Below are 53,143 nucleotides of genomic sequence, written 5' to 3'. Positions count from 1 at the left end.
CCGCCCTTCCTCGCGGAACATCTCCATCACGGGCGAGGGCTGAAGCTCCCGGTTCTCGTAGAGGCGCTCGAAACCCGGCGTCGAAATCAGGCGCAGACGGGCGAACAGCGCGACGACGTTGATCGCGAAGGCGACGAAGAAGGGATAGCGCCAGCCCCAATCGAGGAAATCGGCCGGCGAGAGCGTCGTCAGCAGGAAAGCGAAGACGGCCGCGGCCACGAGAAGCCCAAGCGGCGCTCCAAGCTGCGGGATCATCGCGAACCAGCCGCGGCGCTCGGACGGCGCGTTCAGCGACAGCAGCGAAGGAAGGCCGTCCCAGGTTCCGCCGGTCGCGAAACCCTGGCCGATGCGGAGCAGGCCCAGCATGAGAATGGCGAAGACCCCCGCCGACTGGTAGCTCGGCAGGAAGGCCATCGCCATCGTCGAACCGCCCAGCAGGAAGAGCGCGATCGTGAGCTTGACGCCGCGCCCATGCTGCCGGTCGATCCACAGGAACAGGAACGCGCCGATCGGACGGGCGATGAACGCGAGCGCGAACATCGCAAAGGAATAGAGCGTCCCAGTCAACCGATCGACGAAGGGAAATATGACGCTGGGGAAGACCAGCACCGAGGCAATCGCATAGACGAAGAAGTCGAAGAATTCCGACGTTCGCCCAATAACGACACCGACCGCAATTTCACCCGGTTTGATGCGATGCTCGCGCGCATTTATCAGGCGCGCGTCGCGTTCCAGCGGAGTGGACGACGCCGGTTCCATGGTCGTGCTCACCATCCCCTGCTTCCCTCCTTCGACATCAAATTGTACTGTCCGTGAGCACTTTAGCACCAACGCATTGATTCGCGATCCTGTTTGATGGTGACCGATATGCGGCGGATAACAATTGACCTGCGTCAAAGTCGCGTGGGCCGCGGGAGGGCTATCGGGTCATATGCCTAGGCGAGAATCCCCCATCCGGCGCTGGATGCGCACATTGTTGGCCACGGGCGCGCTCGCGCTCCTGAGCGGCTGCGACATGGTCGTGATGAACCCCACGGGTGATATCGCGCTCCAGCAGCGCAACCTTATCCTCACCGCAGTCGGCCTCATGCTGCTGATCATCGTACCGGTGATGGTGCTGACCGTGCTGTTCGCCTGGCGGTATCGGCGCGGCAATCCCAACAAGGTCTACGATCCAAGCTTCGATCACTCGACCACGCTCGAGCTCATCATCTGGTCGGGTCCGCTTCTCATCATCATCGCGCTCAGTCTCGTGACCTGGACGAGCACCCATCTGCTCGATCCCTTTCGGCCGCTCGAGCGGATCGCGCCGGGCCGGCCGGTGCCGGCGAACACGAAGCCGCTCGAAGTGCAGGTCGTGGCGCTCGACTGGAAATGGCTGTTCATCTATCCCGAGCACGGCGTCGCATCGGTCAACGAGCTCGCCGTTCCCGTCGATGTGCCGGTCCATTTCTCGATCACCTCGACCAGCCAGTTCAACACCTTCTACGCCCCGACCCTCGCCGGCATGATCTACGCCATGCCCGGCATGAAGTCGGAGCTGAACGCGGTACTCAACAAGCCCGGCGACAGCTGGGGCTATTCCGGCAACTATACCGGGCGCGGCTATTCCGACATGCGCTTCCAACTGCGCGGCATGAGCCAGGCCGACTTCACGTCCTGGGTGGCAGGGGTGAAGAAGGGCGGCGGCGCTCTCAACGCGGCCGACTATCTCAAGCTCGAGGTTCCGAGCGAGAAGGTGCCCGTGATCCGCTACGCGGCGGTGCAATCGCAGCTCTTCGACCGCGTCCTCAACCAGTGCGTCGCGCCCGGCAAGCCCTGCATGGTCGATGTCATGGCGCAGGACAGCGCGCGCTCGGCCGAGAGCCTGCGCCGTCTCGGCCACGCGCCCGCCAGCGACACCGCCATGCCCGTGCCGCGGCCATCCCCCGGCGACCCGCACAACCATCCCATGTCGTCTCCGGTTCGGCCGCTCGCTCCGAGCGCGTCCGCCACGACGAACCCATGATCAAGACCGCGAGACCAGCCAGATGACCAGCACCAGTCTCACCAAGACCATCTTCGGTCGCCTGACGTGGGAGTCCTTCCCCATCCACGAGCCGATCCTCCTCGGCACCTTCATCGTGGTCGCATTGCTCGGGGTCGCGATCGTCGCGCTCATCACCCGCTACCGCCTCTGGGGCTATCTCTGGAAGGAGTGGTTCACGAGCGTCGATCACAAGAAGATCGGCATCATGTACATCGTGCTCGGCATCATCATGCTGCTGCGCGGCTTCTCCGACGCGATCATGATGCGGCTGCAGCAGGCAATGGCCTTCGGCGCGAACGAGGGCTACCTCAACGCTCACCATTACGACCAGATCTTCACCGCACACGGGACGATCATGATCTTCTTCGTGGCGATCCCGCTGGTCGTGGGTCTCGTGAACTTCGTCATGCCGCTGCAGATCGGCGCGCGCGACGTCGCTTTCCCGTTTCTCAACAATCTGAGTTTCTGGCTGACCGTGGCGGGCGCGGTGCTGTGCATGATCTCGCTCTTCGCGGGCGAATTCGCGCGGACGGGCTGGCTGAGCTATGCGCCGCTTGCCGAGCTCGCCTATAGTCCGGACACAGGCGTCGACTATTACCTATGGTCGCTCCAGATAGCGGGCGTCGGCACGACACTCTCGGCCATCAACATGGTCGCCACCATCATCAAGATGCGCGCACCGGGCATGTCGATGATGAAGATGCCAGTCTTCTGCTGGACCGCGCTCTGCTCGAACGTGCTGGCGATCGCCATCTTCCCCGCGCTCACGGCCGCCTTCTTCCTGTTGCTGCTCGACCGCTACGCCGGCACCAACTTCTTCACGAACGAGCTCGGCGGCGCGCCGATGATGTACTGGAACATGGTGTGGATCTGGGGCCATCCCGAGGTCTATGTCCTCGTGCTCCCGGCCTTCGGCATCTATTCCGAGATCACCGCGACCTTCTCGGGCAAGCCGCTCTTCGGCTATTCCTCGATGGTCTACGCGACCGTGGTCATCACGATCCTCTCCTATCTGGTCTGGCTCCATCACTTCTTCACGATGGGTGCCGGCCCAAGCGTCAACAGCTTCTTCGGCATCGCGACGATGGTCATCTCGATCCCGACCGGCGCGAAGATCTTCAACTGGCTCTTCACGATGTACCGGGGCGACATCAGGTTCGACCTGCCGATGCAATGGGTGGTCGCCTTCATGCTGACCTTCACGGTCGGCGGCATGACCGGCGTGCTGCTGGCGATCCCGCCGGCCGACTTCGTGCTCCACAACTCGCTGTTCCTCGTCGCCCACTTCCACAACACCATCATCGGCGGCGTCGTCTTCGGCCTGTTTGCCGGCATGGTCTACTGGTTCCCCAAGGCATTCGGGTTCAAGCTCGACGAGTTCTGGGGCAAGGTCGCCTTCTGGGGCTGGGTGATCGGCTACTGGGTCGCCTGGACGCCGATCTACATCGTCGGCATGATGGGCACGACGCGGCGCGTCCACCATTTCGACGATCCCTCGATCCAGCCCTACTTCATCGTCGCCGGCATCGGCGCGCTCATCATTCTCGTCGGCATCCTCGGCTTCGTGATGAGCATCGTCATGGGCATCGTGAAGCGCAAGCAACTCGCCGACACGACCGGCGATCCGTGGAACGGCCGGACCCTCGAATGGTCGACCTCCTCGCCGCCGCCCGCCTATAATTTTGCTTTCACGCCGGTCGTCCACGATCTCGACGCCTGGTACGACATGAAGTCCAGGGGCTATGAACGGCCCGCGGGCGGCTTCCGGCCGGTCCACATGCCGCGCAACACCGGCGCTGGCGTCATCCTCTCCGCGCTCGCCCTTGCCATGGGCTTCGGCATGGTCTGGTACATGTGGTGGCTGGCGGCGCTCAGCTTTGGCGGCCTCCTCGTCGTCGCGATCGCACACACCTTCAACTACAACCGTGACTATTTCATCCCGGCCGAGGAGGTCGCAACCATAGAAAGCGGGCGCTCAGAGCTGCTTGCGGCGGGGGCCTGACATGAGCGACGCGATTACCGAAACAGCCGCAGCCGCGCCCGTCTGGCATGTGACCGAGGAGCATTCGCACGAGCATGGCGGCAGCGGTCCGACCATCCTCGGCTTCTGGATCTATCTGATGAGCGATGCGCTCATCTTCGCCTCGCTCTTCGCGATGTTCGGCGTCGTCAGCACGAGCTTTGCAGGCGGACCGCAGCCGCGCGACATCTTCGACCTGCCGCTGGTTGCGCTGAACACCGCCTTCCTCCTCGCCTCCTCGATCACCTTCGGCGCCGCGATCCCCCATATCGAGCAGGGACGCGTCGGCCCCACGCGGGCATGGCTCGCGATCACCGGGCTTCTCGGTGCGGCCTTCGTCGGCATCGAGCTCTACGAGTTCGCGCATCTCTTCGCCGAAGGCGCGACACCGCAGCGCAGCGCCTTTCTTTCGGCCTTCTATACTCTGGTCGGCACGCACGGCGCGCACGTCACCGTGGGCCTCATCTGGATCACCGTCATGCTCGTGCAGGTCGGCCAGCGCGGCCTCATTCCCGAGAACCGGCGCCGGCTGATGTGCCTCAGCATGTTCTGGCACTTCCTCGACATCATCTGGATCGGTGTCTTCACCTTCGTCTACCTGTTCGGAGTCATCCGGTGAGCAATCCCTCCCATCATACGGCCGCACACCCCGAGCACGCACAGGCATCGGCCCACAACAGCCGCCACTTCTGGATCGGCTCGATCCTCGCGATCGTCCTGACGGCCGTACCCTTCTGGCTGGTGATGACCGGCGTGCTGCGGGACATGCAGACGACCGCCATCCTGATCTTCGCCCTGGCCCTGATCCAGATCGTCGTGCACGTAGTCTTCTTCCTCCATCTCGACACACGCTCCGAAGGCGGCTGGACCTTGCTCGCCTTCCTGTTCACGGCCGTCATCGTCGTGCTTACGATCGGGGGATCGATCTGGGTCATGTACCACCTCAACGCGAACATGATGCCGATGCCCGCAGATGGGGTCGCCCAGATGCATGACATGTCGGGGAACCACTGAGCGGCGCATGCGCGAAGAGCCCGGCGAAGGACCTCCCCCGCCGCGCCGGACCAGAGGGGCGCTGACCACCGGGCTGGCCATCTGCACGCTCATATTCCTGGCCCTCGGCATATGGCAGATCGAGCGCCGCGCCGGGAAGCTCGCCTTGATCGCGGCCGTCGATGCGCGTGTGCGCGCGCCCGCGACGCCCGCCCCAGGGCCGGACGGCTGGCCCCGGATCGCCGCGGCGGACGACGCCTATCGTCACGTCTCCGCCCACGGCGTCTTCGAGAATGATCGCGAGACGACGGTGCAGGCCGTCACCGAGCAAGGGCCTGGCTACTGGGTGCTGACGCCGCTCCGCACCGACGAGGGCTGGGCGGTGCTCGTCAACCGCGGGTTCGTTCCGCCCGAGAAACGCGACCGCACGGCGCGCCGCGAGGGGGAGCCCGAAGGACCCGTCACCATCACAGGGCTTCTGCGGTTGAGCGAACCCAAGGGCGCGTTCCTGCGGCGCAACGACCCTGTGGGAGGGCGCTGGTATTCGCGCGACGTCGCCGAGATCGGGAAGGCGAGGGGGGTGCCACGCCTCGCACCCTATTTCATCGATGCCGCAGCGGGCGCGCCCGCCGGCCAGCCGATCGGCGGACTGACGATCGTCCGCTTCTACAATCATCACCTCGAATATGCCCTGACCTGGTTCGCGCTCGCGATCCTGTCGATCGTCGGGATCGTCGTGGTGCGCCGCGCAGACCGCTGAGCGGCGGTCAGTCGCCCGGCCTCTCCACACTCTCACCCTTCGCGCCGGGCACCGCCACCAGCTCGCCCTCGAGCCAGGCCAGGAACGAGCCATCGGCGAACCGTCGCGGCGTGACGATGAAGGACGCTGCTTGATCCTTCCTGCCGCCACCTTTCGCGCCGTCGTCCGCGCAAAGCACGGCGTGCAACAAAAGGCGCTCGCCATTCTCGTGCTCGACGGCGATCTCGATGTCCTGACCCGGCCCCGCCGGCGACAGCGTCCGGCTGACGGTGCATTCGAGGCCGTGGGCATCGAGCTTGGTTTGCAACGCGATCAACGCCTGGAAGACATCCCGCTCAAAGGCGCTCGCGACCGGCATGAAATGCTGCCCGTTCAGGATGGGCTGCGCATAGCCGCGAAGCGCCCGGGCCTTGCCAAGTGGGTCGACCTCGCAGACGACGAGAACGAGATAGGGCCCCGGCACGTCGAAGCTGCCGAGGATTGCCTCTGCGACGACAAAGGGCTGGGCGTGCCCGAGCAATGCCGCCCGTCTTCCTGCACCCTGGGCGAACAACAAGACAGCGCCAGGCACGGCGGCGTCGCCCGCGGCCCCACGCTTGTCGGACAGGCGGTGCGCCATCTCACCGTTCCAGTAAGGCGCGCTCCGCGTCCAGAGCACATCGGCCAGCGCTATGCCGGGCATGACCTCGAATTCCGCAGACAGGCGCGGAAAGCCTGCAAGGCGCGCCGTTGCGCCAGGACGAACGAGGCGCAGCCGGTCCCGATTAGATCAAGCCAGACAGAGGCCGTGGCGGTCGCGGCGGCGACGCGGGAAGGTGATGGCTACCGGGCAGAAGGGAAAGAAAGGCTTGCACGGTTCAAGGGCTTGGCTCTCGCTTATCGACCGATCCGCGCGAGCGGAAAGGTCATGTGAACCTCCAACCCGCTATCGTGCCAGGTGCGATCGAGCTTACCGCGCAAGGTAGTGACACTCGTCAATTCGAGCCTGCTGCCGAAGCCCTGCGTCATGGGCGTATTCTCATCACGCTTCGGACCGCCTGACTCGCACCAGCGAATTTCTGCCAGCTCACCGACGACGGCGATGTCGATGCGCAATCGGCCGTCCACTGACGCGAGCCCGCCATATTTGGCGGCGTTGGTCGCCAGTTCGTGAAACAGGAGGCCTAATGTCGGCATCGCTTGATGGCCGATCGGCACCGCATCACCATCGATGACGATCCGCGCGTGCCAATCGTCATTGTACGGGGCCAGCACTTCGCCGATGAGCGCAGGCAGGGTGGTGCCTCCTTCCGATCGGCCATCTTCACTGAAGTCGGCCAGGATCAGGGCATGGGCTCGAGACAGCGATTGCAACCGCGCTGAGAGGTCGTCGGCCAGTTCATCGACGCTGTTCGCACCTCGGGCGCTTAGCGCGACCAGACTGTTGGCGAGCGCGAACAGATTCTTGATGCGGTGATTCATCTCGCGCAGGATCAATGGCGCGCCGCAGCCTCCTTGGCGGCTGAGATATCACGCGCGATCTTCGACGCGCCGAGGACGTTGCCGGCTTGGTCCTTCACTGGCGAGACGGTGAGTGCGATGTCGACCAGACTGCCGTCCTTACGCCGGCGGACCGTCTCGAAATGGTGGATTCGCTGGCCGGCGCGGAGCTGGAGGATGATTGCCTCTTCCTCGTGAAGCCGTTCTTCGGGGATGATCATGGTGATCGGCTGCCCGATAGCCTCCTCGGCGGTATAGCCGAACAGCTTCTCGGCGCCAGCGTTCCAGCTCATGATGATGCCGTCGAGCGTCTTGGAGAGGATCGCATCGTGACTGTTCTCGACGATCGCGGCAAGCCAAGCCCCCGCCTCGAAGGGGACACGCCGGCTGTCGGCTTCCCCGGCTTCGGTCCGGGCGAGGCTTTCGGTCAATTTAGAATGAGTAGGCCGTTCCGTCATGCCAAGTCCATCGGTCAGTTAGATGCCCCTTAGAGGAGCCACGCTGTCCCGATTGGTAGGCGGCGTGCTGTTGGATATCGCATAGCGGCGCATAGGACAATTCGGGAAACCAGCGCCGCGCCCATGAGTTACGTCAACCCAAGTTAGCTGACCGCCATCAAGCCGGCGGCGTCGGATAGCAGATGAGCTGCCGGGACTACGTGCGTGATGACCGTATCGACCAATCCATATGCCGTCGTCGTCGATGACGATGTTCTAATCCTTATGCACATCAGCGACATATTGGCCGACGCCGGCTTCCAGACCCTTGAGGCGTCGAACGGCGACGATGCGAAAGCGCTCATCGACGAGAAGGGCAACGGCATCGCCCTGCTCTTCACCGACGTGCAGATGCCCGGATCGTTGGATGGGTTCGCGCTCGCCCGCCACGTCGCCGACCATTGGCCCGAAATCGAAATCGTGGTCGCGAGTGGCCTTTTGAAGCCGCAGGCGGGCGACATGCCGGCGCGGGGCACTTTCATATCGAAGCCGTTTAGCGCCGAGGTCGTCCGCGACCATCTGCGGCGCACCTTGCCAGCCGAAAAAAGGCCCCATCCGCTGGCATAGATGCTTGCGATCGAGGCAAGATCCGCACACGCGATCTTGCGGCGGTGGCGCCCCCATTACGCACAAGACTGTTCTTGCGAGGACGTGGGCCGGGATGCCGGTCAGCAGGCATTGGGTGCAGTAGAAATGCCGAAGGCTTAAACGATCCCCCGCTTACGCCAGCGATCCCCAGCAGCTTGAGTCGCGACAAGCTACTGGCAAACGTCTTGTTGGGGTTCTTCGCCGGCTTACCATCGTAGCCGCAAAGCATAAGATTATCGGGATTGCTACGTCGCAAGAGCCAGCCCGTCAATTTTAAGCACGCAACGATATTTGCGGATTAGATGCCCACATCAAGCGGAGCACACTCGTAGGTACGGGCGTGCAGATCCCAGCGCGCGATCTTCTCCAGCTGCTCAAACTCGCGGATCGCAAGCGCTATGGCTTCCTCCTCATCCGCGGCTTCGAGGATCTCGATGCTTCTCTGGCAGCAATGGTGATCATGTCCGGTCGAATCCGGGATCTCGTTGAAGAAGCAGATTCGAAAGGCGGCCATCGTTCGTTCCTTCGCTTCCGCTGCTTATGCTTTGGGTCAGCGAGCGTCGCTACGTATTGTCCCCACATGTGTCGGGCATGTCGGGCAGCCTGCCCGTCATCAAGCCGATTCAGCGGCCACCACGGACACTAGCAAGTTCCTATTGAGGCCCATTCCCGGCTCTGCAGCTTTCTCTTCCAGAGCTGCTCGATGGCGATGAACTCGTCCGGGCTCGCCGCTGACCCGCTCACCTCGCGCTCCACCCGAGCATCGTCACCAATGAAAACCGGCGGCAAGCCTATGTCCGCGGCGCGCATAGGCAGCGCCGGGCAGCGCGCGCCTCGGCCTAGATGTCCTGTGCGTGCTGCGGTAGCGCGCGTTTCTCCTGGCGTTCCCAGGTTTCGATCAGGAACAATGCCAGCGAACTGGGCGCGTTGATCGCGAGGCGAGCGATGCGCGGGTCAATCCGCCGGAAGCCCTTTTCACGCGCGTGGGCGTCACCTCCATGCGTTCGCAGTGCACCTATTCCTTTCGCGACGAACGTGAGGCCGCTTAGGATCTGGCCGATGTCGCCCTCCACTTCAACGGGCAGGTCGCTGCGCCCCGGCGACAGGTTTAACGGTTCCTGGACCGCGCGCATGAGGCCGTCGATGTCCTTACGGGGCGGCAGCGGCGACCCGAGCTCGATGAGGATGGATCGGCAGACAGCCTCAATGAGCGAGCAGGCGGCGGTGACCGCATCTTCCGGGTCATCCTGGAGATTGGGGAGCGCCCGCGCGATCTCCATCTGCACCGTGTCGAAATCGAGCGTCTCGACCTTCTGAATGAAGGGTTCGACGATCGTTCCGGAGCTCTGGCGTCTGGTTAGGACCGCCTTGCCGCCTACGATGACCACTGCCAGTTCGTCTGCGGCGAGCGCCTTGTTCAGATGCTCGCGAACCGCGATCGCCTTGTCTGGATCCGTCAGATATTCGCGCGGATCGCAGACCTTCTCGATGATGCGCGTGATGTAGACATCGCCCTGGCCGTCATAATGATTGGCGGTCTGGCGCAGGAAATCCGTGGTCGCCAGCACGCGCGAACTCGCGCCGATGCGCATGTCGAGACCGCAATCGAGGAAGAATTGTTCGATCTTCGGACCGGACCGATAGATGCCGATCGCCGGACGGTTGTCGTTACCGGCGCCGCCCGTGATCGTGTCGACCAGCGCCTTGACGACGAAGGGGGAGAATTCACGCTCATAGTTTGGCCGCTGCATCCGGTGACGGAGCCAGTCTGTCGAGTTTGGCGAGGAAAAAGCGTTCGCTCCACAGATCGAGCGATCTGAGTTCGGCCGGGCGCAGGAAGCGGCGCACGTCGTCAGCGGCCGCCATCCAGTCGATCTTTGCGATCGTTCTCCCGAGCGCTTCGTTCAGCCACCCCGTGTCGACGGCGATGCGGTCATCGCCCGCCCAGGGGCCAGCCTGGACAAGCGCCGTCCGCAGAAGCGGCAGATTGGGCGCCACGCCTTTGGCGACATACCAGGAGAAGTCGAACCAATCCCTGCCTTTGAGAAATCCCCGGCACAGGAGGGCATGAATCTTTAGTGCGAAATTGGACGGCAGATCTTGGTGGCGGACCTCGTAATCCGTTGGAAAATCGAGATAGGTCGATGCCTCGCCCGAGCCCGCTGGTGGGTTGACGTCAATCTCCAGCTTGATCCGGATCGTCTTCGGCTTGCCCGCTCCAGCGAAAGACAAGTCTAGCTGGCTCGCGATGGAATCGTTCTTGATCAGCGCCTGGCGGATTGCCGTGTCCATCTTCGTCCTGGGCAGGGCATCGAGCTTCAGCCCGAACTGGCCGAACACCTCAATCAGCGTCTTGAGATAGGGCGTCCAGTCGAACCCTCCATCGGGCTCACGCAGCAGGAAGTCGAGATCCTCGGAGAAGCGCGGCAGGCCGTGGAGGATACGCAGGGACGTGCCCCCCTGAAAGAGGGCGACGTCGAAGAAATCGCCGCGCCACAGCGCGTAGAGCGCGATTTCCTGGAGGATTTCCTTGACCGCGTTTTCTTCCTCAATCGCGTTGGCGGCATCGTAGCTGCGCAGTTTCTCCTGGATGATATCAATCATCTGCTGATCGCTCCTTCCTCGCCGCCATCACAACGCTTTCGAGCGAGGCGAGGAAGCCGTTCACCGCTTTGTGCTTGTAGACCGGCCGCAGTTTGGCAAAATCTTTCCTTCGGAGCCCGAAGAGCATCTCGTCATCGATCCGCATGCCCCGCGTCAGCCATTCGGTGCCTGCCCACTGTTCCTTGCGGAGCGCCACGAGGTCCAGCAGGGCCCGCAGCGGCTGTGCGACGAAGGCGGTGAGCTTGCCCATGACAATACGATCGACGCCTGTCAGGAATTGATAATCCTTGATGGCAAGCGGATGGAAGCTGAACCCGCCGAAATCGGGCGTTTCGAAGCGGAACGTCTTGCGACGTGGAGACACGCTCGCGGTCTCGAAGACCGCTTCGGGGATCCAGCCATGATGGGCGAGGGCGCTTTCAAAAGAGACATAACTGCCCGGCACGAGACCCTGCGCTACGGCGAAGGGATGTACAGTTGCGCTTCGATATCGCTTGCCCAGCACATAAGTCCCACGCTTCACGCGAAGGAGGGATCCATCCTTGAGCGCCCGGTTGACCAGACCGTAGCGCCGCGCGTCACCGCCCCCCAGCAGGTCGCCGAGCTGGCGCTCGCTGAGGATATGATCGGCGAGACCCGCTGCAGAGATCTGTTGTGCGAGTGAGGACATAAAATTCCTGATACTTCCAATTTATGAAAGTTTCCAGAATTTTCTAATTTAACGTGGGAGCTTGATTGTTTCAGGTGGCCAACGCAAGCTTGTAGTCTGGCAGGCTTGAAAGCTCCCGCGCAACAGCCCGAACTTTCCGACCTCAAGGCTCATTTCCTCGACGAACGCCAGTTGCAGGGCTGGACCTTCCGCCGAGAAAAAGGAGAAAGCGGGGCGCGTTGAAGTTGGTTGCACGCTTAGCGTAAGGCGACAGCGATCGAGAAACGTCAGCACCGTGCCGCCGGTAACGCATTGGGCAAGAAGCCCGAAAAACGCCCTCCCCGCGCGATTTTCTTACTTACCATAATGAGAGGTTATGGTAAGTATAGGCGCGAAAGGGGAAGGGGTGATGGCGCTGCGTTCAGGCTGGCGACGACTAGGTACGTGGGTGATACCAAACGCCGAGAAGACGTTGAAATCGGTGATTGTGATCGGCGCCTACCTTATTGGGATTTTTGGTCTGATCGTGGGGCCGCTCAGTTTGCTCACTGCAATCGCGAAGCATGCCGGCACGACCGACGGAAGAATCGTTCACCTGACGCCCCTAGGCGACTGGCTGGTCGCGGCGTTGATGGGTGCGACATTCCTTTGGTCGATCACTGTTGGCGGCTTCGCCAAGGCCTGCCTGACGCGGCAACACCTGCAGCTGATGTGGCTTTTCCTTTTCGGACTGGGGCTGCTGGCCGGGCTTTCGATGATGTTCGATCAAATGCGCGGCGCCATGGCAGCTTTTGCGGCTGACCAGCATGGTGACAACCCGAAGTTCGCCGGCTTCATCGCGTTCTGGATTTTGATGGTCGGCTATGCCGGCAAAGCGGTCTGGGACGAGCCACGCGATCGGGTCGGAAAATGGCTTGAGCCAATCTGCGAAAGGATGGTCTCGGCTTTCGGCTCTCCGCACAAAGAAACCTCAGCCGATGAGTGAGATCGTTATCCACCGCCAGGATGCCGGCAACCTCCCCCGGAGGCGACGCGGCTCGGCCGAACCGACCGATACACGCTTGCTTCGAACCATCGCGGCCTCCCTCCCCTCCGATTACCCGCCGGTCAGTCAGCTGGAGGTCGAGACGGCGCTGGAGGCTATGGCCGACGCGACCAAGGCGGCGATCGCGGCCGACCTCGATTGCTACATTGATTGGTCGCGCCGTGATCAGCGGCCACCGCTGCCCGCCACCCCGGAGGGTCTCGTGCTGTATCTTCGTCACCTCGAGGCGGAGGGGAAGAAGCCCGCCACCCTCTCGCGACGTATGGCGAGCATGGCGAACATCCACCGTCTGATCGGTCACAGCGACAAAGACGATCTGCCAACCGATCATCCGATGGTCCGCAATGCCTTGCGGGCCAATCGGCGCCGCAAAGGCGCCGTGCAGAAACAGGCCGCCCCGTTGCGTTTCGGCGGCCCACTGAACGACGACGTGAAGGGTTTCACTATCACCGCGCTGCTCGACGCCTGTGGCGGCGACCTGCAAGGGCTAAGGGACGCGGCGCTGCTCTCACTCGGGTACGACGCAGGGCTTCGGGTCAGCGAACTCACCAGGGTTGAAGTGGAGCATATCGATCTTCAGGAAGACGGTTCGGCCACCCTTTTCATCCCCTTCTCCAAGACCGATCAGGAACAGGAAGGCGCCTGGGCGTGGCTGTCGGTCGAGACGATGAGACGGGTTGCCGCATGGCAGGACGCAAGTTCCATCAAGCAAGGACTGATGTTCCGCAGAGTGGGCGTGGATCGCCGGCGTGCTCGTCAGTCAGATCCCGAAATGGAGTTGGCGCGAACGATCTATACGATCGGCAAGACTGCTCTCACCCGGCAAGGCGTCAATGGGATCTATCGGCGCGTAGCGCTGGCCGCCTACGAAATGGGCCTCGTCATTTTGCCCGCCGGAAAGCTGCGCGATGCCGTCCAGGCCCTATCCACCCATTCGCTCCGCGTTGGCCTGACCCAGGATCTTTTCGCTGCGGGCGAGGATGGCGCCGGCATCGCGCAGGCGCTGCGCTGGAGCTCTCCGACAACCGCGTTGCGCTATGGCCGTAAGCTCGCCGTTCGCAGCAACGTCGCAGCGCGTGTCCTTTCGCGGGTGCGCCGCTGACCCGGGCGGTTAGGTATGGCGGCTTATTCGATCGACGCGATGACGCCCGGATCGGCCTGCGCGCGAAACTCGCTCGGCGTCATCCCGGTCCAGCGCTTGAATGCCATGTTGAAGGCTGGTGCTCCTGAATATTCGAGCCAGTATCGTGGCGAGCGGGCGGCTACTCAGCCCTCTCAGATGCCCCACCAGTGTCGCCGAACTGGCGGTCGATTTGTGAGCGGGCTCACATGTTGGTTTGCTCGGGCGGAATCCCACTCGGCAAATCGGCCGCATCGCACGGGTCCGCGCTGAGGGTCAGATCCGCGCCGAGCCCGTAGCAGGTCATCGATATCGAGCCCATCGCATAGCCTCGCAGCAGCGGACTGATCCCGATATCTTCCGCAGCCGCCAATCCCGCCAGATACAGGAGCGGAATGAAATGGTCCGGAGTGGGAACGGCCATGCCGTAGTCGGGATGATCCGCGACGCGCAGGATGTCACCCGGGTCGCGCGCGAGTTGATCGACCACGGCATCGTCGAAACGTTCAGCCCAATCGAAGGCCGCGTCGGGGCGCTGCCATTGAACCTTCCCCAGGTTGTGGACGACATTGCCGCTGGCGACGATCATGACGCCCTTCTCGCGCAGCGGCGCGAGACGGGCCGCAAGATCGAGGTGGTAGTCGAGGGGCTTCAAAGCGTTGATAGAAAGCTGCACCACGGGCACATCGGCTTGCGGGTAAAGATGTGCCAAAACCGACCAGGCGCCGTGATCCAGTCCCCATTGATCACGATCCAGCCCGACCCAATGGGGTTTCACAACCTCTACGATTTCCTGAGCAACGTCCGGCGCACCGGCCGCTGGATAGTCAAACGCGAAAAGCTCCGGCGGAAAACCATAGAAATCGTGGATCGTCCGCGGCTTCTGCATGGCCGTCACGGCCGTCGCGCCAAAGAACCAGTGCGCCGATACGACGAGCACCGCACGCGGTCGCGGAAGGTGCTGGCCCATCTCGCGCCACGCGCGGGTGTAGCCGTTGTCCTCCAGCGTGTTCATCGGACTGCCGTGACCGATGAATAACGCCGGCATGCGGGAAATCTTGCTGTCCATATCAATCTCCCGGCGTGCACACTGTTACGTCAGGGTGCGCATCGAGCCACCCCGGACTTCCTGCCGCGTTCCGGAGCCTAGCGGGTCAATGCCTCGGCTGGCACCGAAATCTCGACCGCGAGGCCTTGGCGCAACCAGTCGTACCGCATCGTGCCGCGAAGCTGGTGCTCGATCGTCCGCTTCATCAGCGTGCTGCCAAAGCCTGACCTTTCGGGGGATCCGTCGAGCGGAGGGCCGCCCGTCTCGCGCTAGACCAGCTCCAGCCGATCATCAGCTATAGACCAGGCAATGGAAACGCTACCCTCTGCCTTGCTCAGGGCGCCATATTTGGCGGCGTTCGTCGCCAGTTCATGAATGAGGAGCGCGATGCCGTTGATGGCATGATCGCCGCACCGCACATCCGGGCCGCAGATACGGAAGCGCGGTGTTCTCTCCGCGGCGGCGCCTTCATGGACCGCGACAATCGATTCAACCAGCTCACATAGGTTTGTCGAGCGTTCCGAATCCATCGAACGAACGCGCCGCTGCAAAAAGCCATGCGCCATCGCGAGCGCGCGAACGCGGCCCGACAGCGCTTCAGCGATCTCGTCCGGACTATCGGCGCTGCGCGGGGTCATACGGATCATGCCGTCGGTCATCGCGAAAAGGTTCTTCACTATTCATCGTCTGGTCGGAGATATTGTCATGGTTATAAGAGAGTTGGCAGCCATCAACCTTCGGTGGGCTTTAAACCTTGCTGAGGAGCGTTATAGAGAAGAGAGGCTCGGCCCCCCTTTAGTTCGGGCCTCCACTCCCGATGGTGCCTCGGCGCCGTCGGGAGACCATTCTCCAAACGTGATGCCCAAGCCGCCAGCTCCCAGAGGGTTCTGGCGGTTGCTCTTCGGCCGCAGACCAAAAGACTAGCCGTGCCCCCTCACCCGTCGCGCGAAACTCTCTCGGCCCGCTCGTGCTGCTCCTGGGCATCGACCGTCATCGTCGCGATCGGTCGCGCCTCGAGCCGCCGCAGCGAGATCGGCTCTCCCGTCACCGTGCAATAGCCGTAGTCGCCCTCGTCGATCCGGCGCAGCGCGGCATCGATCTTGGCGATGACCTTGCGTTGACGATCACGGGCGCGCAGTTCGATCGACCACCCAGCCTCACTCGTCGCGCGGTCGTTCTGATCGGGCTTGCGCAGTTCCTCCATCTGCAGGACGTTCAGTGTCGTCTCGGCCTCGCTCAAGATCTGCGCCTTCCAGGCCAGCAAACGCTGCCGGAAATATTCCAACTGCATTGGACACATGAATTCTTCGTCGTCCGACGGGCGATAATCCATCGGCAGCTCGATACTCGTACTCGCCATTACCTAACCCTCACGCGCCTTTCCTCGTTTCCTCTCCGCGCCCTTATGTTGGGCGTAGCGAACACCCCCCTGGCCTTTCGCTGCCTTTATATAGCGGATCGCGTCCTGGACGGTGTTGAATTTCTCGGCGTCCTCATCCGGAATCTCGACACCGAATTCATCCTCGATCGCCATGACCAGCTCGACGACGTCGAGGCTATCCACTCCAAAATCATCGATGAAATTTGCTTGAGGCGTCACCTTGTCAGGATAGACGCCCAAATGTTCAACGGTGATTTTCTGTACCTGTTCGCCGATGTCGCTCATCGCCCCGTCCCGCCCGAAATGGCCACCTCCACACAGGAACGGGGCAGGCCTTCTTCGTCCCCATCCTGGCCCTATACCCGGTATATTGAGCGAAGAATCGGCTCGCTCACAAGCAATTCGCGAAGTTAAGCGAAACTCAAACGCTTGCCCCGTAAAAGCTGCGGTGAGCATCACCGGAGCGGTATGACATGAGTCAAAGTCTCAGGGCGTTCGTTCTTGCCGCCACACTTGGGCTGCCGCTCTGGTCCGCCACATCCTGGGTAGGTACGCGCCCGGAACCCTGGGACAATCCGCTCTTCTGGTCGGTGGCCTATCCAATCTCGCTTCTCGCGTCTCTTGGCCTGGGCATCCTGTTTCCCGACCGGCCATGGCGCTGGGCGGCAGTCCTGATCTTTGCACAATTGCCCATCGTGCTGCTTTCCGGCTCCGACCTTAGTCTCCTCCCGCTGGGCCTCGTCGGGCTCGCCGGCCTGACCGTGCCGGCGGCGTTTGTTGCGACGATCGGCGCCGGAGGGCGCCGCTGGATCGCGAGGTGATCAGACTTCAAGCGCGCCACGCCGATATCAATCCATCAAATCACCTGACGTAGCCGAGATGCGAGCAACTCACCGCGCTTCTTCAAGATCGGATAGGCTGACGCCTCGATCAAGTGGCCGTTCACTCGCTTCAAATCCCGCAGAGCATCAAGATGCAGCGCGCTCGTCTCGATCGTATCGATGTTTCCAGACCGCAGACGCTGGAAATGAGCGGCTATAGCTTCGTCCTCCAGACGACGAAAAGCTTCCTTTTCGGACGCAAGCGCCCTTGCGCCGATGGGATCGCCGCTCAAGAACACTGCGGTCGAGCGCCGAAGCGTTGCGTGAAGTTTGTCCGCCTGAGCAAGCAGATCAGCGATGCCCTCCCGGGAAAATGCCACACCGCGCTTTATTCGTCGCTGTGTCATGTTCAGAAGTCCGCGATCGATGAGGTCGCCCGCCTGTTCGAGATTGATCGAGAAGGTCAATATCCTCGCCAGGGTGTCGCTCTCTTCCTCGTTTAGCCGCTCGGCCTCGATCGCCAGGAGGTTCTCCTTGATCGCGCGGTTGAGGCGATCGAGCCTGTCGTCGAGCGCGCGCGTCTCCTCGACCCGGCGCCGATCAGGCTGCGCAAGCACAGCGCGCAGCCCCGCGATCATTTCCTCGAGCACATCTGCCAGGCGAAGGGCTTCGCGAGTGGCTGCCGCCAACGCCATCGCAGGAGCCGTCTCGGCGGTGATCGGCTCAAGAAAGCGTGGAGCATCCGGCGCATCGTCAATCTGCGCGGAGGGAAAGAGGCGCTCAAGCAAGCGGGCATAGGGGGTGAGCAGCGGAAATAGGATGAGCGCCAACGCGAGGTTGAAGCCGACATGGAAGTTCGCGATTGCGCGCGCCGGCGCGCTCTCCACACCGGTCATCAGTGGGGTTACAAAGGGATAGACGGCGAGAATGAGCAGAACGCCGCCCAGCCGGCCGATCAGCTTCCCTATCGTAAGCCGACGTGCAGCGGCATCGGCGGTGGAACCTTCCAAAACCGGATTGATCGCGGTGCCCGCGTTTGCGCCGAGAGCCAGGGCGATACCCGCGGCAACACTCAGAACGCCGCTTGCCGCGAATGATATTGCCAAGAGGACAATCGCCACGCTCGAGTGGGCGGCCCACGCCAACAGTGCGCCGATCAACACGATGAACACGATGTGCTCGGAGAGCACCTGCAGGGAGGTCCGTGCGAATTCGTTCCTTGCCAAGAGATCCAGAACCGACAGGAATTGGTGAAGCGAAAGCAGGATCAAGCCGAGACCGATGAGGACCCGCCCGAAATCTCGTGGACCGGCCCGACCTCTCCGAAACAGCAGATATCCTGCGAGCACCAGGATTGGCGCCACCAACGCGACGTCGAACGAGAGGATTTGTACGATCAGTGTCGTGCCGACGTTCGCCCCCAGCATGACCGCGAGACCCTGACGCAGCGAGATCAGTCCGCTGGAGGCGAAGCCCTTAACCATGAGCGCCGTCGCCGTGCTACTTTGAAGCAGCGCGGTCACACCTAGGCCTGCGAAGAACGCGGTCGCCCGGTTCTGCATCCTATGACCGAGGAACGCCCGGAGCTGAGGACCGAGCGCCCGCTGAATACCTGTCTGGACCATATGCACGCCCCAGAGCAGGAGCGCGACGAGGCCTCCCAGATCGAGTAGGGTCAACGTGATGCTCGTCGCTTGTTCTCCTTGGCTAGATCAGCCCCGCCCTTTCAGACTTGGTCTCCCGATTTCCCGTGGTCCACTCGAATTCGCAGGATCGTTCAATTACCGCGGTCGATGGCGGCCATATCAGGTTCCAGCAAATGGGTGGCGCAGTTACGGCAATCGCTGCTCCCGAAACCCGCCGCCGACGGCTGCCATACCTGGACCGAAGCAGTGAATGGCTCAACGTGCATTCGCTGGCGCCCTCGACAAAAAACGCCAGAACAATATCGGCCGTGATCGTCAGGCTATCGATGTGCCAATGAACCGCCTTCTCCGCGCAGAGATGAGGTCCGATCCGCGCACGAATGCCGCCGGGCCCCCGCGCGCTCCCGACATAGCCATACCATCCGGGCTCGAAGCGATGCCGCAGGCCGGGCCTCTCAAATTCCAGCGATCGGGAAAGATGGACAAGCAGGACATAGGAACCACCGGCACTCGGCGCACGATCACTGGATTGCCGATCGAACGGCCCGGCCCCGCCAAGTGCGCGGCGCATATGCTCCAGGAACGCTGGGGGTGCGGATCGGCCGAGCATCCCCAGGGTCTATCACAAGTGGTTGCGATCGGTGTCCAAATCGCTGATCTCAATTGGAATGAGAATCGCAATTTCGCCGAACTTGGGCGCGCAAATGACGAATTTCGATATCGAGCGACTGCCGGACGAGATTTCCCGCGAACTACTCACTCTGCGATCGGCTCTGCTGGAAGAATTCGAGGAAGCGATGCGGGGCAAGCAAGCTTCCCATCGCAAGGCTGGTCGTATTCTGAAGCTGATCGTCCATGCTCCCCGCTCAACGGCCGAAGGCGATGGCTTTGCAGCATCCGAGAGCATCGATGTTCTTGTGATCGTGAATCACCGCGAGCTGGCGGACAAGGATCAGCACTGGAGGCATGCGCTCGCGCGGCTCCGCCGCGATCGCGAGCGGGGTGTCCTACCCCGCGAGATCCGACTCGATGTGCATTGCCTGCAGGACGTGAACCGGGCCCTGGTGTCCGGTCTGCCATACCTCGCCTCGATCGTGCGGCGCGGAATCGTGCTGTACGAGCTCGATCGAACGCCGTTGGCGACGCCGCGTAATCTTCCATCGGATGAGCGCTGCTGGCGCGGCCGTGCGGAATTTGAGCGGTGGTATCCAAGAGCGGAAGATTTTCTGTCCGGCGCGTCGTTCTATCGCGACGAGGGGAATATGCGCATGGCGGCCCTTCTGCTCCACCAGGCATGCGAGCATCTCTACCAATGTGTCTTCTGGACGGTGATGCTGCACGGTCGACGAACCCATAGCCTGGATGAGCTGCGCGGGTTGGCGGAAGGACTCGATGAACGGCTTCGGTCAGTCTGGCCACGAACGAGCCGGTTCGAGCGGCGCTGCTTCGCACAGGTTCGACGCGCTTACGTCGAAGCCCGCTATGAGCCGTCCTTCCCGATCACAGCTCGCGAAATAGGGTGGATGATGGAACGCGTCGCCATGCTGTACAGGCGGGTGGGCAACTTTTGTCGCGGGCACCTCTCGGGCCTTCAGGCATCCTCGGTGGTGAGCGATTGAGTAGGCAGGATCCCTCAGACGATGGCGGCATCAATTATCGCATCCCGGTTCGGTGAGAAAGACTGGCGCGGCACACGGCGCGGCACATTTGTGCCGCGCATTTTCGATGATCCCGGATGCGCTTTCACTCGCCAATGTCATTCCTGTCAGCGGGCTCGGAAGTCGGTGGGGCGTTCCGAAGCGCTTCGACGATCTCGGCGATTTCCTCCGGCGACGCGGTAGGCAGGGACATCACCTTCGGGCGCTCGACGAAAATGTAGGCCTTCCCAGTCTCCGGATTGACCCGGATCTGCGCCTCATCAGGTGCCGGCTTGCGGAGGCTCGTGAAGTTTTTTCCTGCCATTATAATCCCCTAATGAACGCGATGCGCGCGTTGTGCGAAGACTAAGGGCTCTTCAGCAGCAGGTCCACGAGCGCGTGGTCGCGGAACCGGCCGGGCCTTCCACCCTACTTCCCGAGAACCTTGTTCAGCAGCCGCCCGCGGCGCCGAGCGGGTTGGCGCGCAGGCGCCCCTCCTCCGCGCCGATATATTTGAAGATGCAGCTGAGGGGCCTGATCCGTGACGGAGCTCCCGAGCCGATCTCGCGTGATGCCGGCGATGCGGAGCAGGCTCGAGCTGCGAGACAACCGGTCGAGCTGCGTGAATGCACCCGTGTCCCCCAGCGCGCTATCGATTAGCGGCCGCAACGTTGTCTTGAGCTCGTCGCCGGCACTGTGCTGAAGATATCGGGTGGCGCCATCATTCTGGGTCGCGATCCCGGGCACGTCGGACAAACTGAGGCGGTCGATCGCCGAGCGGAAGATCGGCTTTCCGGCCCGTGGCGCACTTCCGGCGGCATCGTTGAGCTTGCGAACCAGATTGTCCGTCAAGTCAAGTTACTGCCCGACATCGAGCGCCGAGCCGAGGCCCCTGCCAAGCGGCCTACCGATGAGTGGCACCCCTGACCTCATTCTTGGCGCTACGCTCGATCGTCATCCTTGCATATCTAAATCTAGAATTTAGTTTTGCACGGATAGGGTGGTCCATCCTCGATGGCAAATTGGTACGGTCAGTCAGTTTTGCGCGGAGGTTGGACTCGGAAGATAACGGGAGTCCGGTTGCGAAGGTGGAGAATTTTTATCGCGTTACTCAACCTTCTGCTGCCCACGTTGGCTTTGGTTAGGCCGACCCTAATGCCGAGATTAGTTCCCGCGACCTTTCGCAGAACCTGAGGCGCTTTAGCGAGAGCGCCTTAGCGCATCAACGCTTCCACGGGCGCCTTTCATAGTGCTAACCTGTAGCCGCGATGAGCACCCCCGGCGAAGGAAAAGAGCCCATCAATTATAAACTTTAAGCTTTATCCAGTTTGAGAGCGATAAGCTTATAGATTTATATTTTGTACCATGGTATCAATCTGTGGGTAGATATGGATGTGTAAAGATAAAGCCCTGACTTTATGAAATCGGAAATTCGCACCAGAGCCAGAGATCGGCTGGATGAGAAGCTCGGCGCCATCAGACCGCTCGAGCACTTCACTGTCCCTCCGAAGGGGTGGATCAGAGCCATCCGCGATGCCATTGGTATGACCGGCGCGCAGCTTGGCCGACGGCTGGGCATGACCGCGCAGGGTATCGTCAGTCTCGAACGATCCGAAGCGCACGGCAAAATTCAGCTCAGTACATTGCGCCGCGCTGCCGAGGCGATGGATTGCGTCCTCGTCTACGCGCTGCTCCCAAAGACCAGCTTGAATGAGATGGTCGAACTGCGCGCTCGCGAGCTTGCGTTCCGGGCAATCAGGCGCGTGTCGCATTCGATGGCCCTGGAAGATCAGCGCGTCGACCGAGACCTCGAAGCTCGCGTCCAGACCTATATCGAGACGGCGCTGCGCGATCGCGACCTGTGGGAGTCCGCGTGACCGATCTGTTCGCGCAGCCAGATGATGCGACACCACTCGACGCGGAAGAGTGCGAGGGGCTTCTCCAGACGTGGATCACGACCCGCGCTGACCTGAATGAGGCTGAGCAGGCTAATATCGACGCGGCAGTTGCATGGACGGTGCGCCGTCGTGACACCGAGATTCTGACGGAGGGCTTCGTGTTCGAACTGCACAAGCGCATGTTCGGCGATGTCTGGTCATGGGCGGGCACAACGCGGAAGACCGGCAAGAACATCGGGGTCGATCCGCGGCAGATTCATCTTCGGTTGGGCGGGCTGCTACGCGACGCCCGCTACTGGATAGAACAGAAGGCCTTCGCGCCGGATGAAATCGCCGCGCGGCTACATCACGGCCTCGTCGCCATCCATCCATTCCCCAATGGCAATGGTCGACATGCCAGGCTGTTCGCTGACCTGCAGATCGAAGAATTAGGTCAGCCGGCCTTCACCTGGGGCGGCGGCACCTTGCGCGATATCGGCACGCTTCGCGCCGAATACATCGCGGCCCTCCGCGCGGCTGACTCCCACGACATGGCGCCGCTTCTTGCCTTCGCGAGAAACTGACGGCCGACGCGCCCGTGACCCAACAATGCTCTCTTCGAGAGCGCAGGTCGTCGATATGACGGGTACTGAGCCCCTTCCCGCTGGTCCATCCTGTACGATCCCAATCCTTGACGAAGCGCTTTTCGTACGACGCCTCTCCTGGAAACGAAGCGCGCTTACTGCTGGCGGATCCCGAAATGAGCGCCGTTCCTTGCGGTGCTGCTAAAGCTGTTAAACACCTCGTCCTTGCCAGGTCGCCGCGAAACCGGTAAATTCCACGGCATGGTATGGATCGCACGACCAGATGCGGATACGCTGCGCCGGACCGAAGCATCGGGATTCCCGGTCCACCTCGTTGTGGAAGAAGACATTCCGGCGATAGAAATCATCACCGACGAAAATGGGGTGCCCACTAAGGGCGGCCTAATAGGGTATGCTTTGGCCTATACGCTGATGATCGGATTTATAGGCTACTTCTTCTACTTCATTCCTTGATTATTGCCTGAGCTTTGGATCTCGGAAGAAGTCATGATCTAATCCCTGATTGACTTCGCCCTGCAGGTCGACGTTCCCCTGCACACGTTGGCCTCTCATCGATTGAGCTGCGGCGCGGGCGTCATCTGTCTCGGCTTTGCCGGCTGAAATAATTCTTCCAGCGGCGCCAGGATCACCGCCTCCTGGTCCAGCCGGAAGCCGAGACAGGCCATGCGGGTGATAGCGTCTTTCGACATCTGCTGCGCTGCCGATTGTCGGTGCATGGACATCGACCAGATCGGGCGCGTGTAGCAGGCTTTGAATTTCGCCACGAATGGCGGCGTGCCTATCCTGCATCCAGCGGGCGATCATGCCCTCACGGACTTGTCGCTGCTGAGGCGTGAGGTCAGTTGCCCATAGCTCCGGTGCGTTTAGACCCGGGTTCGCGGCTTGCTGTGCACGATACCAGTTGGCCAACTCCTGGCTCAGATTCTGGCTCATCTGCATGCCGTGCGTTTCGGCATAGCTCGCCTCGCGCGAGAGCTGTTGCGAGAGCTCCTCAAGCTTCCGCGCAGATTCAGAATAAGAATCCGCAAGCGCAAGCGCATCTTCCGTGCTCATCGATGACGAAGACATTCTCGAGGCGCGACTGAACGAACCACCGCGAGAATAGGTGCCATCAGACACCGAGGCACCCGTTCCGTTCGCATGATCGTCCCGGAAGCCGCTGGAAGAGGTATTGCCGCTGTCGCTGCTTCTGGTGTCGTTGGTTTCATAACGCATTTGGTCATTTTGAGTGCCGGATTTTGATACCATCAGGCCCGCCCCGGGCGAGGCGATACGACCGCCACGCTGACCACCGCCTTGACCGACCTGACCACCACCTCTTCCGCCACCAATTCCTGCGCTAATTGTTCCCGACACCACATCTGAGGTTTCGGCTTGTTGGCCGTGGCTTCTGGAAGCTCGCTCATTCTGAGCTATGGTCGAGCGTTCCTCAAGGCCCTCCGATGTAGTCCCGGTTCTCCGGTCAAACCGCTCGATCGACGTGTTAGCCTGACTCCCGCTGCCCGAGTCCCAACCAGATGCCCGTTCGGTTGAAGTTCCATAGGCGCTTCGGTTGGTGTGGGTCGCCGTTCGAATTTCGTTGGCAAGATTTTCCACTCCGACAGCCTGGCGATGTGCCTCGCTGGCCTGTTCGCGCGTCTCATTGAAGAACGAGGTGTTGAGATTGGGCGACACATCGAGCCGAGACATGGCCTGGGACATGTCGAACACGTCGTGTCCGTCGCCGAAGCCCGTGATCATGGTGCCGTTGTCCTGGCGGAAGCCCACGCTGGGCGCTCCGCTTACGTAACTTGCTGCCGTCGTCCACTGATCCGCCTGCCGCATGTTCGACGTCGAGTTCGCCCAGCTCACATTTCCATAGGAATAGTTGCCCGTGGTCTGCTCGAGCGCCGCGGCCTCCGCCGCATTCTGAGCGGGCGCTAGCATCGACATGGACTGTCCCGCGATTGACATTGCGCCGCGCGCGAGACCGGCAGCAAGGAACGGCACGCTCATCAGCATGAAGCCGGCGATGGTCGCCGTCTCGCCATTGACCGCCCCGATGCCGGCATAACTGCCAAGCGTCACCCCTCCCCCAGCCACACCGTTCGCCGCTGACTCCGCCCTCGTCATGCAGATCATGTGCAGGATCACGTAGAGAGGGCCCCAAGCTGCCAGGTAGAAGAAGCCCATGGCATAGCCCTTGAGCGTCCCGACACCGGTCTGCGGCATAAGGAACAGCGGAAAGATGACCGGGAACATCGCGAAGAAGACAACAGTCAACACGATGTTGAGGATCGGCACCCAGGCCATCGCCTGCTGCGCGATCGAATTGTACGTGTTGCGGGCCTGGATGTCGGCACGGGTCTGCGCAAACGTGTCGATGGCGGCAGCGCCGCTGCCGCCCGCCATGCTGTTTCGCGCCTGCATGAAGGCATTGATCGCCGTGTTCTGCCGCATGGTCTCGGTGAAGTTGCTCGCCGAGCCGGTGAAAGCGGCGTTCACGACCGGAACGTCATGCTTGAGCTTGTCGGCAGCCAGCGCGTTGCTGAGCTTGGGATAGACCTCCTTTCCCCAGAGCGGCGCGTTCGCCTCGATCATCGGCGTCCATTGCGCGTCGAGCGCCTGATAGGCTTGGCGGCAGGTGATGATGAAATTCTGGACGGTGCCGTCGCCCTGCCGCTCAAGCCATTCCTGCGACCGCGCTTCCGAGCCCGGACCGATCGCTGCCCACAGATCGGGCGCCTTGGCGAGGTTGGTCAGCGATTTCTGATAGAGCATCACGTCGCCGAAGACGCAGTTTTTGAAGTGGCTTTCGAGGTTGGTCGAAAACTCCGCGTCCCGAACGACGAAATTGCGCGTCGCGTCGAACAGGCGCGCACCATACACCATGCCGTTGGTCGAGTAGTTCAGCTCGCTCGGCATAACAAACACGGTCTCGGCCGTGCGGGTGAGCCAGTCGCCGACCTGGGTGGTAAAGCTCGCCAACACGCCGAGACCCATCGGCACATTGTCGATCGTCGCCGGCGCGAGGCTCGGGTTGATCCGATCGGTCACCTTGATGCTGACCGTGGGCACCATCAGGCAAAGGTAAATGGCCGTCGCCTGCAAGAACCAGTTCATCCACGCCTTGTAGTTGAGCGTGAAGGCGACAACGAGCAGCGAGTAGATCAGGCCCATCACCATCACCACCCGCAGGAGCGAGCGATAGCCCCCTCCGCCTGACCAGGCCGCGACGGCATTGAACACGTTTACGAGATATTCGCCGCCCCCGACCGTGAAGACCTCCAGCATCGCCGCGCTCCCGCCCTAGTTCAGCCCCTGCGCATTCAGCCCGCGCGAGAAATTGAGCGCGGAGGCCATGCCCGGCGTCATCGAATTCTGCAGCGTGGATTCCAGCATGATGCTGCGGTTGATGATCTGCATCGTCACCTGCAGCTTGTTGTTCAGTCGGACGTCACGCTGGCTGAACTTCGCGCGCGTGGCCGCGATCTGTTGTTTCCACTGCGTCGCGGTTTCCTGGTCGAAGGTCTGATAGTGGACCTTCGCCTGCTCGACCCGGTCCAGCATATTGTCGAGCATAGCGGACAAGAGATCGACCGCGACGATCTCCGACAGCGTCTGGATCTCGCCGTCCGTCAGCGCATAATGCGCATAGGCCTGCACCGCCAGGATCTTGTAGATCGGCACGGTCGCCAGATTCAGGAGCTGCTTCTCGGCGGCGTTGAGCGGCGTGTCGGAGCGGATCTTATCGCTCATCGACTTGATCATCGTCGCGATGCGCGGGCGCAACGCCGAGGACGCAGGAACCGACAGCGTCTGCTCGCCGACGTCGTAGCAATTCTCGTCATTGCATTTTAGCATCTTGACCGGCGGTGCGTCCGCCGTCCCATCGAGCAGCGCGGTCACCACCGCCTCCTCCGCCGGTCCGAACATCACGACCTTGCCGCCGACGCTGGGATCGGTCGAAGGCGTGGTCACGACCGTACCGACCAGCGTCATGACATATTCCGAGAAGGACTGGTCGAACGCGCCGAACTTGGCCGATTTCCTGAGCGCCTCCCAGGTGTAATTGTGCGGCTCACCGACCAGCTGATCCTTCATCGACGCGTCGGTATTGCCCGCGATGGTGGAATCGCGCCGGTTGCCGTTATTGCAGCCCTGGCGGGAGGCGGCCCAATCGGAAAACACGCCCTGGCTGTTGCCGACGGCTTCGCAGATCGTCGCCCGCGTCGAATCCATCTGCGGCCAGATGCCGCCGACCAGCGCCTGCGCGGTCTCGCAGCTCGAGATATTCATCTGGTTGAGGAGCTGCGCTTTCTGGCTGAACTCATCCATCACCTTCCCAATCTCCGGCGATACGGAATCGATCGCGAGCTTGAACGCAAAGCCCAGCGCATTGTTGGCCGTCGCCTTCAGCATCGCGACGATCTCGGAGGCGTTGATGAACGAGAAACTGCCGCTGAAGAGGTCGATACCGCCACAGCCAGCCCGCGCGCTCGGTAGCTGAAGGTTGAACGGCTGCACGCTTTTCTGGGGGAAGCGGGTCCAGACGTTCCCGAGCGAATAGTAACCAGCCGATTGACCCTGATAGGCAGAGGGGCCGGTGACATTGGCCGCGCCGCCCGCGTCCGAGAAGAAGTTGTTCATCTCGGACGCGACATCGGCGCGCGCCACGCCGACGATCGCGAAATTGAGCGCGGCGACCATCGCCATGGAGGCGCCCGCTGAGCGGAAGAAGCGGCGCGCGCGCCCTTTGCTACGATGCTGTGCCATCAGTAATCGCTCCCCACCTTGGTGTTCGTGAGCGTGAAGATCCGGTCCATGATCTCATCCGCGCTGAGAATGCCGTAGCCGATCGGAATCGTGCGCTTCGTCACGGTATCGAACAGGACGAGCGCCGGCGTTTCGTTGCCGGGCACACCCATCCGGGCGCGCTGCCCGGAGTCGACGACATAATTCGGGAATTCCCGGCTCGGACCGCCGTCCATCGACACCGCCATCACCGCCATGCGATGGCTGTCGGTCACCGAGCGCAGGATCGGCGCGAACAGCTCGCAGGCGCCGCAGCTCTGGGCGTAGAAATAGAACAGCCCGTAACGCTGACCCAGATTGGTGAGGACCGCGTCACGATCGGCCTTCCGGTTATCGAGCCAGGCGCGCTTGCCGACCGTCGAGACCGGCCTTTGCAGCGTGTAGTCGATGTCGGGATTCTGCCACAGCGCGCGCTGCCAGACATCGGAGAAGGTCGATGCCCGGTCGAGCTGCTCGCGCTGGAAGCGGACATAGGCGATGACATTCTCCTCCGACGGTTCAAGGATCGCCTTCGCCTTCAGTTCGTCGAGATGCTTGGTGATCGTCGCCATGCGGTCGACAGCGCTCTGCTGTGGCGGTGCTGCCGGCGCTTCCCGCGGGACGGCCTTCGGCTTGTCGCAATAGAACCATTGGCCGAGTTTTCGCTCGCCGCAGTAGAAGTCGTCAGGCCGGCTCTGCTCGATGGTATCGGACGGCGGCGGCGCGTTCTGCGCCATGAGCGGCGCCGCCAGGCCAACGCCCACGGCGACCAGCGTCGAAAGCCTAGCGATTATCGACATCGCTCATCGTCCTTTCATCGGCTGAGGCAGAATGCGCGGAAGGGTATGTGGGCGGCGGGCTTGCTGTCCCGCCGTCCCCGCCTACGAGGTGGACGCAGCAGTCAGCCACGCTGACAGGGGGCGTGCCGCAGCGGTGGGGCTGCGGTGCCGGCGAGGTTTGCATCGCGAGCGATGCAAGAAGGGCGGGCAGCTCGATGATGAAGAACGGCATGGTCCTATGTCCTTGGGCTAGTCCTGCGGCTCCGCGGCAACGAGAGGGGTCCTGCCCATCTCACTTGCCGTGAAGGTCGTAATAGTTCTGAATCTTCTGCTGGATGTCGGTCATGGTCTGGACCTCATCGGGCAGCTTGGCGGCATCCATGAAGTCCGCGTAGACCTCAGTGAAATCCATCACCGACAGGTCGAGGCGGGAAAATTCGTCGATCGTGAACCCGAGGCACTGCTCTTTCTTGGCGGTGCCCCAGGCCTTGCCTAGTTGCGGACGGCCCTGCTCCTGGAGCACGCGGCTGAGCTTGCTTTCGAAACAGCAATAGGCGGTGCGGCGCGTGCTGCAGATTCCGAGGAAGCTCGACGAGCAATAGGTGCCGAGATTGTGGCAGAGGCCCATGCGGTCCTTGATGTCGAGCTGCATCTCGGACTGCGAACAGGCGAACAATGTCAGGAACGGCGTCGCCAGCGCGGCGATCGCGGCGGGACCACCCGCCAGCGCCGCCGCCCCCGCGCCGACGGTAAGGAGACCAGAGGTCTTGCCAGCACAGCAGTTGATGAGCCCGAAGACGGGCTTGTGGCAGGTTTCGCGACTGCCCTTGAAGACGGTGAAATTATTCTCGTCGAACTCCTTGCCCGCCTGGTCGATCGAATGGAGCGCGACCAGCGCATCCTTCAACTCGGTGGAGGCTTCCCGAACGATCGGCTCGCAGTCGCCGTTGATGCAATAGACGTCGTCGCCGCAGATATATTGCGGCGTATCGCTCGGGCCGCCTGACGGCGTCGGGCATTTGTAGACCCGGTTCTCGACCTTGCAGGGACCCCCGTCGGGTTCCTCGTCCAGGCATTCGGTCCGAAGGTACGTGCAGCTGCCGTTTGCCTCGAGGTCGCCGCAGTCGTTGGCCGATGAAATGCGATGACACTGATAGGTGCGCTCCCATGCCCAGCAGGGCTGGGTGACGGGAACGCCATTGACGATCCTGGTCACCGGATCGCTGGAAGTGCAGACCTCGGTCTCGAGCGTGCAGTTCGCGTCAGCAGCGTTCGCGGCACACAGGCCTTCGTTGCGCGTCACCACCGGCACCGCCGGCTCGTCCTGCTTGGTCAGCCAATAGTTGCCGGTCGAGAGCACATAGCCTGGATGGTATTCGCCCGGCGTGATCCCCTGGGCCTCCGCCGTACATTTGACCTCCACGGCAGTATGGCCAAGGCTCTTGCAGTTGGGCGCCGCTGTGTACCCATAGGCGCTCATATTGTCGCAATAGTCGATGACCCGGCTTTCCCAGCAAACGCCCGATGCGATCTCGTCGTCGAACGCGGCGCGCGCGGGATAAGGGCCACCATCGGTCGGCAGGAAGCTCAACCGGCCCGTATAATAGGTGTAGACTGTCCGCGGCTCGGCACGAACATCGAGGGTGACGTTGCAGGTTCGCGCCTCCGTCGTGACCTTGCTGCCGGCGTTGCAGCTCGCCTCGTAGTATCCCGCGCTGCCGGTCGCGGGCGGCAGGGGCACGCACGTCCCTTTGGTTCCCCCCATCGACTCGCCGGCGAGATAGGTCGATGGGTCATTTTCCACCGAAGTCGCGCGGGCCGTCGTCGAGAGGATCTCGGAATTGCTGAAGGTCGCTCGGGTGCGATCGGCGTCGGTCGTGATGCGATATTGCTCGTTCGACGACTTGGCCGACTGGGCCGCCGCTTCCAGCCTCTCCGGATCGTCGAAATAGGAACCCTCCGGCAGGTTCGTGCCCGAATAGCCCGGCACCGCGGCCGCCTGTGCATCGTTCGACGGCACCAGCGTGGAGTCGTTCCGCTTCTCGGTGCCGAGCGCCTTGCCTTGCTGCCGTGCCTCATCGAGCGTCATCTGCCCGAATGCCGGCGATCCCATCGCCAGTGCGGTGAACAGCACAACAGAGGCAAGGGCGCGCCTCACGGGGCCGTCTTGCGCATGTTGGAAAGGCCGACGGCCGCGATCCGCGCACCGGGTCCGTTGCCGTCGGCGAACTGCTCGAGCGCATATTCGACCGAGACGTTGCCGACGAGCCGGTCATAGGGCGGCACCTTCGTCTGGCACGAGAAGCCGGCGCACAGGTCGAAATCCGACGAGACCGCGACATAGGTCGGCACCGCCTGCACGTCGAAGGCCCGGAAGAGCCGCGGATCGATGCCGACATTGGCGAAATCGTCCTGCCGGTCGACGATCTTGCCGAGGCTGGTCGCGAACTCCTTCATCGAATTGTTGGGAAATCCGCGGAAGACGACCACACCGCCAGCCTTGGCGGTATCGGCGATCAGCTTCTTCAGCGACTGCGGCGGCATCGAGAGGCTGGCGAAGACGATGAGCTGGGGCGCCTCGCCCTTGCCCGCTGTCGCGTTCGAGGCAGCGCCGGCGACGATTTCATCGAAGTCGACGGGACCGGCAGGGCCCTTGGGCAGGTCGCTCTTCGCGACACGCTGCATGTTCGCCATTCCGGCGTCGCGAGACTGCGCCGCATCCTCGCGGAAGGCATCGCCCCGGTCCTTCACCTGGTTGACGAAGGCCTCGGCATCGGCCTGGAGATCGGCCGAGCGCTGCTTGATCGCCTGAATGTCGATCCCGTCGACGTTCTGCGCCAACAGCGCCGACATGCCGGCTATGGTGAGAATGGCGGCCGGGACCCAGAGATAGGTGCGCATCGTTCCTCCTAAAGGACGCAGCAGTTGCGCTTGCGCCAGACGAGGTAGCCCATGTCCTCGCCGCCGGCGGGATAGGCGCGGCCTGCGTCAGGCGGCATGGTGGATGCCCCGATCGCGGAGCAGGCGAAGCGGCCGCTCACGGTCGGGATCGGATTGACCATCTGGAAGCGGTATTGCTGCTTCCGCATGATCGGCATCAGGTACTTCTTGCACAGCCCGGCCGACCCCATCGTCCCCCAAGCCAGCGCCTCGCGGTGCATCTTGTAGGCAAAGCGCGACAGCGCGAGCCGCGAGGATTGGACGTGCCCGATCGAGGACGGCACGTTGCCGTTGAGCGGATACATGCTGCCCTGGCAGCCCACGCACCAGAACAGCGGGTCGAGCGGCAGATGGACGGTGCCCGCGATGCAGTCGCCAGCGCACGCGACCTGCGCGATCGGGTTGGCGAAGACGATCGCCTCCGGGTTGATCAGCGCCGTCAGCGAGTCATCCTGCCAGAGCGGATCGATCTCGGTCATATAGGCGATGTCGAAGCTGGCCTGCTCGAAGCAGACGAAGTCGGTCAGGATTTCCATCCAGTAGAGCAGCGGATAGACATACCAGTGGACGTGCCATTTGGCCGTACTCTGGGATCGGCCGCCGACCATGGAGGGGCCCGTCAGATAGCCCTGGCCGATGTCGAAGCCCGGCGCGATGCGCATGCCCCCAAGGTTCGGGAAACACCACGGCTTCATCGTCACGTCGGCGAGGCGGGCGGGCTCCCAGAAGCCGACGGCGATACCGATCCGCGGAATGGGGCTGCCGCACAGGCAAATGGGCGACGCCGGATTGGAGGTATCGGGCCGGCTGCTCGGCCAGATCTTGAGGCCGCCCACCGACAGCGGAAACAGGCAGGACCAGCAGACGTCGGTGATCGGATTGACGAATTTCCCGTGACAGGTCGGTCCAGCCGCCTCGGCGCTCGGCGCGAGGACGAAGGCGGCGATCAACATCACGAGCAGCCTCACAGCGGATCGAACGGCGCGCATCACTGATCCTCCCCGGCAGCGTCGAGAAAAGCGGTGTCCGCGCGGTGCTTGCGCGCGAGGTAAAGCGCGGTGGTCAGCAGCGCCGCGACGAGCAGCGCGGCAATCGCGCAGGGCGCCGCTCGGCCGACCAGATGCAGCAAGGGCTGCAGGGCCAGCACGCTGGCGCCCAGCAGCAGACAGAGGATCTGCCACGTCCGCCGCAAGCGCCGGAGATCGGCCGTCTCGGGCGCCGCCATCGGCGTGCGCAGCATGTCGAGCCACAGCGGCATCAACTCGGCCCCCCTGGCTTGAGGACGACCTCGGAGACCTTCATGACCTTGCCCGCCTGGGCAACGACCGCGGGCGTGTGCTCTATGCCGAAGCGCTCGGTGAGCTTGCCTTGCTGGTCGAAGTAGAAGCGCCGCTTCTTCGCCGTCATCTGCTCGACCGGCGAACCGGCAACGAAGATGATCTTGGCCTTAAGGTCGGAATAACGCGCCGTCGCCCAGGCCAGCTGTTCGGCATCGTCGCCGTCGATGAAGACCAGGTCCTGCCGGATGGAAACGAAATCGAGGGGGTTGATCCGCTGACCTTTGGCGGCAATCAGATTGCCCTTCTGGTCGCGGATGTCGCGCTCCATCGTCACCGAGGGATCGAAATCCCAGCTGCGGGCGGTGCGCGCGGGCGTGATACCCGACACGGGATCGGGCCGGCGCACCTTGGCCTCCACCCGCTTGGCGAACATCTCGTTGGTGCGCGCGAGCTCGCCGCTTGCCTCCGCGCGCTTGAGACGGTTCTCGATGGTCGACAGCAGATCCGGCTCGATCACCGGGAAGGCCTGCGCCGCCTGGCCATAGTCCTTGGCTTCCGACCGCATCGGCCCGATCACGACCAGCGCCCCGACGGCCGCCGCCAGCGCGAGACCGCCTGTGACAAGCATCCTCATAGGATGGGCTCCCCGGTTCCGATGACCTGGCGCGCGCAGACGAAGCCGATTTCGGCATAGCGGCTGTCAAAGCCATCCTTGTGCGGCGTTGCCGCGAAATAGCATCCCGGCGGCACGCGCCCGGTACTCCCCGGCGTCAGTGGCTCGCCAAACCGCGTGAACGGCTTCATCCGCGCGACCGACCGGCCATTGACGGCAATCTCGCGGCCCGCATGGCTGATGGTGTCGCCCGGCATCCCGTAAACGATCTTGCCGAACATCCGGGGTTTCGCACCGAAATGACGGCGCAGGAGCGCGCTCGGCGGTGGATCGAAGAACAGATAGTCGCCGCGCGCCGGCAGCTTGTGGCGCTGGATGAGGAAAGCCCAGTTCGGCAACGAGTCCGTCGTGTTGATCAGCAGGAGATGGTCGCTACTCCACTCGGCGATCGCGCTCAGGACGACACTGCCCACCACGAAGAGGCCGAAGAGCTGCCATAGCCGCACTCGTGGCCGCCAGGACGCGGCGGGCTCAGTGGCGGGCTTACTGGCCGCCGCTGCCATCGGGACCTCCAAAGGTCGATACCTGGGCCGCGGGCGGCGTGTATTGGGGAACAGATTGCTGCTGCACGGGAGGAGCCATGCCCTGCGCCGCCATCATCGGATCGATCGGCGCCGAAACCCCCGGCACCTGGCCCGGCATCTGGCCAGACATCTGGGGGCCAAGCTGCGGCGACGCGGCCGCCATCGCCTGGGCATTCAGCCGCTCGAGTTCCTCGGCCGATGCCTGCCGCGGCCGCGCCACCCCCGAGGCATAGACGGCGCTTTTCAGGCTGTCGGTGATGTCGGGCACGTTCTTGGTCAGCACGGCCTCGCCGACAAGAACGATCTGCCCGCTGGCACTGCGCCGCTGCAGCTCCTTGTCGAGCGACGCCATGAACCCCCGCATCTCGGCCTCGACCTGCGCTGGCGGCGACGTCGAACGCGCCTGCGCCTGCACATATTCACCGACGATCGACGACAATCGGGCCGAGACGATATGATCCTGCTTCGGCGTGACGAGCGTCTTGGTGACCCACATGCCCCAGACGACGGCGATGAGCAGGATCAGGCCGCCGAGGATCTGCATCCGGCTGAAACCGGCGAAGAATGTCCGTCTTGTCCGCGCCGGTGCCGGCGGCGAAGCCGGAGGCGCGGGAAGGTCGAGTTCGGGTTGCTCAGCCATTGCGGGGGTCTCCCTGCGATCGGGCCGGCGGCATGATCCTGTCTCGCCGCAGGACGATGAGCGCTGCGGAGAGGATGAGATGGGCCACGGCGAAGATGGTCTTGAACGAGGCCACGCGCGCCGAGGTGGCGATGACGTAGCGGGCGGTGAGGTTGTTGAGCTGATTCATGAGGCCGTCGAGCGAGAACCCCCCGATCGCGAGGAAGAACAGCGCGAACAGGCCCCAGGTCATGAGCAGGGTCGAGGCGAGGAAGCCTGCGAAATGCAGCCCGAAATGAAGCGCCGACCTCACATCGAAGACGGCCGCGCTCCGCGCAGCAATTCCCGTCTGCGTGCTTTTGGTCGCCATGATCTACTCCGCCGCCTGCGCGAGCTCGGCATCGCCATGCGAGGCCCATTTCTCGGGATTGTCGGGGAACGCGATCCGCTCGATCGCCTCGTCCATGCTGAGGCCCTGCGCGACGAGGCCCTCGATGGCGGCATAGACGGCGGGGCTGGACGAATAGACCGTGGACGAGAAGGGATCGAGCACCAGGCGGCCGACCGCTAGCGTCTCGGGCCCTTTGATCAGGATGTCCGAATATTCGCGGCCGTTGATCTTGAGCGAACGCAGCAGCGCGTCGGTATAATCATCCATCTCGAAGCGGTCGTGCTTCTTGAAATCCGCGATCGTCTCCGGTTTCTGCTGGAGGATCACGAACCAGTCGGAGTTCTCGAGCGCGGCAACAGAGCCGGCCGATTTGTAATAGTCGTTGAGCGACTGCGTCGCGGTGACCAGCGACGCGCCATATTTGCGGCAGGTGCGCGCATAGGTCTCGATGAAGTCGGCCATCGCGCCGCCGCGCAGCATCTGCCACGCCTCGTCCAGCAGCAGCGCCTTGGGGATCGAGCGATCGATCTTGCGCATCATCTGCTGCGACATGAACATGATCGCGGTGAGGACGACGCTTCTGAGTTCCTCGCGCGACGACAGGTCCGAGAGTTCGAACACCGTGAGCTGGGCCGACAACTCGAACGACACCTCGCCCTGGAAGAAGCGGCCATAGGTGCCGCCCGACGAGAAGGGCCGCATGGCGATGCCAAGGTCGCTCGCCTGGTGGTTGCCGGTCGCATCGAGCGCGGCGATCACATCGTCGATCGAGCCGCCCCTGCCCTTCTCCTCCCAGACCGCGTTGACTGCGCCGTCGATCAGGCCGCGCTCGGTATCGTTGAGGCGGTCGATATGCCGCGACATCTGGTTCACGATCGCTTTCAGCATCGCCATGCAGTCGAGGAGATAGTCCTCGTCCGTCTTCGCCAGCTCCTCGTCGATCATGCTGAACGGGTTGAGACAGAAGCCCGAGGACATGGTGAACTCGACGAAGGCGCCGCCCTGAAGCTTGGCCGAGTGCTCGAACGAACGGCCGTCGTCGATCACGACCACGCGCGCGCCGGCGCCGCAGAGCGAAGCGCACAGTTCCTGCAGCGTCACCGACTTGCCCGAACCGGACTTGCCGACCACCGCGACATTGTGATTGCCCGCCTTGTTCTCGAAGGGGCTCCAGAAATAGGGCTGGCCGCGCCGCCCGATCAGCATCAGGTGGGGCACGTGGCTGCCAAGAAATTCGCCTTGGATCGGCGCGAGATTGGCGGCCGTCGTGGTCAGCAGCGTGCGCATCCGCTTCATGCGCTCGAGGTCGCGCGCGAGGCCATTGGCCATCGTCATGGGCATCGCGCAGAGCAGACCCATGATCTGGAGATAGCGGTCGTCGAGCAGGTCCCAGCCCGCGGCCCGATAGACCGACTTCAGGACCCGCTCGTTGGCGTCGCCCTTGCCCTTCGGCGAGAAGGAGGTGACGCTGAAGAATACGCGCACGAGCTTGCGGCCCTGCCGGATCTCCTCGTTCACATAGCGCCATTCCTGGCTCTGGTCCCTGAGCTGGGGAAGGAAGCGAGATGACTTGGAGTCGGCGAGGCTCGTCGTCCGCATGAACTTGAAGCTGGCCTTGTTGCTCGCAGCCATCGGGTCGGGGAACTCGACGCAGAGATTGGTCGCGACCGGGCACGGCATCCTGAGCTTGTCGGTGAACATGTCGCCGATGAGCCGCGCGACATCCCAGGGCGCCCAGCGCGCCGGCAGGTTGCGGACCGAGAAGGAGCGCACGTCGAAGACGTCGGGCAGGATTTCGCCGATCTCCGGCGCTTCGTCGACCGTCTTGCCGGTCGGACGGAAACGCTCGGTCCTCAGCAACATGCGGTCGGGCTCGACGTGGAGCTCGACATCCCGCCGGACAGCCTGGTCGGCGATCGGGTCGAGCGGATTGTAGCTGACCACGTCCTCGCCCGCCGCGGTCGTGGGCGAGGTGATATCGTCGATCCAGGCGATGAGCGCCGGCGGGTCCATCTTCCGCGCCGAGACGTTGATCGACGCCAGCGCCGAGATCAGGCCGTCCATGACCGCCACGATCTCCTCGACCGTGACGCTCGAGCTCTCCGGCGTCGAATAGGAGATCGCGACGCGATGGTTGCGCAGCGAAAAAGGGGCATCGGCCGAGAGCGACTTCCAGACCCCGTCGGTCAGGAAATCGACCCGGTGCTTGGCCATCCGCTCGTAGACGCCGCGCGCCGAATAGCGCGGCAGATACCATTTCGAGAGGCGCTCGCCGATCCGGGGGCTCATCCATTGGTGAAACTGCAGGCAGCCCGGCGCCGGGATCGCCTCCGACAGGAATTGCGTGAGGATCTCGCCAGTCCGCTCATCGGCGCCGACGAGCGGTGCGGCTTCGATCACGAAGCCGCGCGACGCGCTGTTGTAGAAGATCCCGGTCTTCGGGTCGTAGCTGCGATACGGCAGCCAGTGCGCCAGCATCGGCACGCCAAGCTCCGGGCGCTCGGCATCCGGCCGCTTGGCATCGCCGAGAATGCCGGACAGCAGGCTTTCGAAGAAGCCGCCGGCCATCTCATTTGTCCTCCGGTACGGCCGCCGGGAAGTTCGCCACCTTCACCGTCGCGCCGATCGCCGCGGTCGCGGGCTGCGCGCCGGATTGCGCCGCGGCATCCCGCGCGCCCTTGGCCGCGCCGTTCGCGACCTCCTGGTAGCGGGGATCGGCCTTGACGCGTGCGACGGCGGCAGCGCCGGTTCCGTCCGACGGCCGTGCTGCCGAGACCGGCCCGGGCGCCGGTGACGCCTTCGCCTGGGGGCTGCCGCCCGTCGATGCCCCGGAGGGGGGTTGGAGCACCGGCGAGGCGGCAGCCGGCGGTGTGTGGCTCAAAGCCGCCGCCGTTCCCGGGCGGGATGCCGCTTGCGCCTTGGGAGTGAGGCGCGCCCTGACATCCGCCTTGATCGCGCTGACCGGATCCGGGGCAGGATCAGGCTTGCGCGCCCGCGCGGCTGCGACCGCCGCCGGATCCGGTGCATCGGGATCGGCAACCGCAAGCGCTTTCGCCGGGGGATCGACCCGGTCAACCGCGTCGGCGAGCGATTCGGTCACGCCCTGCGCGGCGGCGGACCGCCGCGCCGGCATGGCCGCCTCGACCAGGGCCTGTTGTTGCCACTCGCCGCGCGCCACCACCGCGTGGACCGCGCTTGCTTCATGAAGCCGGCCGCGCTCGTCGATATAGGGCTGAAAGACGATCCGCAGGACCTTCTCCTGGGTGCGCCCCGGATCGGCCGCTGCCAGGCGCGTCGGCTGGCTCACCTCTGCCCGGTTGATCCGGCCCCGAATCGGCTGCCGCACATTGCCCGTGGGCAAGGCATCACCCTCCGAGGGGTCCGAAGAGATGAGCGCAAGCGCCCGGTCGTCGATCGTCGAACTCGGTGCGCAAATCCCGTCGGGCGCCGCGCAGGAGAAGCTTCCCCGCACATTGCCGCCGAGGCTGGCGCAACTGCTGAGCGCAAGAAGACTGGTCATCCCGAGCGCGCCGGTAAGCCACAGGCGCCGCCGGCCGCTGCGTTGCGTCGCAGGCCACCGCGTCACGACTGTCCTCCCTTCAGCCAGTTCTCAAGGAAGGCCTTTGGGCGGAAGCCCTCGATGACCGCGCCGTCGCCGCGAACGATCACCGGCGTGCCGCTAAGACCATGGCGGTGGGCGAAGGCCTCGTTGGCATCGAGACCCGAAGTGTCGCAGGCCGGGCCCGCCTTCAGATCCTCGCCGGCATAGGCCGCGTGGAGGGCGGCTTCGCGATTCTTCGCGCAATAGACGCGGTCGGCGACGTCGCGGCTCCCGAGTACCGAGATCGGCCGTTCGACGACGCGCACGTTCATGTCCTTCAGCACGCTCGTGAGCGCCCGGCAGTAGCCGCAGCGAAAGTCGGTGAAGATCGTGACCGTCTGGCCCGACGGATTGCCCCAGACGATCGCGCCTTCACGCGGCAGCTCGGCCAGCGAGAGCTTCTGCGGCACCTCGGGGCGCGCGAGCTTCTCGCCGCGCCCCGGCGTCACGGCCGCGAGTTGGGCGGTGTCGTCATCTCCCCCGGCATTGGCGGTCGCATTGGCCTTGGCGGCAGCGCCCACCAGCATGTCGGGGTTCATCTCGAGCAGCCGCGCAGCGGTGATGTCCTGCCTGGTCTGCATGTCGTAGACGCGGCCGATGACGAGGAAGCGCGCGCCGGTATCGACGTAGAACAGGTTGGCGCCCGCCGTGATCTCGCACAGGCCGCTGATCTTGCCGCAGTCGATAGCGGTGACCGGCGTCTTGGGCAGCCGTGTCTTCAGGAGAAGCCGGACCCGGTCTTCCGGGCTGTTGGTGTCGGCCGCAAGCGCGATGCCGGCGACGCTGAGACCAAGCAGCGTGGTGATGACAAGGCGCGACGGGCGCGCCAGCGAACGGATGCGGTCAATTGCGGACATAAACACCCTCCAGGAAAACGATTTCGACGTCGATGCCCGTCGGCATCTCGATCACCGGCTGGTACTGCTCGGCGCGCTCGATCAGATATTTCGAGACCATGTCGCCGGTCTGGGCGACGCCTTCGCCGAAGCCGCCTTCGAGGATGTCACCGGTCGAAAGCTTCTGGCGCTGGCCGTTGGTGGTGATGTTGGTGCCCTGGAAAACCGACTGGGCGTTGGCGGAGAAGCCGCGGCCGAATCCGCCGGCCAGGCCTGCGAGGAAAGCCTGTGTCACGAGCGATCCCTCGCGCGAGACGACACGGCCGCGCACGCCGGTCTTGCCGCCGAAGGCGATGAAGCCCTTGACCTCCGATACGGCGTATCGGCCTCCCGGCTGCGGGCAGGTCATCTTCTGGAGCTTGACGTAGACCTTCTCGCTCGAGAGATCGCCGCGCGCCGCGCCGTTGATGAGGCAACCCTCGATCTTCGTCGTGAGCAGCCGGCCATTCTGATAGACCGAGCGCGCCGGACCCGTCACGCGCAGCACCACCGGCAAGGGATCGCTCTGGTTGGTAACCCCGGCGCTCGCGTCCACCCCGACGATGACCTTGGCGCGCGCGAAGCTGTTGGGCGGAAGATAGTTGACGCTGTCGGTGTAGACCGTGTTGCCCTTGGCGACACGGGTAGCGGTGCCACCGTCGGCCGCGGTGAAGTTGACGAGCTTGACCTCGGCGGGCGCGGCCACCGGAGCCGCCCCCTGCGCACCGCCTTGCCCATCGGGGCGCTGATAGGCCTGCGGTCCATAGGGGCCGTACATCGCGGCGGGTCCGGGCGTCGGCGCTGGCGCCGTCCGGCGATCGGCTACCTGGCGGCGAAGCTGCTCGTTCTCGGCCTGATAGGCCGATAGCACGCGCTGACCGTCAGCCTGCATCGCCTGGTTCTGGCCCTTCAGCGCCTCGACCTGCGCGGTCAACATTTCGAGGCGATGATTCTGCCCGTCGATCGACTTGAGCTGGTTCTCGGTCGACTGAAAGCGGTTCTCCGAAAGCGCCATCCACTCCTGCTGGGAGAGGTTGCGATTGACGAGATCCTTGGTCGAGACGTTGACCTCGCTGACGCCGTCGTCGGCCAGCTTGGACTTGTCGCTATCGCCTCCGAAGATCCAGAAGGAGGATATGACGAGCCCCACGCCCGCGGCTCCGGCCAGCAGCAGGCGCTGGCGGCGGCGGACCGCATCGTTGCCGCCAAGGTCTCCCGAGACGGGCGAGACACCCTCTTCGGTACCTCCGTCGAGCGGGCGGCGCTTGCGGTTCAGGAAGTCGGAAAGAGCCATGGCCTCACCTTCCAGTCTGAGAGAATGGGCCGGTCTGCGAGCCGGAGGCGTTCTGCGAGACGAGATAGGCCGTCGTGACCTTGCCCGGCGCGAGCTTGGTGTCGGCGATCGAGACGGCGAGCGCGCTCGACGGCGCGACCATGCCGGTTGTGAGCTCGATGCTCTGGTCGCCCTTGTTCTCGATCCGCAGCACCTTGCCGGTCAGTTCGGACCCGCGATATTCGGCGATCATCTGGACCTTGAGCGTGCCCACATAGACCGGCCGCAAGGCGCGCTGGCGCATCTCGTAGCCGTCCGCGACGGCGTTGGAGTACATCGCCTGGACAAGCTCGACCGCCGCATCCTGCGGGCCAAGCTGATTGGCGGGACCGTTTTCCGCGGCCTTCTCGCTCGCGATCGCCGGGTTCGAGACGAACACCTGGGCGGCCTGGTCGCCGCTGATGCGGCAGACGAACTTGTAGACATAGCCGCGCTTGCTCGTCGCGAAGAAGGAGAGCGCGGGTCGGCCGAAACCATCGGGCACGGAGAGGTAGATGTCCCCGCGGACAGGTTCGTTGACAACCGAGAAGTCATCCTGTGGATTGCCGGTCGAGATCTTGGAGACGCTCGCGAACTCATCCTCGACGAGGCTGATGCGGGTCAGGTCCTTGGCCGACGCGGTGCAATCGACCTGGGCGCTGTCGCTCGCCATGATCGTCTGATCGGCGAAGGCGGGCTCGGCGATCAGGAAGACCGCGAGAGCGACAAGACCAGCGCCGATGAACCGGCTTGCGTGGCAATAGACACGGCTGAGGAAGGCAGTGCCGAGCGCGGCACTCCCGATGGCATAGACCGGCATCATGAATCGCTCCCCCTTTGATCCTTTGCGGGGCCGGTCGTCACCATTCCGAACCCGACCAGCTTCAGCGACAGGCCGGAATATTCCCAGTCGTAGCGGAAGGTGCGGTTCTCGCTGGAGATGACCTTGTTGCCGACGATCGTGTGAAGCTCGCCGGTCACCTCCGAGCGGAGGCTCTTGGTGTCGATCTCCATCTTCTGGATGGTGAAGAACTGCGAGATCGAGGAACCGCGCTGCTCGCTGACGATCTTGAGCAGGTCGGCCTTGATCTTGCCCTGCGTGCGCGGGCTCGAAATATCGAGCACCGCATTCATCCAATAGTCGAGGTTCTGCGGGCTGCGATCGAGCGTCAGCACGACCGTGTCGCGCGTGATCATCTCGAGATATTCGCGGCTCACGCCCGCCGAACTGATCGTCAGCGGAGACCGCAGCACCGGCTGGAGCACGACCTCGCGATCGCGCGACAGGCTGACCGTGAACAGCAGCAGGGTGAGAGCGCCCAGCGCGGCCGCGGCGACGGCCAGGATGTTGCGCTGGCGCAGGATCCGCTGGCTGTTCGTATGGCTGTATGAAAGGTCCATATCACCCCGCCATCAATCGAAGATATGAGGGTGGCGTGGCTCTCAGACCGGTGAAGCCGGCCGGAAGATGCCAATAGGCCAGGTGAAGCAGCCAGGACGTCGCCCGGCCTGCCTTAGCTTTTCTGAGACCCCACCAGCCCGCACCCGAAAGAAGCATGCCGATGAGGATGTGCTGAGACAGGATCCCCCAGACGAATGGGATAACCATCGCCAGGAACTCATCCAGCGTCCACAGCCCGATCAGCTCGGGATCGTCGAGATGAGTTGGAATGACGTACTTGTCTGCGGCCATTGCACCACCCCCTCCTGGATCTGCGTGGGACTGCTATCCCGCGCAGACCTCGGATCGGTTCAGATCGTCGCGGTCACGGTCGAGGTGACGATCGGGATGCCGGTGCCGGCGCCCACGCCGACGCCGACGGGAATGGCGATCTGGCCCATCGAGAACCGGCCCGAGGCGAGCGCCACGATGCCGCCGGCCAGGCTGAGCACGGTGATGATCTTGCCGCCCGAACCCTCGAGGAAGTCGGTGAACTTGGTGAGCGCCGTGTTGAAGGTCGTGTCGGCGCCGGCGAACGCGGGCCCCGCGAAGAAGAGGAATGCGAACAGGAGTACGGCGAGGGCGAGGATCGCCAGCTCCGCGTGTCCGCTCTTTTTGAACACAGACTGCATGTGGATTTCCTTCGATTGGAGACGCGACGAACCGCGCCCAAGCAAAGGGTGGCCAATCGGCGAGCGGCCGGGCAACCGGACGTCGATCCGACCGTTTACGAATCGTAAGTATTTTTGTTCGGGATTGGCGTCCGAGCGGTTTTGCGGGGCGCAGCGTCCCGCTTTTCGGGCAGCCCCCCCATTTATGGGGCACAGTGCCCCCATGCCGGGATAGCTTGCCTCAGAATTGCGAAGCGAGTTCAACCGCTATAGATTCGCTTGGCGGGACTCGCGAGCTGTTAACCATTATCATTTCATAAAGCTTCCGCAGCGCCCGACGATTGCCGGGCACTTTCGAAAAAAAGGCTGATCAGGACGTGGGCAGAATGAGCGCGGACTCCCGGGGTTATACGCTCGACATCTCCGAGCACCTCTTCCGCCTGACCACGGAAAGCCTTCGGCTTCGCTCAAACGAGACCAAGTCTTACCAGACGCTCGAAAGCCTTCTTCACGCCCGCACGGCAAGTATCTCGCGCATCCAGGGCCGCGACATGTCCACGCTCAAAGAGCATCTGGTCGCGATTCCCACCGAGGGAGACATCCGCATAGAACTTCAGATTTCGGAGACCAGCGCCGACTGCCTGGACCAGGTCAAGGAGCTCCTCAGCAAAGAATTCGAAGCCAGTCTTACCGTCGGCGATGCTCTCTCGGTCCTGCTCTTCGACTATGTCGTCGAGCAGAAGGCGGCCCGGGTCCTCGAGAAGCTCGATCTCGACCGGTTGATCCCCGAAAGAATCGAAATTCCGCCGAGCAGTCCGCGCCATTAACTGAGTTTCTGGCGGGTCTCAGTGAGTTAGATGCCGCTCACTTTGGCCCCAACCACGCTTGCAAATGAAGATTCTGTCATGTTTCCTCCATGTACCAAAAAGGTGGGGAGGGGATCTGCATGTCGGAAGCCTCGGAATCGCTGGTTATCGGGACGATCGATCCAGACTATATTCGCCTGATTCGTGACATGATGGCCGCGAACGACACGCCGCATCGTTCGCTCGCAGAGAAGACCGGCATCAGCAAATCGCGGCTCGGCCGGATCCTTCACAAGAACCCTCGAAAACGGCTCCACATGACGGTGGAAGAGCTTGAGGGAATTCTCTCGGCGCTGGGGACCAATATCCTCAAGGCCTTTCTGCGCACCGAAGCCCTCCAGGGACTCGATCCCTCCGATCACGCCCGTTACGGCAGCGTCATCAATCTCGTCGGCGAGATCGTCGAGAATCTCGGCCGGGAACTGATCAACGCCCTGGAGGAAATGGGCGGGCTCGATGGCACCGAGCCGCAGCCCCACTGGGTCGGCATTCTTCGGAAAGGCTGGATCGAGGACATCTCCAAGGCGGTCGCCTTCGTCATGGGACGCCGCACGGTGATCAGCGCGCGCGATGAGCTCTGGCGCTGACAGGCCAGCCGCACGCGGCTCGGGCGCGCGGCTCGCGAACCCGATGCGCGCCCCGTCAGAACGTCGAGACGGCCGCGCTTCGCCCGAGCGGGCGACGGTCGGCGCTGAGCGCCTGAGGAGCGCGCGGAACGATCGTGGCCTGCCGGTAAACCCCGCTCAGCCGCGACCAGTTCTGAAGCACGTTGTCGACATAGGCCTGCGTTTCGGCGATCTGAGGCACCGTGCCGTTGCGAACCCGCCCGGGCCCCGCATTGTAGGCGGCCAGCGCCAGGTGATAGTGGCCGAAACGGTCGAGCTGCTGGCGAAGATATTTCGCGCCCCCACGCAGATTCTCCTCCACGCTGTAGCGGTTGACGCCAAGCGCCACCGCCGTGCCGGGCATCAGCTGGGTCAGGCCGAACGCACTTTTCGGCGAGAACGCATCGGGCCGGTAGCGACTTTCCCGGATGATCATCGCGTCGAACAGTCCCACCGGAATGCCGTACTGACAGGCGATGTTGCTCATCATGCCATAGTAGCTCGCGCGCCGCATCTCGGCGTCGGACGCAAGGAAGCCGGCCGGTCGGTAGGCCGGCGTATAGCAGCCCGGCACATAGCTGTAGGCCGCGGATGCGAACAACGGCCCGCCGCGCATCCAGAGCGGAACCGGAATGGGCGAAGCCGGGGGGACGGCGAGAGCGGCGGGATAGACGTCAGCCTGCGCCACACCGACATGCGCGAACGGATCCCCGTCCTCAGCAGCCGCCTCGACCGCATTTCCATCCGCGAAGCTATTGGCCATCTGGAACTCGACCCAGCGACGGCTGAGGTCATGGACCTTGAAGTCGGGGCCCGCAGGCATGGCGTCGGTCGTGGCGCGATCGGCGGGCGGTGCGGGCTGAGCCGGCCCGGCAGCACCGGCTTTTGCCGGCGTTCCCATGGCGATGAGCTCAACGCTCCGCGCGGGCCGCGCGGCTTTGGGCGCAGCCTCGGTTTCAGCGGAACAGGCGAGGCTCGCCACCGCCACGCCCAGGAGAAACACACGCATCAAGACCTCCCCTTTTGCCAATTGAGGAAAGGGAAGATCACCGCACGCCGGCTTGTCAATCCGTCGGCGGCCGGCCGAATCGACGCTCGCCGGGCGTCAGCGACGGCAAAATGTGGCTGATCGCGCGCCATAGCGATGGCCGAGGCGCGGGCCGCATCCCCCTGCCCGCCCCCGTGCGCGACGCCCTCGTCAGATGGTATGTGGGCAAGGGCTCGCGCCATGACGAGGAAGCCGGGATCATGCTCGTCCAGCAGGCCCGGATCGGCGAGAAATGGATCGCCTGCGATTGCCTTGCCCCAGAAGACGCCCCGCCGATCCTCACCCCGGCGTTCCTGTCGGAAGCGGAAACCTACTATCTGCGGCGGCTCACCAGCACCAACCGGCCCGAACATCTGCCCAATTGCCCCTTCTTTCGCGACCAGGCGACGAACCGGGTCACCGAGGTGCGCACGCCGGAGAGCCCTGCCGATCCCCCTGCGGGCTATTTCGAGGTGCTCCGGCCCGCGCCCGAGAAGCTGGCACAGAGACCCGAAGAGGAAAGCAGCGACGACCGGACCCGCCAGGCCTCGGTGCCACGCCTCGCGCGCCTTCTCTGGCGCCTCATTCACATCGCTGGGCTCAATCGCACGGTGCCGCTGTCACACGAGGCGCCGGACCATGCGATCGGCGACGAGTTCCGGTCGCTCGCCATGGCGGCCGAGCGGGTCGAGATCGCGCCAGGCGTGGAACTTGGCCGCGCCTTCTGGACCCATGCCCAGGCCCTCCACAGCAAGCGGGTCTATGCGAGCCTGCGCGAGCTCTCGCGGCGCTGGCCTCGAGGCCACGCCCCGCAGGCCTTCCTCGCCCTGTTCGCCCAGGAGTTTCGCGGATCGACGATCAAGGTCGCCGGCTGCGATCCGGTCGTGCTCGCCAACCGCGTGCAATCGCCGTCGGTGCGCGGCAACACGATCAAGGGCCCCTATCTCGTTCTCGTCGTCGCCGGCGAATATCCCGAGGCGCATGGCTATGCCCCGCTTCGAGGCTATGCCCAGCCCATCTTCTCGGGGAGACGCTTCATTCCGGTGGACTCCGAGTTCGAGCGGGCGGTCCTGCGCAAGCTGCTCCAGCTGCGCCGGGACTTCGATCGTCACGAGATCGACCTGGTTCTGGAAAAGCCCGTGTTCGACACGCTGACCGAGATCGGCTCATGCCGACCGGATTTCCTCCTCGAGGCACGATCGCGCAGCACCGGCGAAATCCGGCAGGTCGTTGTCGAAGCAATGGGCTCGACCGACGAGGCCTATCTTGCAGCCAAGGCCGTCACGCATCCGCGCATGGAACAGATCGCGCCACTCCTCCTGTTATCACCTTCCGACGTCGAGAAGGACCGGGTCGCAAGCCTTGTCGCAGGTTCCTTCGGCCTCTGAACGGACCGATGGTACGGGAATCCAGTGGGTGGGCTCGTACAGACGCATCAATTCGTCGCTCCACCACCCGCCGGGGGCCTCGCCCTCCGCGTCCACCGCGACGCAGAGCATGGCGGAGAGCACGAGCCCGTCGCTCAGGACACCGCCGATGATCCGCTTATGCGACGGAGGGCGGGACATCGCCGTCCAGGCGCAACCTTCCTCCGTTGAAATCGGCATTCGGCGACCTCCCCTCTTGTCATTGCCCGACGCAGCCGAGTAGCTCCTACTCCATCTCTTCCGTATTGGGGTTGTTACTTAAGGTGGCTATTTAACAAATATTTACATGTTCGCCGGCTTTACTGTCGCCTGCTTTACAGGCGATGGGCGATTGGTTCTCTCCGGAGGCCCGCATGCCCAATTTCATCTTGAAGTCCGCGCGCGAGACGGACTGGCCAGCGATGATCGCGATCCATCGCCGGGCGCGCAGATCCGAGCTGGGTCTGGCCGAGGACGCATCGATTCCAGCGGGCCTTCCCGATCTGGAAGCGACATTACCCGGTTTCGACGGCTTCATCTGGCTCGCTCAGGGCATGAACCAGCTCTTCGGGTTTGTCGCCGTTCGCGGCAAGGAAATCGTCTGGCTCTATGTCGATCCCGACTATCACCGCGCGGGCGTCGGCGGGGCGCTGCTGCGTTTCGCGATAACGAAATGCGGGCGCGGCGTTCATGCAACGATGATCGCGGGTAACGCGCCGGCGCTCGCCCTATACCGGTCGCTTGGCTTCAACCTGGTGAGCAGCGAAACGGTCATCGTGCCGGGATTTTTCGCGCCCAAGTCGAGTTGGCGCCTCGAATGTCACGATCTTCGCGAGGCGCTCGCAGCTGAGAGAAATCGCTAGCTCAACCCCACCGCAGGGAGGCCGCGAACAGACCGACGATACCAAGGGTGACGGGCATCGACGTCAGATAGAGCTTCTGCCACCGCCACCAGGTCCTGGGGATGAAGAGCGCCACGGACCTGAATGAGCGGATCGTCAGCCAGGGGCGCTCCTGATAGATTTCGTAAGCCGCCGTCGCCCAAGCCAATGCGAAGGCGATTGCGCAGCAAAGGCCAGTGGCGACGTAGAGCGCGAGCCAATTAGCAAGTTCGATCTGCGTAAGCTGTTGCATAGCGTCCCGACATATAGCCGATATTTACCAATAAATCCTCAATTCCCAGCCCGTTCCACAAGGCCGCGTGCCCAGCCCTAGCCTCTCTCCCTATTGCCTGACTGTGACGGTGCCGGTCATTCCCGGATGAAATTTGCAGTAGAAGGCGAACGCACCGGCCTTGCGCAGCACCATCGTCCGCGACACACCCGCGGGCAGGTCCACATCGAAGCTCCTGTCCCGCGCGGTCGCGCTATGGCGGAACAGATCGCGATTCTCCCAGCGCACCACGTCACCGACCTTGATGTCGCCGGGCACGGTCCCAAAGTGCATCTGTTCGATCACGACAACATGAGTCCTGGGGGGAGGCCCATTGCCCGGCAGCAGCAGCGCAAGCGCTGCAACCGCCGGAAGGCTGGCAAGAGCCAGTCTCATGTGAGGCTCATTGCCAGGTGCTCGGCGTGCGCCTGGTGTTCGCTGAACAGGGTCAGTCCGGTTTGCAGCAGTGACTTCAACTCTCCGTTCTGCGCAGATGGAATGAGCGTGTCGCGCAGCGCGCCGTTCACGGTCCGGTGGTAGGCGACCTCGTTCGCGACATAGGCCCGGTCGAATGCCGCCCCGTTCAAATGCGAGAGTTCGGCATGCTTCGTCTCCGCCGCGGCCGACAAGGCCGTGCTGGTCGGGTTCGCCTCAGGCGTCACTCCGAGCCGCTTGACGAGCGCGAGAGCCTGCTCGTTGACCGCGGCATGATCGCGGACCATCTCCTGCGCGAAGGCGCGCACCGTGCGGTTGTGCGATTTGGCGAGCGCCTGGCGGCCGGCGGCCACGTCGATTTCACCGGCGGTGTAGGCGATGTGCGCGATTTGCGCGTCGTTGGGCCCTCCGCCTTGCTGGGATGCAGCGGCGGCCGCCGTGACGAGCAGCGCTGCAAATCCCATGGTCGCGATCATCCTCTTCATGTCATTCTCCTCTATGGTATCGAGCGATGGCTTTGATGCCGAACGGGAGAAACGGTTCCCGGGAACCGAAACGGCGTATCGGCATCCAATGCTCTGGCCCACCCGATCGGGCGACGCCGGAAAATGGAACCGAAACGGATGAATCAGCTCGCCGAGCGCTATGAGGATCTGCAGGACACGATGCTGGCGGCGCGGATCGCGGCGCACGATCAAAAGGCCGTGCGGATCGTCGTCGAGCGTTGCAACCAGCGCCTGTTCCGCACCGCCTGGAGTATCCTCAAGGATCGGACCGAGGCGGAAGACATCGTCCAAAGCACCTACCTGCACGCATTCACGGCCATCGCTGGGTTCGAAGGCCGTTCGTCACTCGCAACCTGGCTCACGCGCATCGCCATCAACGAAGCCCTGCAACGCCGGCGCAGCCTCGATCGCCGCACAGCGCGGCTCGCCGCGGCGGGCGTGGCCGATCTCCAACAGCATCGAAATCAGATCATGCAGGAACCCGCATATTCGAGCACACCCGACGTCGAGCTTGGTCGTGCGCTGATCAAGGCCGTGCTCGAGACCGCCATTGCCGAGCTCCCCGAGGATTTCCGCATGGTTTTCCTGCTCTGCGAGGTCGAAGGTCTCTCGACCGAGGAAGCCGCCGCCATCCTCGATATTCCCCGTGCGACGGTGAAGACCCGCAATTTCCGGGCGCGGCGCCGCCTCCGTGCCTCGCTCGCGCCAGAATTGCGCTCGGCCCTTGTCGGCACCTTTCCGTTTGCCGGCAACGACTGTGCAGCGATGACCGAGCGCGTCATCGCGCAATGGTGCCCGCAGCCAAGCCCGCCGGGACCCGCTGCCGCATAAAATCCGCTCCCTGCAGTCGCCTAAAGCGCGCTCGGCTTCCGGCGCCTGATATTAGTGCGAGCGAGTCGCAATAAGCGGCTTGGCACGCCCCCGTGCAGGCGATAGACATCTTACGATGGGGCACAGTCTCACAAGTGACGCATGTGTGGCGGGCAAGCGGTTTTCTATTCCGGACACTGACGCTGAGAGCAGGGGAAAGAACCGGGCTAGAATGGACATGATTTTTGATCCATTATGGATGTTGTTTCATATAGTAATCACTATCGAGGCGCACGAAGCCTTCTGAAATCCGAGGTCCGTACCAATACTTATTGAGCGAAGGGCGGAAGTATAACCTACGAAATCCACTTCCAGCGCCAATTATCTTAGCCCTTCAACGGACGACCGGATGCACGCCACAGTTCTCGTAATCCTATGCGAAGGTCACAAATCGCTCACTGTCTGCGGCGACGAGGCACAGGCTTGGAGCGAGCTCATCGCCTTCGTCGATAGCCAGTGGACGGCACGTTTCGGTCCGGCCCTGCCGCCGCACGACGAAGCCCAGCGCGTCCGCTCCTTCTTCCGCGCGGATGAGCATTATCTCCTCGCGTCAACGGATCTCAGCAAGATGGCCGAAAGGATGAACGAAGGAGCACCCGCCAAGGACTGGTTCGAGACGCTGCGCTTGCATTGACGCCAAACAAACGACATCCTCAACGCGGGGGAGCGGGCGGCATCATCCATGTTCGAATGCCTCATTCTCGGCGACAGCATCGGCGTCGGCACCGCGCAGGCGATCAACGCACGCTATGCGCGCCAATGCGAAGTGCAGGCCGTCGAGCGCGCCACCGCCGAGCAGATCCTCGGCTGGCGTCGCCCGCCCAAAAGCTTTGGCGCCGCGATCTTCGCGATGGGGTCGAATGATACCGCGGGGACTGCACTCGCCAGGAAGCTCCTCAGCATCCGTGCCAGCGTGCGAACGCGCCGCGTGATCTGGCTTCTGCCCTATGCCCGCCAGCAGGCCTATGTCGTCAGTTCGGTAGCCGCCACGTTCGGCGATGAAACCCTCGATCTGGCGCGGTTCCCGTCCCGGGATCGGATACACCCCGCAAGCTACGGCGACGTCGCGCGAACCTTGCTTCGATAGCAGTCGGCGGCAGCGAGGTTTCCGGCTTCCCGGCCCACGCGATAACCAGTTCCGTAACAATATCTTTGCCGGATTCCGGGCCTGTGTTAGGTCGATGCCGCGCTGCGTAGTGGCGGCGCCGGGACTGGTAATCCCGCACGGTGCGATGGCCCCGCAAACCTCGGTTTGCCGGGGTGCCTGCGCGTATGTCCAGGCCCCCCGGGGCTAAAGGCGTAGGCGCATGTCACCGTGCATGTTACCAGCCCCGGCTCCCGCGCCAAGCGCGGGGGCATCGGGTTTCCGTTCAGAACCGGCCCTTCATGGAGGCCGCACTGGGCATGAAGACGGACCGCGAGACGCAACGCAGGCTGGTTGGGATCATCAAGCGCCTCGACGAGGCCCTGGAACTGCTCGATCAGATGGATCGCGGCGACGGCGACGGCGCCGCATTCATTCAACGGGCCGTCAACCGCGCCAAGCGCGAGCTCAGGTCCAATTTCGGGCGCTACGCCGCCCCGCTTCCCTCGCAACGGTCAAGAGCGCCCGGTGCGAGGAGTTCGAGACGGCCATCGCGCGGACCTCGAGTCCTGATCGACCGGGGCGATCTCGCCTGATCAATTCAGAAGCGACGGCAGGCCCTTGGCCGCAAGGCGCACCATGAACGCCGTCATGATCTCCTGACCCTTTGCTGTGAGCCGAACATAGGTCTGTCGTTGATCGCGCCGATCCTTCTCGCGCTCGAGCAAGCCTCGCTCGACAAGCTTGCGCGCCCAGCGCCGCCCGGTGCTTGGCGGAACACCCGCCATGGACGCAACGCTGGTGAGCTGGACGCGATCGCCACGATCGAGCGCCGCATAGAGATCGAGAAGGATGTCCCAGGCGGGATCGGAGAACAGGTCGCCCCCGATGACCTCCTCCCTTAGCCGCCGGGCCATCACCGCCCAGGCGGCAAACTGTGCTCCCGGAAGGGCGCGGCGCGACATATCGCCGACCGCCGTCGGCGCGCTGGGCCACTCGCCTTCCGCAGGCGCCTCTTCGTCCGCCGCGGATCGCACATTGCCAAGTGGCCTGTCCTCCGGCGAACTCATTGGGACGACGCCGGCGCGTTGCCGGCCGCGCTGCGCAGCGACCCTTGCGATACCGGGCGCTGGGCGGACCGGTCGAGCGGCCCTGGTCTGTCCCAATCGCCCTCCGGCCGGATCAGCGTGTAGGGATCGCTCCCGATCGCGAGCCGGTCATCGCTCGCACCCAGGCTTGCCTCCAGTTCGACATATTCGACATCGGAGAAGGCGAAAGTCGGACGGTCCGCCACTGGCCTGAAGCCGAACATTCCCCAAAATCGCGTGAGGTCGCTGCGCGAATGACCATAGGCACGCTCGTAACCCTTGCGCCGGCAGTAGCCGATCGCCTCGCGGACGAGACGGAACGACAGCCTGGACGTGCGAAATTCATGCCGCACGGCCAAGCGCTCGATCTTGACGAAATCCGCGAAGTAGCGGACGCGGAGACAGCCGGCCGGTTCGCCATCGATCTCGCCGAGAAAGTGCGTCGCGCAAAAATCGTTGCCGTCGAACTCCTCATCGAACGGACAGTCCTGCTCCGCCATGTATGTGGCGGCCCGGATCGAGAAACATTTCAGCAGGTCTTCCATCGTCCGTGCTACCCGCACCGTCATGGTCGCGGCCGCGCGAATGGGCCGATCGCTTTCGAACGCGGGAAAGCCCGACCGCGGTGAGAGCGCCAGCAGGTCTTCCGGAGCGGACGGATAGACATGGCGGGCGGTCACGAAGCCCATGGCGGGAAACAGCCGCGCCGTGTGGCCGGTAACGCCGCGCGTGAAGAGCGGGCACCCTTCAGGAGCGAGCCTTCCCAACAGGGGAGCCAAGGCGCGCAGCGCCGGTGTGAGGGCGCCCGGCGCGAAGATCAGCCAGATGTAGATGGCGCACGGCGGCTCGTCCGCGCGGCAGACCATCGCAAGGTCTGGCTCGGCGCCTCGGAACCGTCCGTTCACCAATGTCTCGGCCCCGCTCCGATTGAGGGGAAGGTAGGCGAGGAAAACCGGGCGCTCGGCCGACACCGCATCGCCTTCGACGAGATGGAAGATTTCCGGGTTGTGCGCGATGGCGGCCGCGGCCACCTCGTCCGGCACGAGCCCGCCCAGGTGCGTTCGCGCGACGCCAAGCGCCGCAAGCGCTTCCTCTGTCTTCGCCGGACGGGTCGTCGCCGGGCTGATGCCGGCGCGCGCGCAGAGTTTCAGCACGCGATCGGAGAAGGCCATCGTCTGATAACCGTCGATCGCCGCAGCCTGGATATTCGTCTGGTACATACATCCCCCTTCGCAACTGGAAGGGTTCTCGAATTAGAGCCGCGAGCCGCCTGTGAGGCGAGTCCATCCCGCACCGGGGCCGGTTCATTTTTGATACAACCCAAACCCGCCTCGCCGGATCTGGGAGCATGTGCCGCGCCGGTCGCGCGACGTCCGCTATTCGGAAAATCCCGGACTTTCCGTGAGGCTCGCAAGCAATGTAAAATCATCCGGATCGGCCGAAATTATAGTTGCTTTCGGCAGACGAAATGGACTCTCTTGCAGCG

The 53,143-nt window shown here is 63.4% G+C and carries 62 protein-coding genes and 1 pseudogene (2 of these 63 only partly in view); 22 read left to right on the top strand and 41 right to left on the bottom strand.

The genetic code is table 11. The features are described 5' to 3' along the window. Positions 1–774 carry the 5' portion of an MFS transporter gene (locus ACM61V_RS18535; RefSeq protein ID WP_419714411.1) on the bottom strand. The gene continues 558 nt to the left of window position 1, outside the view, so 774 of the gene's 1,332 nt are visible here — the first part of the coding sequence; it begins with the start codon at positions 772–774; the stop codon falls past the left edge of the window. 190 nt (positions 775–964) lie between these two features. Here ACM61V_RS18535 and cyoA point away from each other — a divergent pair, with 190 nt between their 5' ends. From cyoA to ACM61V_RS18510, 5 genes are read left to right on the top strand one after another with little or no spacing between them, the layout of a single operon-like run. Further along, a complete protein-coding gene (gene cyoA / locus ACM61V_RS18530; protein WP_419714410.1) occupies positions 965–2,008 on the top strand; it encodes a ubiquinol oxidase subunit II in 1,044 nt (347 codons plus the stop codon). 22 nt (positions 2,009–2,030) lie between these two features. Then, positions 2,031–4,031 carry a cytochrome o ubiquinol oxidase subunit I gene (gene cyoB / locus ACM61V_RS18525; protein WP_419714409.1) on the top strand — a complete coding sequence of 667 codons (2,001 nt, stop codon included), beginning with the start codon at positions 2,031–2,033 and terminating at the stop codon, positions 4,029–4,031. 1 nt (position 4,032) lies between these two features. After that, positions 4,033–4,668 carry a cytochrome o ubiquinol oxidase subunit III gene (cyoC, locus tag ACM61V_RS18520; RefSeq protein ID WP_419714408.1) on the top strand — a complete coding sequence of 212 codons (636 nt, stop codon included), beginning with the start codon at positions 4,033–4,035 and terminating at the stop codon, positions 4,666–4,668. Continuing rightward, on the top strand, positions 4,665–5,063 hold the full coding sequence (gene cyoD / locus ACM61V_RS18515; protein ID WP_419714407.1) for a cytochrome o ubiquinol oxidase subunit IV: 399 nt from the start codon (positions 4,665–4,667) through the stop codon (positions 5,061–5,063). The genes cyoC and cyoD overlap by 4 nt, the downstream gene beginning before the upstream one ends. 7 nt (positions 5,064–5,070) lie before the next feature. Beyond that, positions 5,071–5,802: an SURF1 family protein gene (locus ACM61V_RS18510; RefSeq protein ID WP_419714406.1), complete on the top strand. Its 732-nt coding sequence runs from the start codon at positions 5,071–5,073 to the stop codon at positions 5,800–5,802. 7 nt (positions 5,803–5,809) lie between these two features. On the opposite strand, the gene ACM61V_RS18505 is transcribed toward ACM61V_RS18510, so the two are convergent. The 3 genes from ACM61V_RS18505 to ACM61V_RS18495 all read right to left on the bottom strand — a co-directional run bounded on the left by ACM61V_RS18505 (position 5,810) and on the right by ACM61V_RS18495 (position 7,739). After that, a complete protein-coding gene (locus ACM61V_RS18505; protein WP_419714405.1) occupies positions 5,810–6,484 on the bottom strand; it encodes a hypothetical protein in 675 nt (224 codons plus the stop codon). A 194-nt stretch (positions 6,485–6,678) separates the two neighbouring features. Continuing rightward, positions 6,679–7,263, bottom strand: coding sequence for a sensor histidine kinase (locus tag ACM61V_RS18500; RefSeq protein ID WP_419714404.1), 585 nt, complete (start codon positions 7,261–7,263; stop codon positions 6,679–6,681). Positions 7,264–7,274: 11 nt separating this feature from the next. After that, positions 7,275–7,739, bottom strand: a complete 465-nt coding sequence (locus ACM61V_RS18495) for a PAS domain-containing protein (RefSeq protein WP_419714403.1) — start codon at positions 7,737–7,739, stop codon at positions 7,275–7,277. Positions 7,740–7,946: 207 nt separating this feature from the next. Between ACM61V_RS18495 and ACM61V_RS18490 the strand changes: the two genes are divergently transcribed. Further along, positions 7,947–8,345 carry a response regulator gene (locus ACM61V_RS18490; protein ID WP_419714402.1) on the top strand — a complete coding sequence of 133 codons (399 nt, stop codon included), beginning with the start codon at positions 7,947–7,949 and terminating at the stop codon, positions 8,343–8,345. 319 nt (positions 8,346–8,664) lie between these two features. Here the strand turns inward: ACM61V_RS18490 and ACM61V_RS18485 are convergent, their stop codons facing one another. The 4 genes from ACM61V_RS18485 to ACM61V_RS18470 form a co-directional block, all read right to left on the bottom strand. Continuing rightward, on the bottom strand, positions 8,665–8,880 hold the full coding sequence (locus ACM61V_RS18485; RefSeq protein WP_419714401.1) for a hypothetical protein: 216 nt from the start codon (positions 8,878–8,880) through the stop codon (positions 8,665–8,667). Positions 8,881–9,205: 325 nt separating this feature from the next. Next, a complete protein-coding gene (locus ACM61V_RS18480) occupies positions 9,206–10,117 on the bottom strand; it encodes an abortive infection family protein (protein WP_419714400.1) in 912 nt (303 codons plus the stop codon). Then, a complete protein-coding gene (locus ACM61V_RS18475; protein WP_419714399.1) occupies positions 10,098–10,970 on the bottom strand; it encodes a nucleotidyl transferase AbiEii/AbiGii toxin family protein in 873 nt (290 codons plus the stop codon). Before ACM61V_RS18475 ends, ACM61V_RS18480 begins: the two co-directional genes overlap by 20 nt. Further along, a complete protein-coding gene (locus ACM61V_RS18470) occupies positions 10,963–11,640 on the bottom strand; it encodes a type IV toxin-antitoxin system AbiEi family antitoxin domain-containing protein (RefSeq protein ID WP_419714398.1) in 678 nt (225 codons plus the stop codon). The genes ACM61V_RS18475 and ACM61V_RS18470 overlap by 8 nt, the downstream gene beginning before the upstream one ends. Before the next feature lie 388 nt (positions 11,641–12,028). Between ACM61V_RS18470 and ACM61V_RS18465 the strand changes: the two genes are divergently transcribed. Together ACM61V_RS18465 and ACM61V_RS18460 are read left to right on the top strand one after the other, a co-directional pair. Then, positions 12,029–12,604: a hypothetical protein gene (locus tag ACM61V_RS18465; RefSeq protein ID WP_146163395.1), complete on the top strand. Its 576-nt coding sequence runs from the start codon at positions 12,029–12,031 to the stop codon at positions 12,602–12,604. Continuing rightward, on the top strand, positions 12,597–13,766 hold the full coding sequence (locus ACM61V_RS18460) for a tyrosine-type recombinase/integrase (RefSeq protein WP_107394469.1): 1,170 nt from the start codon (positions 12,597–12,599) through the stop codon (positions 13,764–13,766). The genes ACM61V_RS18465 and ACM61V_RS18460 overlap by 8 nt, the downstream gene beginning before the upstream one ends. Before the next feature lie 223 nt (positions 13,767–13,989). Here the strand turns inward: ACM61V_RS18460 and ygiD are convergent, their stop codons facing one another. The 4 genes and pseudogenes from ygiD to ACM61V_RS18440 all read right to left on the bottom strand — a co-directional run. Continuing rightward, a complete protein-coding gene (gene ygiD / locus ACM61V_RS18455) occupies positions 13,990–14,832 on the bottom strand; it encodes a 4,5-DOPA dioxygenase extradiol (protein WP_107394486.1) in 843 nt (280 codons plus the stop codon). Between the two features lie 269 nt (positions 14,833–15,101). Further along, the gene (locus tag ACM61V_RS18450; protein WP_107394470.1) at positions 15,102–15,509 is read right to left on the bottom strand and encodes a sensor histidine kinase; all 408 of its coding nucleotides are present in this window, start codon (positions 15,507–15,509) and stop codon (positions 15,102–15,104) included. Between the two features lie 257 nt (positions 15,510–15,766). After that, positions 15,767–16,192 carry an RNA polymerase-binding protein DksA gene (dksA, locus tag ACM61V_RS18445; protein WP_245896710.1) on the bottom strand — a complete coding sequence of 142 codons (426 nt, stop codon included), beginning with the start codon at positions 16,190–16,192 and terminating at the stop codon, positions 15,767–15,769. 72 nt (positions 16,193–16,264) lie between these two features. Further along, positions 16,265–16,498: pseudogene (locus ACM61V_RS18440) on the bottom strand (acyl carrier protein); the annotation flags it as partial. A gap of 188 nt (positions 16,499–16,686) precedes the next feature. Between ACM61V_RS18440 and ACM61V_RS18435 the strand changes: the two are divergent. Beyond that, positions 16,687–17,034 (top strand): hypothetical protein, encoded by a 348-nt coding sequence (locus ACM61V_RS18435; RefSeq protein WP_107394472.1) that lies wholly within the window; start codon positions 16,687–16,689, stop codon positions 17,032–17,034. Between the two features lie 35 nt (positions 17,035–17,069). Here the strand turns inward: ACM61V_RS18435 and ACM61V_RS18430 are convergent, their stop codons facing one another. Both ACM61V_RS18430 and ACM61V_RS18425 read right to left on the bottom strand, forming a co-directional pair. Further along, on the bottom strand, positions 17,070–18,713 hold the full coding sequence (locus tag ACM61V_RS18430; RefSeq protein ID WP_419714397.1) for a Na/Pi cotransporter family protein: 1,644 nt from the start codon (positions 18,711–18,713) through the stop codon (positions 17,070–17,072). A 28-nt stretch (positions 18,714–18,741) separates the two neighbouring features. Further along, entirely contained in the window at positions 18,742–19,251 is a 510-nt protein-coding gene (locus ACM61V_RS18425) for a DUF123 domain-containing protein (protein WP_170112581.1), read from the bottom strand. 133 nt (positions 19,252–19,384) lie between these two features. Between ACM61V_RS18425 and ACM61V_RS18420 the strand changes: the two genes are divergently transcribed. Next, entirely contained in the window at positions 19,385–20,299 is a 915-nt protein-coding gene (locus tag ACM61V_RS18420) for a HEPN domain-containing protein (protein ID WP_170112582.1), read from the top strand. Between the two features lie 124 nt (positions 20,300–20,423). On the opposite strand, the gene ACM61V_RS18415 is transcribed toward ACM61V_RS18420, so the two are convergent. Both ACM61V_RS18415 and ACM61V_RS18410 read right to left on the bottom strand, forming a co-directional pair. Next, on the bottom strand, positions 20,424–20,642 hold the full coding sequence (locus ACM61V_RS18415) for a hypothetical protein (RefSeq protein WP_107394476.1): 219 nt from the start codon (positions 20,640–20,642) through the stop codon (positions 20,424–20,426). A 104-nt stretch (positions 20,643–20,746) separates the two neighbouring features. Then, a complete protein-coding gene (locus tag ACM61V_RS18410) occupies positions 20,747–21,169 on the bottom strand; it encodes a DUF4197 family protein (RefSeq protein WP_107394477.1) in 423 nt (140 codons plus the stop codon). Positions 21,170–21,735: 566 nt separating this feature from the next. Here ACM61V_RS18410 and ACM61V_RS18405 point away from each other — a divergent pair. From ACM61V_RS18405 to ACM61V_RS18395, 3 genes are all read left to right on the top strand, one after another. Continuing rightward, entirely contained in the window at positions 21,736–22,194 is a 459-nt protein-coding gene (locus tag ACM61V_RS18405) for a mobile mystery protein A (protein WP_107394478.1), read from the top strand. Further along, positions 22,191–22,778: a mobile mystery protein B gene (locus ACM61V_RS18400; RefSeq protein ID WP_107394488.1), complete on the top strand. Its 588-nt coding sequence runs from the start codon at positions 22,191–22,193 to the stop codon at positions 22,776–22,778. Before ACM61V_RS18405 ends, ACM61V_RS18400 begins: the two co-directional genes overlap by 4 nt. Before the next feature lie 195 nt (positions 22,779–22,973). Further along, on the top strand, positions 22,974–23,252 hold the full coding sequence (locus ACM61V_RS18395) for a hypothetical protein (protein WP_245896712.1): 279 nt from the start codon (positions 22,974–22,976) through the stop codon (positions 23,250–23,252). Here ACM61V_RS18395 and ACM61V_RS18390 read toward each other — a convergent pair whose 3' ends face one another. The 19 genes from ACM61V_RS18390 to ACM61V_RS18300 form a co-directional block, all read right to left on the bottom strand. Beyond that, positions 23,253–26,072 carry a conjugal transfer protein TraG N-terminal domain-containing protein gene (locus tag ACM61V_RS18390; RefSeq protein ID WP_419714396.1) on the bottom strand — a complete coding sequence of 940 codons (2,820 nt, stop codon included), beginning with the start codon at positions 26,070–26,072 and terminating at the stop codon, positions 23,253–23,255. A gap of 15 nt (positions 26,073–26,087) precedes the next feature. Next, positions 26,088–27,488: a conjugal transfer protein TraH gene (locus ACM61V_RS18385; RefSeq protein WP_026149935.1), complete on the bottom strand. Its 1,401-nt coding sequence runs from the start codon at positions 27,486–27,488 to the stop codon at positions 26,088–26,090. 65 nt (positions 27,489–27,553) lie between these two features. Further along, complete coding sequence (locus ACM61V_RS18380) at positions 27,554–28,372, bottom strand: conjugal transfer protein TraF (RefSeq protein WP_211314409.1); 819 nt, start codon at positions 28,370–28,372, stop codon at positions 27,554–27,556. 271 nt (positions 28,373–28,643) lie between these two features. Beyond that, positions 28,644–30,464 carry a conjugal transfer protein TraN gene (locus ACM61V_RS18375; protein ID WP_107395422.1) on the bottom strand — a complete coding sequence of 607 codons (1,821 nt, stop codon included), beginning with the start codon at positions 30,462–30,464 and terminating at the stop codon, positions 28,644–28,646. 41 nt (positions 30,465–30,505) lie between these two features. Further along, the gene (trbC, locus tag ACM61V_RS18370) at positions 30,506–31,252 is read right to left on the bottom strand and encodes a type-F conjugative transfer system pilin assembly protein TrbC (protein WP_419714395.1); all 747 of its coding nucleotides are present in this window, start codon (positions 31,250–31,252) and stop codon (positions 30,506–30,508) included. Positions 31,253–31,260: 8 nt separating this feature from the next. Beyond that, the gene (traU, locus tag ACM61V_RS18365; protein WP_107395418.1) at positions 31,261–32,280 is read right to left on the bottom strand and encodes a conjugal transfer pilus assembly protein TraU; all 1,020 of its coding nucleotides are present in this window, start codon (positions 32,278–32,280) and stop codon (positions 31,261–31,263) included. Next, positions 32,280–32,549, bottom strand: coding sequence for a hypothetical protein (locus tag ACM61V_RS18360; RefSeq protein WP_107395417.1), 270 nt, complete (start codon positions 32,547–32,549; stop codon positions 32,280–32,282). The genes traU and ACM61V_RS18360 overlap by 1 nt, the downstream gene beginning before the upstream one ends. Beyond that, positions 32,549–33,205 (bottom strand): type-F conjugative transfer system protein TraW, encoded by a 657-nt coding sequence (gene traW, locus ACM61V_RS18355; protein ID WP_107395416.1) that lies wholly within the window; start codon positions 33,203–33,205, stop codon positions 32,549–32,551. The genes ACM61V_RS18360 and traW overlap by 1 nt, the downstream gene beginning before the upstream one ends. Next, positions 33,202–33,747: a S26 family signal peptidase gene (locus ACM61V_RS18350; RefSeq protein WP_419714394.1), complete on the bottom strand. Its 546-nt coding sequence runs from the start codon at positions 33,745–33,747 to the stop codon at positions 33,202–33,204. The genes traW and ACM61V_RS18350 overlap by 4 nt, the downstream gene beginning before the upstream one ends. Continuing rightward, positions 33,728–34,408: a type-F conjugative transfer system protein TrbI gene (locus ACM61V_RS18345; protein ID WP_419714393.1), complete on the bottom strand. Its 681-nt coding sequence runs from the start codon at positions 34,406–34,408 to the stop codon at positions 33,728–33,730. Before ACM61V_RS18345 ends, ACM61V_RS18350 begins: the two co-directional genes overlap by 20 nt. After that, positions 34,401–34,757: a hypothetical protein gene (locus tag ACM61V_RS18340; protein WP_419714392.1), complete on the bottom strand. Its 357-nt coding sequence runs from the start codon at positions 34,755–34,757 to the stop codon at positions 34,401–34,403. Before ACM61V_RS18340 ends, ACM61V_RS18345 begins: the two co-directional genes overlap by 8 nt. 3 nt (positions 34,758–34,760) lie before the next feature. After that, positions 34,761–37,346, bottom strand: a complete 2,586-nt coding sequence (gene traC / locus ACM61V_RS18335; RefSeq protein WP_419714391.1) for a type IV secretion system protein TraC — start codon at positions 37,344–37,346, stop codon at positions 34,761–34,763. A gap of 1 nt (position 37,347) precedes the next feature. Beyond that, positions 37,348–38,298 carry a TraV family lipoprotein gene (locus ACM61V_RS18330; protein WP_419714576.1) on the bottom strand — a complete coding sequence of 317 codons (951 nt, stop codon included), beginning with the start codon at positions 38,296–38,298 and terminating at the stop codon, positions 37,348–37,350. Between the two features lie 62 nt (positions 38,299–38,360). After that, on the bottom strand, positions 38,361–39,236 hold the full coding sequence (locus tag ACM61V_RS18325; RefSeq protein ID WP_419714390.1) for a DsbC family protein: 876 nt from the start codon (positions 39,234–39,236) through the stop codon (positions 38,361–38,363). After that, positions 39,223–40,548: a TraB/VirB10 family protein gene (locus ACM61V_RS18320; protein WP_419714389.1), complete on the bottom strand. Its 1,326-nt coding sequence runs from the start codon at positions 40,546–40,548 to the stop codon at positions 39,223–39,225. The genes ACM61V_RS18325 and ACM61V_RS18320 overlap by 14 nt, the downstream gene beginning before the upstream one ends. 4 nt (positions 40,549–40,552) lie before the next feature. Next, complete coding sequence (locus ACM61V_RS18315) at positions 40,553–41,389, bottom strand: type-F conjugative transfer system secretin TraK (RefSeq protein WP_419714388.1); 837 nt, start codon at positions 41,387–41,389, stop codon at positions 40,553–40,555. After that, positions 41,386–41,967: a type IV conjugative transfer system protein TraE gene (locus tag ACM61V_RS18310; RefSeq protein ID WP_419714387.1), complete on the bottom strand. Its 582-nt coding sequence runs from the start codon at positions 41,965–41,967 to the stop codon at positions 41,386–41,388. Before ACM61V_RS18310 ends, ACM61V_RS18315 begins: the two co-directional genes overlap by 4 nt. A 1-nt stretch (position 41,968) precedes the next feature. After that, entirely contained in the window at positions 41,969–42,259 is a 291-nt protein-coding gene (gene traL, locus ACM61V_RS18305) for a type IV conjugative transfer system protein TraL (protein WP_017184781.1), read from the bottom strand. A gap of 59 nt (positions 42,260–42,318) precedes the next feature. After that, positions 42,319–42,639 (bottom strand): TrbC/VirB2 family protein, encoded by a 321-nt coding sequence (locus ACM61V_RS18300; protein ID WP_419714386.1) that lies wholly within the window; start codon positions 42,637–42,639, stop codon positions 42,319–42,321. A gap of 365 nt (positions 42,640–43,004) precedes the next feature. Between ACM61V_RS18300 and ACM61V_RS18295 the strand changes: the two genes are divergently transcribed. Beyond that, entirely contained in the window at positions 43,005–43,445 is a 441-nt protein-coding gene (locus ACM61V_RS18295; RefSeq protein WP_419714385.1) for a hypothetical protein, read from the top strand. A 191-nt stretch (positions 43,446–43,636) separates the two neighbouring features. Then, on the top strand, positions 43,637–44,071 hold the full coding sequence (locus ACM61V_RS18290; RefSeq protein WP_419714384.1) for an XRE family transcriptional regulator: 435 nt from the start codon (positions 43,637–43,639) through the stop codon (positions 44,069–44,071). Positions 44,072–44,126: 55 nt separating this feature from the next. Here ACM61V_RS18290 and ACM61V_RS18285 read toward each other — a convergent pair whose 3' ends face one another. Next, entirely contained in the window at positions 44,127–45,098 is a 972-nt protein-coding gene (locus ACM61V_RS18285) for a lytic transglycosylase domain-containing protein (RefSeq protein ID WP_419714383.1), read from the bottom strand. Between the two features lie 110 nt (positions 45,099–45,208). On the opposite strand from ACM61V_RS18285, the gene ACM61V_RS18280 reads away from it, so the two are divergent. Then, positions 45,209–46,504 carry a hypothetical protein gene (locus tag ACM61V_RS18280; protein WP_419714382.1) on the top strand — a complete coding sequence of 432 codons (1,296 nt, stop codon included), beginning with the start codon at positions 45,209–45,211 and terminating at the stop codon, positions 46,502–46,504. Positions 46,505–46,896: 392 nt separating this feature from the next. Then, on the top strand, positions 46,897–47,385 hold the full coding sequence (locus ACM61V_RS18275; RefSeq protein ID WP_419714381.1) for an N-acetyltransferase family protein: 489 nt from the start codon (positions 46,897–46,899) through the stop codon (positions 47,383–47,385). Between the two features lies 1 nt (position 47,386). Here the strand turns inward: ACM61V_RS18275 and ACM61V_RS18270 are convergent, their stop codons facing one another. The 3 genes from ACM61V_RS18270 to ACM61V_RS18260 form a co-directional block, all read right to left on the bottom strand. After that, the gene (locus ACM61V_RS18270; protein WP_419714380.1) at positions 47,387–47,656 is read right to left on the bottom strand and encodes a hypothetical protein; all 270 of its coding nucleotides are present in this window, start codon (positions 47,654–47,656) and stop codon (positions 47,387–47,389) included. A gap of 90 nt (positions 47,657–47,746) precedes the next feature. Then, on the bottom strand, positions 47,747–48,070 hold the full coding sequence (locus tag ACM61V_RS18265; RefSeq protein WP_419714379.1) for a hypothetical protein: 324 nt from the start codon (positions 48,068–48,070) through the stop codon (positions 47,747–47,749). Further along, a complete protein-coding gene (locus ACM61V_RS18260; RefSeq protein ID WP_419714378.1) occupies positions 48,067–48,801 on the bottom strand; it encodes a DUF4142 domain-containing protein in 735 nt (244 codons plus the stop codon). Before ACM61V_RS18260 ends, ACM61V_RS18265 begins: the two co-directional genes overlap by 4 nt. Between ACM61V_RS18260 and ACM61V_RS18255 the strand changes: the two genes are divergently transcribed. The 4 genes from ACM61V_RS18255 to ACM61V_RS18240 all read left to right on the top strand — a co-directional run bounded on the left by ACM61V_RS18255 (position 48,775) and on the right by ACM61V_RS18240 (position 51,165). Further along, on the top strand, positions 48,775–49,446 hold the full coding sequence (locus ACM61V_RS18255) for an RNA polymerase sigma factor (RefSeq protein ID WP_419714377.1): 672 nt from the start codon (positions 48,775–48,777) through the stop codon (positions 49,444–49,446). The two genes, ACM61V_RS18260 and ACM61V_RS18255, sit on opposite strands and share 27 nt — an antisense overlap. A gap of 388 nt (positions 49,447–49,834) precedes the next feature. Beyond that, positions 49,835–50,119, top strand: a complete 285-nt coding sequence (locus ACM61V_RS18250; RefSeq protein ID WP_419714376.1) for a hypothetical protein — start codon at positions 49,835–49,837, stop codon at positions 50,117–50,119. Positions 50,120–50,167: 48 nt separating this feature from the next. Next, positions 50,168–50,572: a hypothetical protein gene (locus ACM61V_RS18245; protein WP_419714375.1), complete on the top strand. Its 405-nt coding sequence runs from the start codon at positions 50,168–50,170 to the stop codon at positions 50,570–50,572. Between the two features lie 317 nt (positions 50,573–50,889). Then, positions 50,890–51,165 carry a hypothetical protein gene (locus tag ACM61V_RS18240; RefSeq protein WP_146163438.1) on the top strand — a complete coding sequence of 92 codons (276 nt, stop codon included), beginning with the start codon at positions 50,890–50,892 and terminating at the stop codon, positions 51,163–51,165. Here ACM61V_RS18240 and ACM61V_RS18235 read toward each other — a convergent pair whose 3' ends face one another. Both ACM61V_RS18235 and ACM61V_RS18230 read right to left on the bottom strand, forming a co-directional pair. After that, positions 51,166–51,639 carry a winged helix DNA-binding protein gene (locus ACM61V_RS18235; protein ID WP_419714374.1) on the bottom strand — a complete coding sequence of 158 codons (474 nt, stop codon included), beginning with the start codon at positions 51,637–51,639 and terminating at the stop codon, positions 51,166–51,168. Further along, positions 51,636–52,877, bottom strand: a complete 1,242-nt coding sequence (locus ACM61V_RS18230) for a GNAT family N-acetyltransferase (RefSeq protein ID WP_419714373.1) — start codon at positions 52,875–52,877, stop codon at positions 51,636–51,638. The genes ACM61V_RS18235 and ACM61V_RS18230 overlap by 4 nt, the downstream gene beginning before the upstream one ends. A gap of 230 nt (positions 52,878–53,107) precedes the next feature. Between ACM61V_RS18230 and ACM61V_RS18225 the strand changes: the two genes are divergently transcribed. Beyond that, positions 53,108–53,143, top strand: partial view of a LysR family transcriptional regulator gene (locus ACM61V_RS18225; protein ID WP_419714372.1) — the 5' portion only. Its footprint extends 1,149 nt past the window's final position; the window shows 36 of its 1,185 coding nt (coding positions 1–36); it begins with the start codon at positions 53,108–53,110; its stop codon lies off the right edge, out of view.

Source organism: Sphingomonas sp. TX0543 (assembly GCF_048565505.1).
Taxonomy (GTDB): Bacteria; Pseudomonadota; Alphaproteobacteria; order Sphingomonadales; family Sphingomonadaceae; genus Sphingomonas.
This window is presented reverse-complemented; position numbering and strand designations above follow the sequence as displayed.

Coding starts and splice junctions, on each gene's coding strand:
- ACM61V_RS18460 (WP_107394469.1), top strand. CDS start 12,597: ATGAGTGAGATCGTTATCCACCGCCAGGATGCCGGCAACCTCCCCCGG.
- ACM61V_RS18470 (WP_419714398.1), bottom strand. CDS start 11,640: ATGTCCTCACTCGCACAACAGATCTCTGCAGCGGGTCTCGCCGATCAT.
- traC (WP_419714391.1), bottom strand. CDS start 37,346: ATGGCCGGCGGCTTCTTCGAAAGCCTGCTGTCCGGCATTCTCGGCGAT.
- ACM61V_RS18235 (WP_419714374.1), bottom strand. CDS start 51,639: ATGAGTTCGCCGGAGGACAGGCCACTTGGCAATGTGCGATCCGCGGCG.
- ACM61V_RS18245 (WP_419714375.1), top strand. CDS start 50,168: ATGTTCGAATGCCTCATTCTCGGCGACAGCATCGGCGTCGGCACCGCG.
- ygiD (WP_107394486.1), bottom strand. CDS start 14,832: ATGCCGGCGTTATTCATCGGTCACGGCAGTCCGATGAACACGCTGGAG.
- ACM61V_RS18295 (WP_419714385.1), top strand. CDS start 43,005: ATGAGCGCGGACTCCCGGGGTTATACGCTCGACATCTCCGAGCACCTC.
- ACM61V_RS18315 (WP_419714388.1), bottom strand. CDS start 41,389: ATGATGCCGGTCTATGCCATCGGGAGTGCCGCGCTCGGCACTGCCTTC.
- ACM61V_RS18290 (WP_419714384.1), top strand. CDS start 43,637: ATGGCCGCGAACGACACGCCGCATCGTTCGCTCGCAGAGAAGACCGGC.
- ACM61V_RS18240 (WP_146163438.1), top strand. CDS start 50,890: ATGAAGACGGACCGCGAGACGCAACGCAGGCTGGTTGGGATCATCAAG.
- ACM61V_RS18490 (WP_419714402.1), top strand. CDS start 7,947: ATGACCGTATCGACCAATCCATATGCCGTCGTCGTCGATGACGATGTT.
- ACM61V_RS18505 (WP_419714405.1), bottom strand. CDS start 6,484: ATGCCCGGCATAGCGCTGGCCGATGTGCTCTGGACGCGGAGCGCGCCT.
- ACM61V_RS18420 (WP_170112582.1), top strand. CDS start 19,385: ATGACGAATTTCGATATCGAGCGACTGCCGGACGAGATTTCCCGCGAA.
- dksA (WP_245896710.1), bottom strand. CDS start 16,192: ATGGCGAGTACGAGTATCGAGCTGCCGATGGATTATCGCCCGTCGGAC.
- ACM61V_RS18345 (WP_419714393.1), bottom strand. CDS start 34,408: ATGGCTGAGCAACCCGAACTCGACCTTCCCGCGCCTCCGGCTTCGCCG.
- traW (WP_107395416.1), bottom strand. CDS start 33,205: ATGAGGATGCTTGTCACAGGCGGTCTCGCGCTGGCGGCGGCCGTCGGG.
- ACM61V_RS18280 (WP_419714382.1), top strand. CDS start 45,209: ATGTGGCTGATCGCGCGCCATAGCGATGGCCGAGGCGCGGGCCGCATC.
- ACM61V_RS18510 (WP_419714406.1), top strand. CDS start 5,071: ATGCGCGAAGAGCCCGGCGAAGGACCTCCCCCGCCGCGCCGGACCAGA.
- ACM61V_RS18390 (WP_419714396.1), bottom strand. CDS start 26,072: ATGCTGGAGGTCTTCACGGTCGGGGGCGGCGAATATCTCGTAAACGTG.
- ACM61V_RS18300 (WP_419714386.1), bottom strand. CDS start 42,639: ATGCAGTCTGTGTTCAAAAAGAGCGGACACGCGGAGCTGGCGATCCTC.
- traU (WP_107395418.1), bottom strand. CDS start 32,280: ATGCGCGCCGTTCGATCCGCTGTGAGGCTGCTCGTGATGTTGATCGCC.
- trbC (WP_419714395.1), bottom strand. CDS start 31,252: ATGCGCACCTATCTCTGGGTCCCGGCCGCCATTCTCACCATAGCCGGC.
- ACM61V_RS18255 (WP_419714377.1), top strand. CDS start 48,775: ATGCTGGCGGCGCGGATCGCGGCGCACGATCAAAAGGCCGTGCGGATC.
- ACM61V_RS18350 (WP_419714394.1), bottom strand. CDS start 33,747: ATGGCAGCGGCGGCCAGTAAGCCCGCCACTGAGCCCGCCGCGTCCTGG.
- ACM61V_RS18310 (WP_419714387.1), bottom strand. CDS start 41,967: ATGGACCTTTCATACAGCCATACGAACAGCCAGCGGATCCTGCGCCAG.
- ACM61V_RS18435 (WP_107394472.1), top strand. CDS start 16,687: ATGAGTCAAAGTCTCAGGGCGTTCGTTCTTGCCGCCACACTTGGGCTG.
- ACM61V_RS18270 (WP_419714380.1), bottom strand. CDS start 47,656: ATGCAACAGCTTACGCAGATCGAACTTGCTAATTGGCTCGCGCTCTAC.
- ACM61V_RS18375 (WP_107395422.1), bottom strand. CDS start 30,464: ATGGGATCGCCGGCATTCGGGCAGATGACGCTCGATGAGGCACGGCAG.
- ACM61V_RS18475 (WP_419714399.1), bottom strand. CDS start 10,970: ATGATTGATATCATCCAGGAGAAACTGCGCAGCTACGATGCCGCCAAC.
- cyoC (WP_419714408.1), top strand. CDS start 4,033: ATGAGCGACGCGATTACCGAAACAGCCGCAGCCGCGCCCGTCTGGCAT.
- ACM61V_RS18330 (WP_419714576.1), bottom strand. CDS start 38,298: ATGACCAGTCTTCTTGCGCTCAGCAGTTGCGCCAGCCTCGGCGGCAAT.
- ACM61V_RS18405 (WP_107394478.1), top strand. CDS start 21,736: ATGAAATCGGAAATTCGCACCAGAGCCAGAGATCGGCTGGATGAGAAG.
- ACM61V_RS18320 (WP_419714389.1), bottom strand. CDS start 40,548: ATGGCTCTTTCCGACTTCCTGAACCGCAAGCGCCGCCCGCTCGACGGA.
- ACM61V_RS18480 (WP_419714400.1), bottom strand. CDS start 10,117: ATGCAGCGGCCAAACTATGAGCGTGAATTCTCCCCCTTCGTCGTCAAG.
- ACM61V_RS18485 (WP_419714401.1), bottom strand. CDS start 8,880: ATGGCCGCCTTTCGAATCTGCTTCTTCAACGAGATCCCGGATTCGACC.
- ACM61V_RS18325 (WP_419714390.1), bottom strand. CDS start 39,236: ATGTCCGCAATTGACCGCATCCGTTCGCTGGCGCGCCCGTCGCGCCTT.
- ACM61V_RS18340 (WP_419714392.1), bottom strand. CDS start 34,757: ATGGCGACCAAAAGCACGCAGACGGGAATTGCTGCGCGGAGCGCGGCC.
- ACM61V_RS18425 (WP_170112581.1), bottom strand. CDS start 19,251: ATGCGCCGCGCACTTGGCGGGGCCGGGCCGTTCGATCGGCAATCCAGT.
- cyoA (WP_419714410.1), top strand. CDS start 965: ATGCGCACATTGTTGGCCACGGGCGCGCTCGCGCTCCTGAGCGGCTGC.
- ACM61V_RS18265 (WP_419714379.1), bottom strand. CDS start 48,070: ATGAGACTGGCTCTTGCCAGCCTTCCGGCGGTTGCAGCGCTTGCGCTG.
- cyoB (WP_419714409.1), top strand. CDS start 2,031: ATGACCAGCACCAGTCTCACCAAGACCATCTTCGGTCGCCTGACGTGG.
- ACM61V_RS18500 (WP_419714404.1), bottom strand. CDS start 7,263: ATGAATCACCGCATCAAGAATCTGTTCGCGCTCGCCAACAGTCTGGTC.
- ACM61V_RS18275 (WP_419714381.1), top strand. CDS start 46,897: ATGCCCAATTTCATCTTGAAGTCCGCGCGCGAGACGGACTGGCCAGCG.
- ACM61V_RS18380 (WP_211314409.1), bottom strand. CDS start 28,372: ATGTCGATAATCGCTAGGCTTTCGACGCTGGTCGCCGTGGGCGTTGGC.
- ACM61V_RS18360 (WP_107395417.1), bottom strand. CDS start 32,549: ATGCCGCTGTGGCTCGACATGCTGCGCACGCCGATGGCGGCGCCCGAG.
- ACM61V_RS18285 (WP_419714383.1), bottom strand. CDS start 45,098: ATGCGTGTGTTTCTCCTGGGCGTGGCGGTGGCGAGCCTCGCCTGTTCC.
- traL (WP_017184781.1), bottom strand. CDS start 42,259: ATGGCCGCAGACAAGTACGTCATTCCAACTCATCTCGACGATCCCGAG.
- ACM61V_RS18250 (WP_419714376.1), top strand. CDS start 49,835: ATGCACGCCACAGTTCTCGTAATCCTATGCGAAGGTCACAAATCGCTC.
- ACM61V_RS18230 (WP_419714373.1), bottom strand. CDS start 52,877: ATGTACCAGACGAATATCCAGGCTGCGGCGATCGACGGTTATCAGACG.
- ACM61V_RS18465 (WP_146163395.1), top strand. CDS start 12,029: ATGGCGCTGCGTTCAGGCTGGCGACGACTAGGTACGTGGGTGATACCA.
- ACM61V_RS18385 (WP_026149935.1), bottom strand. CDS start 27,488: ATGGTCGCCGCGCTCAATTTCGCGATCGTCGGCGTGGCGCGCGCCGAT.
- ACM61V_RS18415 (WP_107394476.1), bottom strand. CDS start 20,642: ATGGCAGGAAAAAACTTCACGAGCCTCCGCAAGCCGGCACCTGATGAG.
- ACM61V_RS18495 (WP_419714403.1), bottom strand. CDS start 7,739: ATGACGGAACGGCCTACTCATTCTAAATTGACCGAAAGCCTCGCCCGG.